Annotated in this window: 47 protein-coding genes (2 of these 47 only partly in view); 9 read left to right on the top strand and 38 right to left on the bottom strand. The window is 35.2% G+C overall.

All coding sequences use genetic code 11. The features are described 5' to 3' along the window. Positions 1-30 carry the beginning of an aromatic hydrocarbon degradation protein gene (locus tag FLAVO9AF_RS14280; RefSeq protein ID WP_159690289.1) on the bottom strand. It extends 1,206 nt beyond the left edge of the window, so 30 of the gene's 1,236 nt are visible here — the first part of the coding sequence; it begins with the start codon at positions 28-30; its stop codon lies beyond the left edge, outside the window. Beyond that, the gene (locus tag FLAVO9AF_RS14275; RefSeq protein WP_159690286.1) at positions 30-1,364 is read right to left on the bottom strand and encodes a DUF4270 family protein; all 1,335 of its coding nucleotides are present in this window, start codon (positions 1,362-1,364) and stop codon (positions 30-32) included. Before FLAVO9AF_RS14275 ends, FLAVO9AF_RS14280 begins: the two co-directional genes overlap by 1 nt. Positions 1,365-1,591: 227 nt before the next feature. On the opposite strand from FLAVO9AF_RS14275, the gene FLAVO9AF_RS14270 reads away from it, so the two are divergent. The 5 genes from FLAVO9AF_RS14270 to FLAVO9AF_RS14250 are packed head-to-tail and all read left to right on the top strand — an operon-like array spanning position 1,592 to position 5,580. Continuing rightward, positions 1,592-2,410 (top strand): DUF6268 family outer membrane beta-barrel protein, encoded by an 819-nt coding sequence (locus tag FLAVO9AF_RS14270; protein WP_159690284.1) that lies wholly within the window; start codon positions 1,592-1,594, stop codon positions 2,408-2,410. A 15-nt stretch (positions 2,411-2,425) separates the two neighbouring features. Continuing rightward, positions 2,426-3,421, top strand: coding sequence for a kelch repeat-containing protein (locus tag FLAVO9AF_RS14265; RefSeq protein WP_159690281.1), 996 nt, complete (start codon positions 2,426-2,428; stop codon positions 3,419-3,421). Further along, positions 3,408-3,767 carry a DUF4907 domain-containing protein gene (locus FLAVO9AF_RS14260; protein ID WP_159690278.1) on the top strand — a complete coding sequence of 120 codons (360 nt, stop codon included), beginning with the start codon at positions 3,408-3,410 and terminating at the stop codon, positions 3,765-3,767. Before FLAVO9AF_RS14265 ends, FLAVO9AF_RS14260 begins: the two co-directional genes overlap by 14 nt. Next, a complete protein-coding gene (locus FLAVO9AF_RS14255) occupies positions 3,768-4,847 on the top strand; it encodes a sensor histidine kinase (RefSeq protein WP_159690275.1) in 1,080 nt (359 codons plus the stop codon). It abuts the gene before it with no gap. Between the two features lie 10 nt (positions 4,848-4,857). After that, positions 4,858-5,580, top strand: a complete 723-nt coding sequence (locus tag FLAVO9AF_RS14250; protein ID WP_315153864.1) for a LytTR family DNA-binding domain-containing protein — start codon at positions 4,858-4,860, stop codon at positions 5,578-5,580. Here the strand turns inward: FLAVO9AF_RS14250 and FLAVO9AF_RS14245 are convergent. Both FLAVO9AF_RS14245 and FLAVO9AF_RS14240 read right to left on the bottom strand, forming a co-directional pair. Further along, positions 5,575-6,099 (bottom strand): gamma carbonic anhydrase family protein, encoded by a 525-nt coding sequence (locus FLAVO9AF_RS14245; RefSeq protein ID WP_159690273.1) that lies wholly within the window; start codon positions 6,097-6,099, stop codon positions 5,575-5,577. The genes FLAVO9AF_RS14250 and FLAVO9AF_RS14245 overlap by 6 nt on opposite strands. A 19-nt stretch (positions 6,100-6,118) precedes the next feature. Next, positions 6,119-7,117: a type IX secretion system membrane protein PorP/SprF gene (locus tag FLAVO9AF_RS14240; RefSeq protein WP_159690270.1), complete on the bottom strand. Its 999-nt coding sequence runs from the start codon at positions 7,115-7,117 to the stop codon at positions 6,119-6,121. Positions 7,118-7,273: 156 nt separating this feature from the next. Between FLAVO9AF_RS14240 and FLAVO9AF_RS14235 the strand changes: the two genes are divergently transcribed. The 3 genes from FLAVO9AF_RS14235 to FLAVO9AF_RS14225 all read left to right on the top strand — a co-directional run bounded on the left by FLAVO9AF_RS14235 (position 7,274) and on the right by FLAVO9AF_RS14225 (position 9,666). Next, complete coding sequence (locus tag FLAVO9AF_RS14235; RefSeq protein WP_159690267.1) at positions 7,274-8,167, top strand: NifU family protein; 894 nt, start codon at positions 7,274-7,276, stop codon at positions 8,165-8,167. 156 nt (positions 8,168-8,323) lie between these two features. Further along, complete coding sequence (locus FLAVO9AF_RS14230) at positions 8,324-8,767, top strand: YtxH domain-containing protein (RefSeq protein ID WP_159690264.1); 444 nt, start codon at positions 8,324-8,326, stop codon at positions 8,765-8,767. 74 nt (positions 8,768-8,841) lie between these two features. Continuing rightward, positions 8,842-9,666, top strand: a complete 825-nt coding sequence (locus tag FLAVO9AF_RS14225; protein WP_159690261.1) for a mechanosensitive ion channel family protein — start codon at positions 8,842-8,844, stop codon at positions 9,664-9,666. Between the two features lie 2 nt (positions 9,667-9,668). Here the strand turns inward: FLAVO9AF_RS14225 and tsaB are convergent, their stop codons facing one another. From tsaB to FLAVO9AF_RS14190, 7 genes are all read right to left on the bottom strand, one after another. Then, the gene (tsaB, locus tag FLAVO9AF_RS14220; protein ID WP_159690258.1) at positions 9,669-10,334 is read right to left on the bottom strand and encodes a tRNA (adenosine(37)-N6)-threonylcarbamoyltransferase complex dimerization subunit type 1 TsaB; all 666 of its coding nucleotides are present in this window, start codon (positions 10,332-10,334) and stop codon (positions 9,669-9,671) included. Positions 10,335-10,410: 76 nt separating this feature from the next. Further along, positions 10,411-11,706, bottom strand: a complete 1,296-nt coding sequence (locus FLAVO9AF_RS14215; RefSeq protein WP_159690255.1) for an efflux RND transporter periplasmic adaptor subunit — start codon at positions 11,704-11,706, stop codon at positions 10,411-10,413. Positions 11,707-11,712: 6 nt separating this feature from the next. Then, positions 11,713-13,080, bottom strand: coding sequence for a TolC family protein (locus FLAVO9AF_RS14210; RefSeq protein WP_159690252.1), 1,368 nt, complete (start codon positions 13,078-13,080; stop codon positions 11,713-11,715). 81 nt (positions 13,081-13,161) lie between these two features. After that, on the bottom strand, positions 13,162-14,277 hold the full coding sequence (locus FLAVO9AF_RS14205; protein ID WP_159690249.1) for an efflux RND transporter periplasmic adaptor subunit: 1,116 nt from the start codon (positions 14,275-14,277) through the stop codon (positions 13,162-13,164). Positions 14,278-14,308: 31 nt separating this feature from the next. Next, entirely contained in the window at positions 14,309-15,574 is a 1,266-nt protein-coding gene (locus tag FLAVO9AF_RS14200; protein WP_159690246.1) for an ABC transporter permease, read from the bottom strand. 2 nt (positions 15,575-15,576) lie between these two features. Continuing rightward, positions 15,577-16,821 (bottom strand): ABC transporter permease, encoded by a 1,245-nt coding sequence (locus FLAVO9AF_RS14195; RefSeq protein WP_159690243.1) that lies wholly within the window; start codon positions 16,819-16,821, stop codon positions 15,577-15,579. Next, positions 16,814-17,515 carry an ABC transporter ATP-binding protein gene (locus FLAVO9AF_RS14190; protein ID WP_159690239.1) on the bottom strand — a complete coding sequence of 234 codons (702 nt, stop codon included), beginning with the start codon at positions 17,513-17,515 and terminating at the stop codon, positions 16,814-16,816. Before FLAVO9AF_RS14190 ends, FLAVO9AF_RS14195 begins: the two co-directional genes overlap by 8 nt. Positions 17,516-17,679: 164 nt before the next feature. On the opposite strand from FLAVO9AF_RS14190, the gene FLAVO9AF_RS14185 reads away from it, so the two are divergent. Then, entirely contained in the window at positions 17,680-19,089 is a 1,410-nt protein-coding gene (locus FLAVO9AF_RS14185; protein WP_159690234.1) for a DUF4403 family protein, read from the top strand. Positions 19,090-19,129: 40 nt separating this feature from the next. Here the strand turns inward: FLAVO9AF_RS14185 and FLAVO9AF_RS14180 are convergent, their stop codons facing one another. The 27 genes from FLAVO9AF_RS14180 to FLAVO9AF_RS14050 form a co-directional block, all read right to left on the bottom strand. After that, a complete protein-coding gene (locus FLAVO9AF_RS14180; RefSeq protein WP_159690231.1) occupies positions 19,130-19,390 on the bottom strand; it encodes a hypothetical protein in 261 nt (86 codons plus the stop codon). Continuing rightward, entirely contained in the window at positions 19,380-19,922 is a 543-nt protein-coding gene (locus FLAVO9AF_RS14175; protein WP_159690228.1) for a DUF420 domain-containing protein, read from the bottom strand. Before FLAVO9AF_RS14175 ends, FLAVO9AF_RS14180 begins: the two co-directional genes overlap by 11 nt. A 1-nt stretch (position 19,923) precedes the next feature. Beyond that, entirely contained in the window at positions 19,924-20,610 is a 687-nt protein-coding gene (locus FLAVO9AF_RS14170) for an SCO family protein (protein ID WP_159690225.1), read from the bottom strand. A 1-nt stretch (position 20,611) separates the two neighbouring features. Beyond that, entirely contained in the window at positions 20,612-21,253 is a 642-nt protein-coding gene (locus FLAVO9AF_RS14165; protein ID WP_159690222.1) for a hypothetical protein, read from the bottom strand. Positions 21,254-21,329: 76 nt separating this feature from the next. After that, positions 21,330-21,680 (bottom strand): cytochrome C oxidase subunit IV family protein, encoded by a 351-nt coding sequence (locus FLAVO9AF_RS14160; protein WP_159690219.1) that lies wholly within the window; start codon positions 21,678-21,680, stop codon positions 21,330-21,332. A 20-nt stretch (positions 21,681-21,700) separates the two neighbouring features. Then, positions 21,701-22,678 carry a cytochrome c oxidase subunit 3 gene (locus FLAVO9AF_RS14155; protein WP_159690216.1) on the bottom strand — a complete coding sequence of 326 codons (978 nt, stop codon included), beginning with the start codon at positions 22,676-22,678 and terminating at the stop codon, positions 21,701-21,703. A gap of 43 nt (positions 22,679-22,721) precedes the next feature. Further along, positions 22,722-23,309 carry a heme-copper oxidase subunit III gene (locus FLAVO9AF_RS14150; RefSeq protein WP_159690213.1) on the bottom strand — a complete coding sequence of 196 codons (588 nt, stop codon included), beginning with the start codon at positions 23,307-23,309 and terminating at the stop codon, positions 22,722-22,724. Between the two features lie 2 nt (positions 23,310-23,311). Next, complete coding sequence (cyoE, locus tag FLAVO9AF_RS14145; RefSeq protein ID WP_201296308.1) at positions 23,312-24,211, bottom strand: heme o synthase; 900 nt, start codon at positions 24,209-24,211, stop codon at positions 23,312-23,314. A gap of 104 nt (positions 24,212-24,315) precedes the next feature. After that, on the bottom strand, positions 24,316-26,421 hold the full coding sequence (locus FLAVO9AF_RS14140; RefSeq protein ID WP_159690210.1) for a gliding motility protein RemB: 2,106 nt from the start codon (positions 26,419-26,421) through the stop codon (positions 24,316-24,318). Positions 26,422-26,440: 19 nt separating this feature from the next. Beyond that, positions 26,441-27,184 (bottom strand): deoxyribose-phosphate aldolase, encoded by a 744-nt coding sequence (deoC, locus tag FLAVO9AF_RS14135; protein ID WP_159690207.1) that lies wholly within the window; start codon positions 27,182-27,184, stop codon positions 26,441-26,443. 189 nt (positions 27,185-27,373) lie between these two features. Next, positions 27,374-27,682, bottom strand: a complete 309-nt coding sequence (locus FLAVO9AF_RS14130; protein WP_159690204.1) for a VanZ family protein — start codon at positions 27,680-27,682, stop codon at positions 27,374-27,376. 58 nt (positions 27,683-27,740) lie between these two features. Beyond that, complete coding sequence (gcvH, locus tag FLAVO9AF_RS14125) at positions 27,741-28,121, bottom strand: glycine cleavage system protein GcvH (RefSeq protein WP_159690201.1); 381 nt, start codon at positions 28,119-28,121, stop codon at positions 27,741-27,743. Positions 28,122-28,202: 81 nt separating this feature from the next. Then, a complete protein-coding gene (gene sprA / locus FLAVO9AF_RS14120; protein ID WP_159690198.1) occupies positions 28,203-35,342 on the bottom strand; it encodes a cell surface protein SprA in 7,140 nt (2,379 codons plus the stop codon). A gap of 23 nt (positions 35,343-35,365) precedes the next feature. Beyond that, positions 35,366-35,947 (bottom strand): Holliday junction branch migration protein RuvA, encoded by a 582-nt coding sequence (gene ruvA, locus FLAVO9AF_RS14115; protein WP_159690195.1) that lies wholly within the window; start codon positions 35,945-35,947, stop codon positions 35,366-35,368. 88 nt (positions 35,948-36,035) lie between these two features. Beyond that, positions 36,036-38,321 carry an NADP-dependent malic enzyme gene (locus tag FLAVO9AF_RS14110; RefSeq protein WP_159690190.1) on the bottom strand — a complete coding sequence of 762 codons (2,286 nt, stop codon included), beginning with the start codon at positions 38,319-38,321 and terminating at the stop codon, positions 36,036-36,038. Between the two features lie 139 nt (positions 38,322-38,460). Beyond that, complete coding sequence (locus FLAVO9AF_RS14105; protein WP_159690185.1) at positions 38,461-38,889, bottom strand: CBS domain-containing protein; 429 nt, start codon at positions 38,887-38,889, stop codon at positions 38,461-38,463. 149 nt (positions 38,890-39,038) lie between these two features. After that, positions 39,039-40,916, bottom strand: coding sequence for a trehalase family glycosidase (locus tag FLAVO9AF_RS14100; protein WP_159690181.1), 1,878 nt, complete (start codon positions 40,914-40,916; stop codon positions 39,039-39,041). Beyond that, positions 40,913-42,127 carry a sugar MFS transporter gene (locus FLAVO9AF_RS14095; RefSeq protein WP_159690178.1) on the bottom strand — a complete coding sequence of 405 codons (1,215 nt, stop codon included), beginning with the start codon at positions 42,125-42,127 and terminating at the stop codon, positions 40,913-40,915. Before FLAVO9AF_RS14095 ends, FLAVO9AF_RS14100 begins: the two co-directional genes overlap by 4 nt. A gap of 132 nt (positions 42,128-42,259) precedes the next feature. Then, a complete protein-coding gene (locus FLAVO9AF_RS14090; RefSeq protein ID WP_159690175.1) occupies positions 42,260-43,192 on the bottom strand; it encodes a carbohydrate kinase family protein in 933 nt (310 codons plus the stop codon). A gap of 2 nt (positions 43,193-43,194) precedes the next feature. Next, positions 43,195-44,373, bottom strand: coding sequence for an amylo-alpha-1,6-glucosidase (locus tag FLAVO9AF_RS14085; RefSeq protein WP_159690172.1), 1,179 nt, complete (start codon positions 44,371-44,373; stop codon positions 43,195-43,197). A gap of 141 nt (positions 44,374-44,514) precedes the next feature. Beyond that, the gene (locus FLAVO9AF_RS14080; RefSeq protein ID WP_159690169.1) at positions 44,515-45,825 is read right to left on the bottom strand and encodes an MFS transporter; all 1,311 of its coding nucleotides are present in this window, start codon (positions 45,823-45,825) and stop codon (positions 44,515-44,517) included. 333 nt (positions 45,826-46,158) lie between these two features. Further along, positions 46,159-47,070, bottom strand: coding sequence for a hypothetical protein (locus FLAVO9AF_RS14075; RefSeq protein ID WP_159690166.1), 912 nt, complete (start codon positions 47,068-47,070; stop codon positions 46,159-46,161). A 4-nt stretch (positions 47,071-47,074) separates the two neighbouring features. Further along, entirely contained in the window at positions 47,075-48,427 is a 1,353-nt protein-coding gene (locus FLAVO9AF_RS14070; protein WP_159690162.1) for a vanadium-dependent haloperoxidase, read from the bottom strand. A 23-nt stretch (positions 48,428-48,450) separates the two neighbouring features. After that, entirely contained in the window at positions 48,451-51,708 is a 3,258-nt protein-coding gene (locus FLAVO9AF_RS14065) for a VCBS repeat-containing protein (RefSeq protein ID WP_159690159.1), read from the bottom strand. Further along, entirely contained in the window at positions 51,701-55,009 is a 3,309-nt protein-coding gene (locus FLAVO9AF_RS14060) for a VCBS repeat-containing protein (protein WP_159690156.1), read from the bottom strand. Before FLAVO9AF_RS14060 ends, FLAVO9AF_RS14065 begins: the two co-directional genes overlap by 8 nt. A gap of 166 nt (positions 55,010-55,175) precedes the next feature. Then, positions 55,176-56,690 (bottom strand): RagB/SusD family nutrient uptake outer membrane protein, encoded by a 1,515-nt coding sequence (locus FLAVO9AF_RS14055; RefSeq protein WP_159690153.1) that lies wholly within the window; start codon positions 56,688-56,690, stop codon positions 55,176-55,178. 11 nt (positions 56,691-56,701) lie between these two features. After that, positions 56,702-57,671, bottom strand: the 3' portion of a protein-coding gene (locus FLAVO9AF_RS14050; RefSeq protein ID WP_236552328.1) for a SusC/RagA family TonB-linked outer membrane protein. The gene runs 2,024 nt beyond the window's last position; 970 of the gene's 2,994 nt are visible here — the last part of the coding sequence; its start codon lies beyond the right edge, outside the window — the gene reads right to left on this strand; its stop codon occupies positions 56,702-56,704.

Genomic DNA, 57,671 nt, shown 5'->3' with positions numbered 1-57,671 from the left:
TAGTGCAACGAAAATTTTATTGTTTTTCATTAATACGTAATGTAATATATTTTTACTTGAAGCTTACTTTCTTTATTGCTTTGGTCGCCAAAAACCACTCGATTTACTCCTTTATCAAAGCTTGGTAACGCGAGTAATAATGACGCTTTGGTTTCTGTCAATTTCAAAACTTCTTTTCTTAAAAAATCTCCGATGGGTATTGTGTAACCAATGGATTCATTGAACTCATCTTCTTTCGTATTTAAAATTCCGTACACAGGATTTCCATCATTTCCATATAATCTAGAGGTTATTCGATTTAGATTATCACTAGTATAGACCTGTAAGGAATCCGCCAACGGAAAGGACTTTGAATACGAATTCTTAATCGGTCGAATAAATAACTCCGCTTTGATAATGGAGCCCTTCGCTGCTATGTACTGAAGTTGCTTCAAATTAGGAAAACTCACTCGGCTCATAACACCAGTTCCAGATTGAGTAAACGATTGATTAAAAACACTAGTTGAGGGCAAATTAAATCTAGAGGTAGGCAAATTTTCAATCAAAGTACCCGTCCGATCGGATTGTATAGCATTGAACTGCTTACTTAAATCAGCAATGGTAAAATCTCTGTACAAAGACTTTTCTTCGATCTTAGATTTAGAATCTGAATAATACATTCGTATCACGCTTGAAGTCCCAAAACCAACTACACAATTTGAACTTGAAGAACCACTTTTGATGACGATACCTTTAAAATAATCAATCAATTCATTGACATCTGTAATCTCTTTTTTCTGTAGCTTCAAGAACAAAGCGCTTCCAAAACTATCACTCAATCTTACATTCAAGGAATCTCGTCCAATAGGTCTAGGTTTATAGGTCAATCCTCCTAAACTTTGGCTTTCATATTTTAATTTTGATTTATTATAAAAATCCTTTACCGAATTATCTATAGAAACTGGTTTTACTTTTTGGGTCAATTGGTGCACTGACAAATTTTGAACTTTGGTAGTATCGCCATAATAATATCGATCATATTTTAAAATCATCGCTATTGAATCGAATACGTAATTAGGGGCATTCGTGTCTGATGTGGCATCTTCAATAGTATAAGCAGTAGGCGTCAATTGAAAATAACTTTCTGAAACAACATTTCCAAAAAGGGGATCTAAATAATTACCAACCAAAATTCTACTCGTATTGGATGTAATTAAAGAATCCAATTGAATCGTAGACAAATCAACCGTTAAGGTATCAAGCAATAAGACTTTATTGGTCACCGACAAATAATCTGACCCAACAATAAACTTCCCTTCATCAACATCAGAATCACAGGAAATCACAACTATCAAAACAAAAAATACAACTAAAAATCGATACATCTTTTTTTTTCGCAAATATAAAAACCCCCATACAGGCAAGAGTATAACATATACCAACAAGCTTTTCAACACGACAAAAAGGATGTTTTTTGCTACCAACCGCTTTTGATAAATTATTTTTCATTCAACGTACAAATCCACTATTCTATCTAGCAAAACAAGTCACTTATCTATCTCTTTTTTTAATACCACAAATCGAAACTAGATTTGCCCCAATAGATAATGATATGAGATTTTTAAAAATTGTCACGGTTCTTTTTTTGGTAAGTACGCAAATAAATTCAGCACAAACACTGCTCACTCCTTACTTAAATCTAAAAACTGAGCCAACCAAAAAAACAACGGTTACAACTAACGCATTTGGAATTACATTAAAAAAAAATTGGTCAAAGAACAACGAGATTGAAAACAATATGAGCTATACGAAAACGAATATTAATCAAGAATCAAATGCCTATTCGTTCAAAAACGATAGTGAGTATTCAAGTATTGAAAATCGATTAGCATACAGCCGAAAAGTGAATGACCATTTTCAACTACGAGCTAAGGTCATCACAGCCTTTAATTATGACGAAAAAGCAAGCTGGAATGACTTTCTTTTATTAGGAGAAATACTGATAGATTATAAAATCAATGTTCATCACAGTTTGAGTGGAGGAATACTAAGGAGTACAGCATTAGGTACCCCAAAAATCCTTCCTTCATTTACCTATCATCTTCAATTGAATGAGAAACTAAAAGCGGCAATTGGTTTTCCAGAAAGCCAAATATCTTATTCAAATAATAGTCGAAATATATTCTTCTGGAACCATTCCTATGAAGGAAATCAATTCAATACCAACAATGGAACTGGAACATTTACTTTTTCACAAATTAATTCGAGCCTCAACTATGAACGTCAAATCGATGAGAGATGGAAAGCCAATTTCAAGTGTGGTTATTCCTTTCAAAAAGACTATAAATCTACCTCTTCGTTAGATAATTCAATTTCACTACCCATAAAAGATGGCTATTTACTGGCTATTGGTTTACAATACAAACTTTAATAAATACTTAATTCTATGAATAGCTTTAAAACAAAAACTCTTTTAGTAACTGTGATTTGCAGTTTATTTTTTATTGGATGTTCGAACGACGATGATGATGATGATTTGATGGGAAACTGGATAAAAAGATCCGCATTTGATGGTCCTGCTCGATCCAGTGCTACATTTTTTGTCATCGACACTTATGCTTTCATCACAACAGGCTACACTGGCGATGATTACTTAAAAGACCTTTGGGCGTACAATTCCGAAGGTGATTATTGGGAACAAAAAGCAGATTTCCCTGGCGTTGGTAGAAGTTCTGCATCAGCATTTGATTTGAATAATAAAGGCTATGTTGGTCTTGGTTACGATGGAACGAATCGCTTAAAAGACTTTTACGAATACAATCCGCAAACCAATACTTGGTCACAGAAAGCTGATTTTGCAGGAACCGCTAGATACGGTGCTGTAGGATTTCAAGTAGGCGGAAAAGCTTATTTTGGGACTGGATATGATGGAAACCATTTAAAGGACTTTTATCAATACAATGCTACAACAGATACTTGGACCTTAGCCAATGGCTTTAGCGGAAATAAAAGACGTAATGCCACTGTTTTTATCATTGACGATAAAGCTTATTTAGGGACAGGAATCAACAGTGGCGTTTATCAAACAGATTTTTGGGTTTTTGACCCCAAAACCGAAGTTTGGACAAGAAAAAGAAACCTTGATGATGACGAAGACGATCACGATGATTATACCATTGCCAGAAGTAATGCTTCGAGTTTCTCTATGAATGGATTAGGCTACATTGCGGTTGGCGAAAATGCAAAATCAATTTGGGAATACAATCCAAGCACTGATATTTGGAAAGAAAGAACTTCTCTTGAAGGTTCAGGTAGAACGGATGCTATTGGTTTTTCAATCAATCAAAGAGGTTTTGTATTATTAGGAAAATCAGGAACTTCATATTTTGACGACACTTGGGAATTCAAACCCTTAGAAGAACAAAACGATGATGATAATTAATGTTTTAACTAAAAACTGCTGGCAAAATGGTCAGCAGTTTTTAAAAATAAAGTATAAAAATGGCCTTCCAGCCTTAGTCTTCGCATTTTTTCTGTATGCTTGTAGCCCAAAAAAAGAGTACCAACTCGAAACAATAAAAGTCAATAATGGCTGGGGCTACACCATAACACTTGGTGACAAAACCATCATAAAACAAACCATTATACCGGTGATTAGTAAAGAAAAAAGTTTTGAAACCGAAAAAGATGCCTTAAAATTAGGTACTTTGGTTGTCGATAAATTAAACCACGATCTATCGCCAACAATCACTAAAAAAGATATCATTTTATTAGCTATAAAAATCTAGATGAATCTCAATATTTTAAAAAACAACACCTCAAACAGCTTTCTAGCTCAAGGCTTGATTTGGTGTTTTTTCATTATAGCATCACTCGTCCAATTTTATGAAGCTCCTTATAAAATTTCGAGTGATTTTTTTGTGCAATGGGCTTCGGGTATCATCGTTTTTTATTTTAACTATTTTTATTGTGTCCCTCATTTATTGCTTCAAAAAAAATATGGTACCTATTTTTTATATCTCATAGCCCTTATAGGTTTTTTTATGATTATTCGCTCCTTGTATTTTATGCCCGAATTCAGAACAGATTTTCCGATTAGGAATAATGGTTCTTCAAATTTACCACCAATAAATCCAAGATTAAGACCTCGAAACCGTCCTCTTTTTTTTAAATTTTTTCCCTCTTTATTCTATATTTTATTAACTGCAATTAGCACTATCATCAAAATATTATCGGAGTACTATAGCAATCAACAGAATAAACTCATTGCCGAAGCTCAAAAAAATGCTTCAGATTTAATTTATTTACGCAAACAAACCAATCCCCATTTTTTATTCAACTCGCTTAATAGCATTTATTCGTTGGCTCATAAAAAATCCGATTTAGTACCTGATGCTATTGTCACCCTTTCGGAGCTTATGCGCTATATGCTCTATGAAACCGACAATAAATATGTTTTTCTGGAAAATGAAATCAACTATATCAAGAATTATATAGATTTGCAGAAACTGAGGCTAAATAATATCGAAAACATCACAATAAATGTTCACGGAGACACCAAAAACAAATTTATTGAACCCTTGTTATTGATTTCATTTATTGAAAATGCTTTTAAATACGGAACCGATTACAAAGGGGCTGCTTATGTCAAAATAAGAATTTCGATTGTGGACAACGATTTGGATTTTTTCGTAGAAAACAAAGTAGAAAAAATCACTATCGACCCTAAAAATTCAGGTATAGGTTTGTCTAATATCGAAAGTAGATTAAAACTTTTATATCCCAATTCCCACAAGCTCACTATTAGTGAAACGGGAAATAAATACACTGTTCATTTGAGTTTACATCTGGATAAAATCCAAAATTAATTGAAGAAAAATGACAAAGATTAAATGCGTAATTATTGACGACGAACCTCTAGGAGTAGAATTACTTCAAGACTTTGTGTCGAAAATTGATTATTTAGAACTCGTAACCACGTTTTCAAACGCCATTGATGCTTTGGCCAAAATCAATACACTACCAATTGATTTGATTTTTTTGGATATAGAAATGCCTCATTTTAATGGAATTGAATTCATCAACGCATTAGAAAAAAAACCAATGATTATTTTCACAACCGCATATTCTAATTATGCAGTAGAAGGCTTTAATCTTGGCGCAGTTGATTATTTAGTAAAACCCATTCCGTTTCATCGTTTTTTAAAATCTGTTTCTCGAGCACAACAATTGTTCCTCCCAGCGCAAGCACCCATAAACCAAGCACCTCTATCACAACCAGAAGTAGAGCACGATTTTATATTTGTTAGAGCTGAATATGAGAATGTGAAATTAAACTTTGATGATATTTTATACATCGAAGGATTAAAGGATTATGTAAAAATTTACACTACCGATAAAAAGTTCACGTTGACACTAACGAGTTTAATAAAATTAGAAGGGTTGCTTTCTCCAAAAGGATTTGCGAGAACTCATCGTTCTTACATCATAAATATCAAACATATTAAATCCATCCAGAAAAATAAAGTAATGATTACTGACAAGCGAATTCCAATTAGTGAAGGCTATAAAAACGAGTTCTTTCAGCGTATCAATCTATAATTCTTTTTCCTCTTTAAACCAGCTTGAGTACATCACGTAATTATTAGAGATACGTTCAATTTCGCCAGCAAAATCAGATTGATCGATATCTTTTACTTTTTTTGCAGGAACTCCAGCAAAAATTGTCCCCGAAGGTACTACTGTATTTTGAGTAATTACAGAACCAGCTGCTACAATTGCATTGCTCTCGACAACACAATTATCCATTACGATAGCTCCCATCCCAATTAAAACATTGTCATGAATCGTACATCCATGAACAATTGCATTATGACCAATTGAGACATTGTTCCCAATTACTGTTGGATGCTTTTGGTAAGTACAATGTATTACTGCTCCATCTTGAATATTGACTTTATTTCCAATCGAAATTGAATTAACATCTCCTCTTATTACTGCATTAAACCATACACTACAAGATTCACCAAAAGAAACTTCACCAACTATAGTTGCATTTTCAGCAACATAACAATCGTCTGGAATTTGCGGTGATTTTCCATTTACAGCTTTAATCAACATAACTTGAAATTTGAAAAAATTAATTAATTGCAGGACAATTACACTCGTATTTTTCTCGTTTGCAAAATAGGTTCAACCCTAGCGTAATTTGATGATAACCACCATTGTCAAAACGAACGGCACCTGCTACTTGCGAATAAGTATAAGCTATCATAAAGTTGTTATAATTTAAACCAACTATAGGGCTGAAAAATTGTAGTTTTTGTGTAGCAACACTATTATTCTTAACATATTCAGCGCCATCCAAAGTTCTACGATAAGACAATCCTCCCCATAAGCTTCCAAAATCTAAATTCTTGTAAGCTTTCAAGTTAATATCGATTGTTTTTTCTTGAGTTTTTTCAGTCAATTGAAATAAAACCGATGGTTCCCATAAAACTCGCTCTTTGCTACCAAAAACATAACCTGCACTCAACAAGTATTTTCTCAAATTATCACTTTCATAGACGCTGTAAATTTCTCGTCTAGTCTCAACTACATTTTTAATTGTTCCATGAGCGTAGAAATTCAAATAATTGTACGAAGCACCAAAATCAAAATTCAGATAGGAATCACTTTGTACAATTGTTCCATTAATATTTGGGTCAAAATCTCCAGAATTCAAAAACTCGGTTTCATCCAACTGACTTTGAATTACTCCTGCACTCAATCCGAAAGACAATTGATTCAAATCTATTTCATCGCGAGAAAACAACAAATGATAAGCATAAGAAACCTTTAATCCTTTTTGAGAGTGGTAGCCATTTTTATCATTAAAAACAATAATTCCAGCCCCTGCTCTATCCGATACACGACCATTAAAACTTAAAGTTTGCAATTGTGGTGCATCTTCTTGTCCAAACCATTGCTTACGCGCTGTTAAACGCACCTTAGCACAATTAGCAGCACCAGCCATAGAAGGGTGTATCAAGTAATAATTATCAGATAAATAATCAGAATAAACAGGAATACCTTCTTGTGCATTGGCAAAGCCTATTACAAAAAGAACAAGACTTAAAAACTTAATTTTTGTATACATTTAGAAATACTATTAATGAAATCGATAGACCAGAAACAAGACAAATGAGTGGAGTTCAAGCTTATTATTCTTGTTTTTATCAATTAATCTTATAAAAAACCAAATATAGGTATTAGTAGAAAATAACTTTAGTAATTTTGCAAAAAATAATAAGCCATGACAAAAATAACTATAAAGGAAACCCAAAATCCAACAATATTGAAATTCGAATTTCCAGATTTCATTACACAAAATGAAAACTATGAATTCAAGAACATTGATGAGACCAAAAACTCTCCTTTGGCACAACAATTATTCTATTTGCCATTTGTAAAAACAGTGTATATTTCTGGAAATTTTATTGCTATAGAACGCTTTAGCATTGTAGAATGGGACGATGTAAAAGATGCCGTAGCAGAACAAATTGAAAAATTTGTAAATGATGGAGGAACAATCCTAACCGTTGACGAAAATAAAAGTAAAAAACAACCTATCACGGTATACGGGGAAACGACTCCAAACCCTGCAGCATTAAAATTTGTAGTAAGTAGAATGCTTACCAAAACTCCTGTAGAATACAAAAACATTGACCAAACCTCCTCTTCCCCTTTGGCACAAGAATTATTCAAATTCCCATATGTTAAAGAGGTTTTTATTGACGAGAACTATGTTTCGGTGACCAAATACGAAATCAACGACTGGCAAGAAATCACATTAGAGCTCAGAACGTTTATCAAGCAATTCATCGAAAATGGAGGAACGGTTATCGACGAATCGCTTTTGGATATTGCATTAAAAGACGAAAAGGTAAAAGATGCAAACTTTGACAGCCTTGACGAAACTTCTCAAAAGATCATCAACATTTTAGAAGAATATGTAAAACCTGCTGTAGCAGCCGATGGCGGTAATATTGTTTTTGATTCTTATGACGACCAAACTGATACTGTAAAAGTAATGATGCAAGGAGCTTGCAATGGATGTCCTTCTTCAACTTTCACTTTAAAAAGTGGGATTGAAAATATGCTAAAAAGCATGTTGAATAATGACAATATAAAAGTAGAAGCAGTATAATTTGAGTCTACATCACATTAGGCGTCTCAAATGAGGCGCTTTTTTTATTTCCAAAATATTTAAATAGTTAATTTTCAGTTATTTTAAAACCAAAAAAGAAAACTTTTCATAATAAATTGTTTATCATTGTAATACTAATTTTAACTATCAAATACCATGGGAGTAACATCATTTTTTAAAAATCTATTTGGATCAGCAAAAGAATCTGCATCAGAGTTAGCAAAAGAAGCAGAATCAACTTTTGAAGAAGTAAAAGAAGCCGCAGCGCCTCATATCGATAGTGCCATTAAGTTTGCAGATGAATCCTTAGAAAAGGTAAAAGAGACCACTGCACCATACCTTGAAAAAGCAGAAAAATTAGCTGACGAAACTATCGATAAAGTCAGCACGGCCGCTGCTCCAGTTATAGAAAAAGCAGAAGAATATGCCAATCAAGCCAAAGAAACCATCAGTGAATATGCAGACAAAGCTGAAACAGCGATAGGAGACTTGGTGGATCAAGTAAAAGAAAAAACTTCAGCAGCAACAGAGAAAGCCGCAGAAGATGTAACCGAAAAAGCAGAGGAAATTAAAAAAGACGTAGATGATGCTACAAAATAATTTCTGAAAATTGTACTTTTGCATATCACCAAACCTTCTCATTGAGAAGGTTTTTTTAATTAAAAACAGGTATTATGGAAGTAAACCCAAACCAATTAACCAATTACGCATCGCTACTTTGGAATGCAGTTCTTGATTATTCTCCAAAAATCATATCGGCATTTGTAATTCTAATTGTCGGTATTTACGCTATCCGATTAATCACTCGGTTGATCAAAAAAATAATGATCAAAAGAGAATTAGATCCTACACTCACAAAATTTTTAGCCGATATTCTGATTTGGGCATTGCGAATCCTTTTGTTTATTGCTTTTATATCGAAGCTTGGCGTAGAAACCTCTTCTTTTGTTGCCATCTTAGGAGCTATGGGATTGGCCGTTGGTTTATCACTTCAAGGCTCTCTTTCTAATTTTGCAGGAGGAATGCTGATTATTCTTTTTAAACCCTTCAAAGTTGGAGATACTATCGAAGCTCAAGGTCAAATTGCCACGGTCTTAGAAATACAAATTTTTGTAACCAAACTGGTTACTGCAAACAATCAAACCATTTTTATTCCCAATGGAATTTTATCCAACGGAACTATTATCAATTATTCGACACAAGGGCAACGCAGAGCCGACTTGACCATCGCTATTTCGTATGAAACGGATATCAAAAAAGCTAAGGAGATTATTGCAGAAGTTATGCGAAGTAATCCAAAAGTATTGTCTAACCCAGCACCAGAAGTGGGCGTGAAAAACTTAACCGATAATGCCATTCAGCTAGCGGTGCGTCCGTGGGCTAAAAATGAGGATTTTGGCGCAGTATTCTCGGAAACATTAGAAAATTGCAAATTGGCTTTTGATGCTGCTGGTATTACAATCCAACCTTATGTTAGAGAATCTTCAACTCAAAACTAATACTACTTTTTGGTAGTAATCATAAAATCTTTCAAGTAAAAAGGTTCAAAATAAGCGACATCTACGGTGTCGCTTATTTGATATTTCTCAAAACTCAAAGCACTCATTTCTTTGGCAGAAGGATATTGAATCCCTTCTAAAAAAACAAAATTGGGAGCCGTAAGTACCGTTTTACATTTTTCGTTGCAATCCCCAATAAAATAGATGGTCTCTTTGCTATCGGCAAACGAATTTTCGGTAATCACTTCGGCTTGAATGGCTCTCTTCTGCTCATAATTGGCATCAAAAATAGCACTGTATACTTCCATTCTTCTGGCATCAATCATTGGAACTATACAACCATCGGTTTGTTTTACTTGTCGCGCTAAAGTTTGCAACGTATCAATCGCAATCAACGGTATATCCAAAGCATAACACAAGCCCTTGGCCGCCGAAACACCAATTCGTAATCCCGTATAGGACCCAGGACCTTGACTCACAGCAATAGCATTAAGGTCTTGAAACGTAATTCCTGCCTCTTTGATAATTTCTTCTATAAAAATATGCAAACGTTCTGCATGAGAATAGCCTTCTTCTGCTATTTCTTTGCATAAAAGTGTACTTCCATCTTTAGCCAAAGACACGGAACAATTCTTAGTAGCTGTTTCAATATTTAATAGATATGCCAAAACGTAAATTGTATAAACTTAAAAAATCACAATCTTCTTTGACGATTGTGATTTTTTAAGTTGTTAGACTATTATTTTATTTCTTTCCTTCTTTTGCATTGTCGGTTTTCAAGGAGACTTTATCCCCTGAATTGAGCTCTTTAGAAACCGTTGTATAAGGCCCAGTAATAACTACATCTCCCTTTTTCAATCCTGATAAAACTTCAATATTAGTATCATCTTGTATACCGGTTTTAATCACTCTAATTTTTGCTTTATTACCAACTTTCACAAAAACACATTCGAATTTTTTATCGCTTTTCGGTTTTGATTTCTCTTCGTTAGGGTCCTCTACTTTAATTTCTTTTACAGCTGCAGTATCAGATTTTACCACAACTGAGCTGATCGGCACAGTCAAAATATTCGATTTAGTATTGGTAATAATATCGACAGTCGCAGTCATTCCTGGTCTAAAAGGAGAATAAGTACTTGGCTTACCTTCTAATAAATCCTGATAAGATTCTTTCAAAATTCTAACTTTAACTTTAAAATTAGTTACTTGATCAGCAGTTAAAGCCGAACTCGCCGAATTTGAAATACTAGTTACTACCCCTTTGAATTGCTTTTTCAAATAGGCGTCTACTTCTACGTTCGCTTCATCACCTACTTTTATCTTAACAATATCATTTTCATTTACATCTACTTCAACCTCCATATTGTTCAAATTGGCAACGCGTAAAATCTCAGTTCCAGCCATTTGTTGTGTACCTAAAACGCGTTCTCCTAACTCTACATTCAGCACAGAAATTGTACCGTCTGCAGGAGCATAAATAGTCGTTCTACCTAAGTTGTCTTTGGCCTCCAATACCGTTGCTGAAGCACTTTGCACATTGTAAAACGCATTTTGTTTGTTGGCTTTGGCCACTTCAAAAGAAGCGATAGCTTTGTCCCAATCTGCTCTAGAAATAATCCCTTTATCGTACAACGATTTGTTTCGATCGTAATTCGCTTTGGCTTCTTTAAATGAGGCTTCTGATTGATTTAAAACCGCTTTACTTCCTGATAAATTAGATACAGTTCTGTTGTATCCAGAAGTATACAAATCAGGATTTATTTTAACCAATAAATCTCCTTTTTTTACAACTTGTCCTTCTTTTACATTCAAAGCAATGATTTCTCCCGACACTTCAGAAGATATTTTTACTTCAATTTCGGGTTGAATTTTTCCAGTAGCAGAAACGGTTTCTACAATGGTAGATGCTGCCACATTGGCAATTTCAATTTCGGTTCCTTTATCTTTATTTCCAATTACTCCCGATTTGGAAAGCCCTATTAAGGTTCCTATTAAGACAACGGCAACGGCTAAAAGTATATAAATAGTTTTCTTAGACATAATGTATTAGTTTTTTAAGATTGGAATTCCAAAATAGAATTCAAGTATTTTAATTTTAAAGATATAGTCGTATTTGGTTCGGATTACTTCAGATTGAGCATTGGTCAACAACGTTTGTGCTTGATTGAAATCGAAAGAATTCATCATCCCCACCGCATAACGTTCTTTCGCGTAATTGAACGCTTCTTGTCTAGACTCCAAGGAAACAATAGCAGACTCGTGTGTTTTTAAAGCCCCTTTAGCATCTGTAAAAGCGGTATACACGTTTCTTTGCAAATCTAATTCTTGTTGTTCTAAAGCAATTTTAGATTTCTCTAAATTAACTTTGTTACGCTCAACATTATTTTTCACAGACCATCCATTAAAAATTGGTATAGACAATTGTGCGCCAAAAGCCTGTCCCTTATTGTCTTTAAACTGATCCCAAAAAGGTAAAGCAGCTTGGGAAACTGGATTTCCATTTTGATCTAGCCCAATTCTATCAGCATAAGCAATCCTTGTATTGTAATTGTAAAATCCTTGCAATGTAGGTTGAAAAGCTCCTTTGGCGATATCCAAGTCTTTTTGAGCTACTTCTAAATTCGTTTTAGCAATTTTTAACTCAGTTCTAGATTCTTTTGCTTTATCATAAATGGCTGTAGCAGGTTGAGCCAATATATTATTCTCATCTTTAATACTTTCATTATCTACTACATCAAAATCATAAAAATCTTTTAACTGTAACAACTGCGCTAAACTCAATTTTGAAATCAACAACGCATTTTCGGCAGTGATCACATTTTGCTTGTTGGTTGCAACGTTTGCTTTAATATCCAAAACATCTCCTCTTGGTATTGATCCAGCTTTGACCAACTCTTCTGAACGTGCCAATTGCTTTTCACTAATCGCCAATTGCTCATTTTGTACCTTTAAATTTTCTTTGTTAAACAAAATTTGTAAAAAAGCATTCGCAACATTTAAAGCAATATCTTCTTGCATTTTAAGCAATTGGTATTTTGAGGCAACAATAGCCAAATTCGCTCTACGTAACGTATTTTGATTTTGCAAGCCTTTATAAATATCAACTCCTAATGTTCCTCCTACAGAAGTAAACTGAGTGGTTTGATTTCGCAGTAAACCGGTTGTAATATCTTGGTTTAAACCAATATTCCATGAGTGTGAAGTATTAGCATTTAGCGAAGGAATAAAATTTCCCACTGCCCCTTTTTTATTAATCTCAGCAGTTTTGATATCTAGCGCGGTGTTTTTGATAGAAATATTATTTTCTATCGCATATTTTACACACTCTTCTAAAGTCCAGGTTTTAGTTTGTGCCGTTCCAACAATGGAAGCGAACAAAAAGAACACTAAACTTAAATAATTATTTTTTTTCATAAATTGGGAATGAAAGTGCAACAAATATACTGCACAAATTTAACATTTTTTCAAAATTAGCAACTAGTTTGTGGGGCTTAATTAAGGCTTAGGCTCTTCGGTTAACAATCCTTGATTCCAAATTTTTATTTTATCAGAAGCTTTAATTCCACCCTTTATCTCAACATAAATTCCATCGCTTACACCCAAAACCAAATCTTTACGAACAAATTTTTGCGGTCCAGTTTGTACTTCAACATAAGGTTTTTGTGTTTTTTTATCAAATTGTACCAAAGCTTCTTTGATTGCCAAAACTTTATCAGCTTTTTCTAAAATAATAGAAGCATTGGCACTTAAACCGGCCCTAATAAACGTATTATCGCGGTTAGTCATTTTAGCTTTGATTTCAAATTGAATCGCACCATTTTCGGTTTTCCCTTTTGGAGCAATGTAATTCAAAACCGCATCGAATTTCTTGTTTTCGATAGCACCAACCGTAATCTCAATAGGCAAATTTTCTTTGATTTTACCCACTTCAGATTCGTCGATTTTTCCAACAAAAATCATTCTTCCTACATCGGCTACACTTGCAATAGTCGTTCCTTCATTGAAATTGTTACTTTCTATAACTTGATTTCCAACTTTCACAGGAACATCAAGCACCATTCCGTTTACAGTAGAACGAATCAAGGTATTCGCATAATTGCCCATTCCAGAAGTAGTTCCTGTTTTTACGATATCGTTGCTTTTTCTAGCCGCTGCATAGTTTTGCTTTGCTTGCTTGTACGCCACTTGAGCCGCATCAAAATCATTGGCAGAAATCACGCCTTTGTCGAACAATGTTTTTTGTCTTTGGAATAATTTTTCTTGATTATCTAAATCAATTTTGGCAGTTTGCACTTGATTTTGAGTGTTATTCAAAGTAGAAACATTCGCTACTACTTTTATTTTAGCAATCAAATCTCCGGCTTTAATTGTTTCTCCAGCCTTAATGTACACTTCCTCAATGATTCCTGAAATATTGGGTTTAATCAAAACCTCTTCATCTGGAACAATATTACCAGTTGCAATGGTTGTTTTTACAATAGTTTTAGTTTCTGTTTTATCGGTTTGAAAAACTACCGGTGGTTCTTGATTCTTGGCATACAAGTAATACAAAGCACCAAAAAACACTAGTGCAATTACAATTAAAATAGTTATGGTTACTCCTTTTTTCATTTTTGGATTGATTAATCGTTTTACTATATTTTTATTCTGTTCTTAAAGCATCTACTGGTTTGACTCTAATCGCGGTTTGTGCTGGAATAAATCCAGCTAATAATCCTGAGCCGACTAATATGATTAAAGCAAAAAACACTACTGCCAAATCCACACTTGGATTAGCAAACATCATGTCATCGCTTGGCATCGAATCTAGAATCATATTCAAGACTCCCAAAACTCCTGTCGCCATGGCTATCCCAAACATTCCTGCAACGATAGTCAAGAAAATAGCTTCGGTTAAAATTTGTGTTCTAATGGCTCCCGGCGTAGCTCCCAAAGCCCGACGAATCCCTATTTCCTTAGTTCGTTCTTTTACCACAATCAACATGATGTTTGAAATACCGATAACTCCTGAGAGCAATACTAAGGTTCCCACAAAATAAGCAATGAATCTTAATATAGAGAATAATCCTTGTACCTTACTAAACTCGGCATACAAATCAAAATTCCCAATAGCACGATCATCGGCAGGGTTTATGGAATGTCGGCCTTTCATAAACTCAATAATTTTGGGTTTTAAATCCGTAATTGAAGCTCCATCATTGGCCGTTAATGCCATCCAACCTACAGTATCCCCAAAATTGAATGCTTGCTGGAAGGTCGTAAAAGGAATGAAGATTTTTTTCTGTTCTTCCTCTCCTCCGCCTCTATTATTTGATTTTGATTTGTACACTCCAACAATCATGAAATTTACTCCATTGATTTTGATATAGGTTCCGATTACTTCTTCAGTTGGACCATACAATTCTTTGATAACCCCTTGCCCTATAACTGCAACCTTACGTTTTAAGGTAATATCTTGTTGGTTCAAAAATCGGCCTTTTGGAATATCCATTGGCTCTTGTTTGATCAACTCTGGATAATCTCCATAAATGGTATAAGCTGCTGTTTTGGTTCCACGCACCACATTATTGGCTCCCTCGAAACCACCTAATTGATTTCGTGGTGACACATATAATAAATCAGGAAAATTCTCTTTAAGCGCAGCAACATCAGCATTTTTAAAATTAAACTTTCGGTTAGCCGGCAAACCTTTATAAGGCTTTGAAGCTGTTTGAGACCACATGAACATAGTATTAGTCGCAATACCATCAAATCCTTTTTTTACTCCATTCTCTAATCCATTACCTGCAGCTAGCAGTATGACCAAAATGAAAATACCCCAAAAAACACCAAAAGCCGTAAGTATCGTCCGAAAAGTATTGGCCGTCAATGCTTCTAAAATCTCATTCCATTTATCTCTATCAAACATAATTATTCGTCTCTAAGTGCTACAATAGGTTTGATTTTGGCTGCATGATAGGCGGGAAAAAAACCTGCCATTGCTCCAGCAAATACTAATAAAATTAAAGTAGTAATAGCTACCCCAAAATCTACTTCAGGATTTAAAAAATAGTCGCTTTTCACATAAGGTCCGACCAGTTCAAGCAATAATAAACTAGATAATAAACCAATAAAACCTGCAATTGTGGTAATAAAAATAGACTCATGCAATATCATCCCAACTATAGAAATAGGTGATGCGCCAAGTGCTTTTCGAATTCCAATTTCTTTGGTACGCTCTTTTACAATGATCAACATAATATTACTAACCCCCACCACTCCTGCAATAATGGTACATATTCCTACCCACCAAAAAAATAGACGGATGTACAAATTCAAATCATAAAATTGTTTGGCATTTTCGATAGAATTATTGATTCCGATTGCACTTTCATCATCTGGAGCAACGGTATTTTTACTTCGCAACATTTGCCCTAATTCTGTTGTAAACTTGGTAGATTGAGCCAATGCTTCTTCATAAGTCGCCATTTTATTCAGCGTAAATTGCATATTACTTATTTTGTCGCCTACGCTAAAAGCTTTTTGAGTTGTGGTGATAGGCAAATAGATTCTTGACTCTTCACGCTCTCCTGATGGATCCGTAAAAACTCCAATAACTTTAAAATTCACATTATTGATTACGATTTCTTCCCCGATAGAATTTTTATCTTTAAACAAATCCAGTTTGACTTTCTGACCAATTGCAGCCACTTTTTCGTTATGTAATAAATCATTTTCGTTGATAAAACGTCCGCTTACAATGGTTGCATTTTCTAAAGCTAAGTAATCAGGATAGATTCCTCTGAATTGATAATTCCCCGTTTCCTTTCCGTAGACAATAACGCCATTCCAATAGGAATAAACCGCCGATCTTCGATCCAGTTTATCATCAAACTTGGTAACGGCCAAGTCGTAATCACTATTTCTGAACTGTACTTCTCTTCCGGGATTTAGTCCCTTATATTCTTTGGTTGTGGTACCCGTCCAAACTTCGATTATTCCTTCTGCATCACGCTCGAATTGTTTGGCAATTCCGTTTTGCAATCCTTTACCTGCACCCAATAAAATAACCAAAATAAAGATACCAGACGCCACAGAGATTCCTGTCAAGAAAGTTCTCAACTTGTTCTTGGCAATCGCCTCGAATATTTCCTGCCAGCGTTCTGTATTAAACATAAGAAGAAGCTCTTACTTGTTCTACTAATTTATCATCTATTATCAATCCGTCTTTCAAGACTACATTTCGCTTGCACATTGCAGCAATATCTGGCTCGTGAGTTACAATCAGAATGGTTTTTCCTTCATCATTAATTCCTTGGATTAGCTCCATAACTTCATAAGATGTTTTGGTATCTAATGCCCCTGTTGGTTCATCTGCTAATAATACTTTTGGATTTGAAGCCAAAGCTCTAGCTATTGCAACCCTTTGCTTTTGTCCCCCAGAAAGTTCGTTAGGTAAATGATGCGAGTGACTATCCAATCCTACTTTTTTCAAATAAGCCATAGCAATTTCGTTGCGTTCTTTTCGTTTCACCCCTTGATAATACAAAGGCATTGCTACATTATCTAAAGCCGTTTTGTAATTAATCAAATTAAAGGACTGAAAAACGAAACCTAGAAACTTGTTACGGTATCTAGAAGCAATGGTTTCATTCAGGTTTTTTATAGGTACATTATCTAAAATATAACTTCCACTATCTGCTTCATCCAATATCCCTAAAATATTAAGCAAGGTTGATTTACCTGAACCAGAAGAACCCATTATAGCTACTAACTCTCCTTCTTTAATATTGAAATTAATTCCTTTAAGCACATGTAAGGAAGAAGAACCCATCTTGTAGGATTTATGCAAGTCTTTAATTTCAATCATACTAAAAAAATTATGGCATTAATGGAATTTATAAACAAAAATAATTGCTAGTAACATACTACTTAAGCAATTCTAAACGATAAGACTCGATTGCTTTGAAAATGTTACAAAAAAACTGGAATAATATTTGTTTTAGTATTTTTACCAAAATAAACCATCATCAAATGTCAAAAATTTTTCTATTTATTACCATTATATTTGCTGTTACATTATTTGTAAGTTGCTCAACATCAAATAAAATAACTGCTCTAAAACCAGAACCAGACGATGCAGTTCCTTTGATTTATGAAAACAGTCCTTCCTTTATCAACCTTCCGGTGACCATAAAACTTAAAGACATTGAAAACAAAACCAATGCGTTACTCAATGGACTGATTTATGAAGACAACACTATTGAAGACGACGATATTGAATTGAAGGTTTGGAAAGAAGCCCCAATAACTATAACCAACGCACACCAAGGAACAACTGAAAAAATAAAAACGGTTTTACCACTTAAAGTATGGGTAAAATATCGCATTGGCACCAAAAAATTAGGAGTAGAACTCTACACGTACAAAGAATTCAATTTAAATGGCGTGGTAACTTTACATAGTGATGTTAACCTAACTAATTGGCGAATGCATACCAAAACCGAATTGAAATCTTTAGACTGGAAAGAAAGTCCAACAATGGTACTATTAGGCAAAAACGTCCCAATTACCTATACAATCAACCCAACAATTAGTTTATTCAAATCTAAAATCGAAAGAAAAATTGATGAATCGATTGAAAAGTCAATGGATTTTAAACCCAACGTATTGGATGCACTTGAAAAAATCTGCACTCCGTTCGAAATAAGCGAAGCCTACTCCAGCTGGTTAAGAATTACTCCTATTGAAGTCTATACAACAGAAGCCAGACTAAAAAACGATTCTTTTGTATTAGAAATGGGAATGAAATGCAATATGGAAACGCTGATTGGCACAAAACCAGCATCAAAATATGACAAAAGCAAAATACTCTTAAAACCAGTAACACAAATTCCACAACAAATTAATACCAATATCGCAGCAGTTTCAACTTATCTAGAAGCTTCAAGAATAATGACAAAAAACTTTAATGGTCAAGTTTTTGGTTCTGGAAGTAAAAAAGTAACGGTAAAACAAGTAACCATTTGGCATAAAAATGACAAAATGGTGATTGCTTTAGACCTATTAGGAAGCGTAAACGGAACGATTTATCTTTCTGGTTTTCCTCAATACAATGAAAAAACAAAAGAAATATACTTTGATAAATTAGATTATGTTTTAGACACAAAAAACCGATTAATGAGAACTGCAAATTGGCTTGCGCAAGGCATTATTTTACGAAAAATAGAAGCCAATTGTAGGTATTCTATTCAGCCCAATTTAGAAGAAGGAAAAAAAAGTATGATGAGTTATCTCACTAATTATTCACCAATGCCAGGTGTTTTTGTAAATGGTAAAATGGAGGACATCCAATTTCAAAAAATTCAATTAACAAATCAAGCCATCATTGCTTTTGTTAACGTGAAAGGGAATGTTAAAGTCACCATAGATGGATTGAAATAATTATAAAAAAGGCTGAATTAATAATTCAGCCTTTTTTATATTATGATTTTTTCTTTTTCATTCGGTAAATATAATACCCAAGTGCAGCAACCAAAAGATATGGAATTACCATTAGGTACACAATTCCGTCATTAACTGCTGCTGCTTTTGTAGCATTGCCTTCACTTGTTAATGCAGCTCTACACATAGCACATTGCGCATATGAAGAAAATTCAAAAAGGAAAAAACAGATTCCCAAAAACAGGAATTGTAATTTACTACTTCTTATCTCACTCTTTTTACTTCTTTCTTTAACTCGCATAATACGGCGCTATCATTAAATAAACGATTACTCCAGTTACTGCAACATATAACCAAATTGGGAAGGTGATTTTGGCAATTTTCTTATGCTTATCAAACCTTTCAGCGAGTGCACGAACATAAGTAATAAGCACCAACGGAATTACAGCTATAGATAAAAGGATATGCGATAAAAGAATAAAGAAATAAACATATCTAAGTACACCTTCTCCACCATAACTAGTAGAATCTGTTGTCATATGATAAGCTATATACATTACCAAAAAAGCCAATGAACAACCTATTGCGGTTTTCATTAAATTTTCGTGTAAAATTCTATTCCCCTTTTTAATGGCTACTACTGCCCAAATTAGCAAAACAGCTGTTATCCCATTGATTGTAGCATAGATTGGAGGTAAAAATCGCAATGGAGCCACTTCTATTCCAAAGTCTTTTAATTTAACTTTAAACAATATAGCAACCGCTACAGGGATTAAAATAGATAATAGTACAATCCATTTATTGTATTTCTGCTCAACTGAATTTTGTTCCATTTTATTCTTTTAAAAGTAATTTAATATCTTCTTGAATGTCTTTAACGCCTTTTTTATCTAATCCATCATAGTACAAAATAGGATTTCCAAACTCATCATTTCTACAACGAATATGTCCTTTTTTATCAATTAGAGCAAATAAACCAGAATGCTCAAAACCACCACTCACTTTGTTATTGGCAGCAGCATATAGATTAAAACCTTTGTTAGCCAAATCAAAAATAGCCGTTTTGTCTCCGGTTAAAAAATTCCAATTTGAAGATTTAACCCCTAACAACTTAGCATGCGCTTTTAAAACTTCAGGTGTATCTGTTTTTGGGTCTATAGTAACTGATACGATACCAAAATTAGGGTTGCCAAAAAAAGTTTTCTCGATTTGCAACATACTCAAATTCATCTTTGGACAAATGGAAGGACAAGTTGTGAAGAAAAATTCCAAAACATAAACTTTCCCTTCGTAAGATTCGTTATTGATTTTTTTATTGTCTTGATTAGTAAATTCAAAAGACGGTGCTTTGCCAATGTCTACCAAACTTTCTGCAGCAATTCCAGCTCCACTATCTTTATCCAATCGATCTGATTTGACAATTGCATCGCCTTGCACACGATCGATAATTTTAGGAATTGCATAAATTCCAAAAATTAAAACAATAAATGAAATGCCTATGTACGATTTATTTTTAAACATATTATAGTTGTTTTGTAGCGTTATTATTCTTTTTCAAAGCCGCTTTGTATTCGTATAAAAGAATTTTGAAATCATCTAACATTTCGTTACTCAACTCAGCTGGATGAAAGGTATTATAACCTTCTTTGTATTCTTCTTTATCTTTTCTTCCTCTCAAATTGCGTTCTTTATCAAAAATAAAAACGTTGGAAGTACCATAATTGGAATCCAATTGACTCTTAAGATGCATTTGCTTGTAAAAGTTCGTAATCTCTTCAGGAGTTGCGAAAACAAAATTCCACTGCTTTACATCGGTAAAAGCCTTCAAAGCATCTAAAACAGCTTGTGCTTCTTTTTCGGTTCCAAGTGGACAAAGCATCACGAATTGCAAATCCTTGAAAGTATGGTAACGTTGATAAATCTTTTGATTCAAATTAAAAAGATTTCCTCTGTTGGCAAGCAAATTTGTCCCTGAAAATGCAAGAACAGTTATCTTTCCATCTAAACGAACGACATCTCCTCTCAACGATTTCCAGTTACCAAAGTCAGCAACTTTAGGTGTAATTGTAGGTAATTTGGTAAAACTATTCACTCCAGAAGCAAAAAATAAATAAGCTACTATTGGAAGAATAAACAAGACAAAAAGAACAATATTTTTTTTCATCAGAAGGGTGGTATTGAGAGTGTAAAAATAAAAAAAGCTCCGATATTTCGGAGCTCTTTTCTGAATTAATATTTAGTTAAAAATTCCATTTAATGATAGAATTTTTAAAAACCCCGAATACATAATCACCTTCAGTTAATAGAATAAAAAGTAAATATAAAATTAAAAATATTAGTGGGGCAACAACAGAACTTTGCAAGGATTTTTTTTCTCCCTCCATGTGCATAAAAGCCCAAACAATATAATATGCTTTAACAATTGTCAATATATAGAATATCCAATTTAGCAAGTTCATTCCAAGAAAATTAGTAAAATGTAATGATTCAGGTTTGATAATACCTAAGATAACCTCAACTGTAGTTACCACTGAAAGCAAACCAAAAACAAACCAAATTCTTTTTGTGTTAGAAACGTGTTCGTGTGACATAATAATAAGTTTCTTTAAAATTAAACAAGATAAAATACGGTAAATACAAATACCCAAACTAAATCTACAAAGTGCCAGTATAAACCAACTTTCTCTACCATTTCGTAGCTTCTACGTTTTTCATAAGTTCCTAACAATACATTAAAGAAGATAATGATATTGATTACAACCCCAGAAAATACGTGAAATCCGTGAAAACCTGTAATAAAGAAAAAGAAGTCAGCAAATAATTTACTTCCGTATTCGTTATGCGTTAAGTTCGCACCTTCAATAACCAATTTTGCATCCGCTAATCGAGCTTCAGACTCTGCTCTTGAAAGCACTAATTTCTTTTTATCTTTAGTGATAGTTTCTGTTCTAACCAATAAATCTGGGTTTGCTTTAAAGCCCGCTTGTACTTCAGCAACAGAATAAGATGGTAAAGCTGGCTCACTCATAAACCATTTCGCTTTGTTACGAGTCAATTGCTCACGTTCTTCTGGCAATGTTTTAGCAAAATCAGCCAATGCAACACGTTTCCCGTCTTTATCAACAAACTGAAGTAAACTACCTCCTGTTGTTTCTACTGCACCATACTCTCCTTTAATAAAGTTTTTCCACTCCCAAGCTTGAGAACCCACGAATATTAAACCTCCAATGATGGTTAAAAACATGTAAAGTGCCACTTTATCTTTCTTCATTTGATGTCCTGCATCAACAGCCAATACCATTGTTACAGAAGAGAAGATCAAAATAAATGTCATTAAGGCTACATAATACATAGGAGCTGACACTCCGTGTAAAAATGGAAAGTGTGTAAACACTTCGTCGGCTAAAGGCCAAGTTTCAATAAATTTAAATCTAGAAAATCCATAAGCTGCAAGGAAACCTGAGAAGGTTAAGGCATCTGATACGATAAAAAACCACATCATTAATTTACCATAACTCGCTCCCATTGGCTCATTTCCGCCACTCCATATCTTTTCGTCGTTGTTTGCAGTAGTAACTGTCGCTCCCATAAAAATTAATTCGTTAAAAAGTTTCCAAATTTACATTTTTTTCTTATTTAAAGAAATATAAAAACAAAAATAAATAAACCCACAATAAATCAAGGAAATGCCAGTACATTACACCAAGTTCAATTCCAAGAGATTGAGTTGCGCTATATTTTTGTTTAAAATGATTATAAATAATAATTAGCAAAGAAATTAATCCTCCAGCCAAGTGCAACAAGTGCATAACCGTTACAATATAAAGGAATGTCGTAGTAATAGAACTAGCTGGTCCTGTAAAATAATACCCTTTAGCAACAATTTGACCAAAACCTATAAATTGCAATACTACAAATGCAACTCCTAACACTAATGTAACCAACAACCATTGGCTTGTAGCCTTCTGATTGTCTTTTTGAATGGCTTTTTTAGCCAAATGAAATGTAATACTACTAGCTAAAATTGCAAACGTACTAATAAAAAAAGCAGGAGGCAATTGAAAATCTTTCAACCAATCTACTCTTGACTTACTTACCACAAAGGCACTCGTTAATCCCGCAAACATCATGGTCATGCTTACCATTGCAAACAACAAGATCAGCTTATAGGATCTCGCAGTTCTAGATTGATGCTCGTCTTTTGTCATTATCATATCCATAACTATCTTAAAAATTTATCTACAATATATATAATCTGCAAAAGTGTAATATAGGATACACTCACCAACATTAATGTTCTTGCTGCTTTTGCGGTTCTGATTTGGTAAACTTTAACAGCATAAAACAACATCCATAGACCGATTAAAAAAACCAAAACAGCAGCTATTGGACTCAAAAACAACTGACCAGTATAACCAAACATTGGTAAAAGCGACGCAATGATTAACCAAATGGTGTATAAAATTATCTGTAATGCCGTACCATTATCTCTTTTTCCTGTGGGCAACATAAAAAAACCGGCTTTTTCATAATCTTCATACAAAAACCACCCTATAGCCCAAAAATGTGGGAACTGCCAAAAAAACTGAATCAAAAACAACGTTCCTGCCTCTATCCCAAATTCTCCCGTAGCAGCAACCCATCCTAACATGAACGGAATTGCACCAGGAAAAGCTCCAACAAAAACAGACAACGAAGTCATTGTTTTTAATGGTGTATAAACACTGGTATATAAAAAAATCGAAATCGCACCAAACATGGCTGATTTTGGATTAATACTATACAACAATACCAATCCTAAAATTGTCAACATTGAAGCCACAACGACAGCTACTCTTGGCTGCATTCTTCCCGAAGCCACTGGACGATTTTTAGTTCGGTCCATTAAAGCATCTAAATCTTTTTCAATTACTTGATTGTATGCATTTGAAGCACCAACCATACAGTACCCACCAATAGCTAACTTTAGTAATACCCCCCAAGTACTTGCCTCGAAATGATCAATCCCCAAAACAAAACCAGCAATGGAAGAAAAAACAACACTAATGGCAAGACCTGCTTTAGTGATGGCTTTAAAATCTAAATAAATGGATTTGAGGGAAACTGTATTTGTCAAAACGATTAAAACTAGTGTTATTTTTATAAAAACTTTTGCAAAAGTAGGTTATCAAAAGGGATTTGACAAAAAACAACTCATAAAAAAAGTTTCTATTAAAAACGGACCGATTAATAATCAAAATAGAAATTAAAGATATCAGATCGAACACCCACTGTTACCCAATTCGTACTCTGATTAAAAGTCGTAGCTGTGTTTTTTGAAGGATCAAAACTTCTATAAATATAACTTGTGAAGAGTTTCAAATTAGTTGCCGGATTTACCAAATAACCTCCCTGAATGTCGGCTATAAATACTTTGGTTTTGTTTCCTTGTCCCACTTTCACCCCTGTATCAAAAGGGCGCTTTTCATCATAGTCTTTGTAAATATTGCCTCCATAGTTAAAACTATCTTCAGTAGTATTAAAATCTAAACCTCGCGTTCCAACTGTTACTTTCGCATCCGCAAAAAGTCTTCCCATGTTATAGCGAGCAATCGCGATTAACTCTCTAAAATTCCCGCCCCATTGATGTCCCAAACTTTGATTGTTGTGCGCGTAATTCGTAATAGGATTGCTATGCGAATACACATAAGGACGCACATGATTATATTCTAATTGCAATAAAAGATTGTTCACTTTGAAAGCATTGTAATACTTGAAACCGAATTGGTATCCGAATTTATTTTTCCAACTATTATCACCTCCTTTTACATCTCCCAATGAAAATTCATCTACTAATAATTGTCCGTAAGCATTAATTGAAGCATCCCATTTGTATTTAAATGTAAGACCCAACAAAGCATTTCCGCTTCTGGAGGAAGACCCAAACTCTACCGCACGGTAAAAAATAATAGGATTCACAAAACTCATATCAAAACCACGGTTATTGTCTTTTGTCCAAACTACCGATTCAAAAAAACCTAAATTCAAACGATTCGAAACATTCCAGCTCAAGTAATGATTTGCCATAAACTTAGTAGCATACGTTCGATCTACGGTCACTTCTGGACGCACATCTTTGAGCCACATATACGTATTGGTGTATTTAATTTTCCAAAAATTAGTATTGATTTTGAAATAAGGATAAGGACTTGCTCCATCACTTTCTAACAAAGAACGATAACCATCACCAATAAAATTTCTTCCGTAACCCAATTGCAAATCAATAAATTTATTTGGCGTAAAAGTAATATTGGCTTCCGCCAAAGGAAAATCATAAGCATCATCTTTGAATCTTTTAGCAATTCCAATTCCAGGAATTATTGCAGGATTTCCTCCCGAAGGCTTAATGGATTCTGCATATTGATTGTAATAATCAGCAAAACGTCCTTGACTTTCAAAAACGGTGGTAGTAAAATTCAATTGTTTGCCTAATCCTCCTCTAAAATTGAGTGCACGAGTATTTACATAAGTATAAGAATTCTCGGTTTGTGATGCTTTACCTAATTGCAAATCAAAAATTGGATTTAAGGTAAACCAATAGTCTTCGCCTTGAATCTCAACAGTGTTTTCATTCCATAATTTTCTCGCCCACCAACCAGAAGCTTTCTTTTTTAACTGCTCATTAACTTCCTTCATATTATAATACTTGGCTACTTCGGCATAAGTATAAGGCTTAGAAGCGGTATGATTATTACTTCCTACTTGATTCATCTTAGCATCAAACTGCGCATAAAGACTGTGCGAAAAAGGCACATTTAAATGACTTTCATACTCTGGATTACGGTATTTTTTATAAACAATACTATCTAATTCCGTTAGTTTTGGATTTTTAACATTGAGAATTTCTGCTTTGGCAAGTGCTTCCGCTTGGAACTGTTCTTTTGATTTCAAAGGAATGGCAATTGCAATCGTATATTTAGAATAAGTTGGTTTACCATTATAAGTAGCAGGACTCACTTTGGGCATACTTTCGATAACTCTTTTTGCTTCTGCAGCATATGAATCTACAACTGCATCAACATACAAAACTTTGAATTTTCCCTCTATGGTAACCTCAAACAGCACTTTTACATTACCTTTAAAAGAATCGTTTTGAGGTACTTTAAAATTAGAATACACAAAATCTTGTACTTGATCGTAAAAACATTTTTCTATTTCATTTGGTTGAAGATTTTGACAAGCTGTAAAAACAGGAAAACGTTCAACTTCACTAAAAGTTGCAACATTTACGTTTTGCCCAACACACCAATTTAACCCAATAAATAAGAAAAGAACAGTAAAAATTTTAGACATGGTTTAGATTTGGGGATAATTAATATTCATTTTGAGTTGTAGCACCATCAATAATTGCTTTAGCTCCAGAGGTGCCAATTCGCTGAACACCCAATTGAATCATTTCTAAAGCATCTGCATAATTTCTAACACCTCCAGCTGCTTTTACTGGCAAAGGAGATGCATTTTCGAGCATAATTTTTATAGTATCAACTGTCGCTCCATTAGGTTCATTATTGGGCGTTACATAAAATCCAGTAGAAGATTTTACAAAAACAGAGGCGTATTGTTCCTCTTTAAAATTTTGTATGACTACATTTTTGATTAAAGCAGAAAGTTGCATTATTTGACCATTATTCAAAGCTGCAACCTCAATAATCCATTTGACTACTTTTTTATGGGCCAATCCCAATTGTGTCCCTTTTAAAATTTCCTCTTTGACTAAAGCAATTTCACCATTTTTAAAAGCCTCATAATTGCAAACAAAATCCAAATCATCCGCTCCGTCTGCAATTGCTTGTTCTACTTCGGCTAGTTTGGTTGCCAAATCAGATTGTCCTTTGGGAAAATCAATAACTGTTCCTATCAATACAGTAGAATGAGCTTCCTGAATCATTTTTTTTGCCAAAGCCACTCGATCTGGGCGAATCATAATTAGTTTAAAATGCTCTCGAATAGCCTCTTCAATAAAGGATTTTGCAACCAATACGTTTTCTGCTTCAGATAAATTAGCTTGTTGATTAGTTTTTAAATAGGTCGAATCTAAGTAGGCTCTAACATCCATTTTTACAAGGAATTGGAATTGATAAATAAGTCGTACAAAAATACATTATTAATTGAATACATAGATGAGAAGTCCTGTTTTTCTCTATTCTTACCAACAAAAACAGGATTTTCAATAAACATACAATAAAAATAAACATTGCAATAATTCCAAAAAAAAATCCCATCGAAATGGGATTTTAAAATTTTATTAGATTTCTATTTTTTCTTTAAATCGATACAAAAGGGCGATGGCAAAAAGAGCTCCAAATACATTCGCTAAAATATCAGTAACATCTGCACTTCTGGAAGTTGTAAAATAGCCCTGTACGAACTCTATTAGCAATCCGAATAAAAAGGAAAGAAAAAAAGATACATACACTACTTTTGAAAAACTACTCAATCTTCCATTTTTAACTAAAGTGATTCCCCAGAAAAAAGTAAAAAATAGATGTAAAAGAATGTGCACTATTTTATCAATTCCCACAATGTTGATGGAAGGAACATCAGACGACTTCATTAGACAAACATAAAGCATCAAAATTGTCCAACCTATTGCAGCAAAAAAATAAAATTGTTTATGCACCAATTAGTTCCTTATAAGAAGCATCTGAAAGCAATTCTTCAATTTCAGCTGGATTAGCAATTTTCACTTTAATCATCCAACCAGCACCATAAGGATCAGAATTTACTGTCTCTGGAGCGCTTTCTAAATCATCATTGAATGCAATGATTTCACCAGAAAGTGGTAAAAATAAATCAGAAACAGTTTTAACTGCTTCAACTGTTCCAAAAACTTCATCCTTATCCAAAGTTTGGTCTAAAGTTTCAACTTCTACGTATACAATATCTCCCAACTCTTTTTGAGCAAAATGAGTAATTCCTACTGTTGCAATATCTCCCTCGATACTAACCCACTCGTGATCTTTTGTGTACTTTAAATTTGATGGTACGCTCATAATATATAAATGTTGTGTTATTAACAATAAAACGCAAAGATAACTATCTTATATTGAATTTTTACTTAGAATAGGTACAAATTAATTTCCGAAATTGTAACGAATAGTAAATCCTGAACGAATATTAGTAAGAGGAAAAGTTGTTGAAATTACCGCTTTAGAGAACGAATGATCGTAATAGAATATAGCGGTTAGATTTTTACTAAAGGCATAATCAGCAGCCACGCGCAATTGCCAAATATTTTGTCCAGCAGCCAATTGATTGTTGTCATAATCCAAATAGCGAACAATTGTTTGATTGTTTCTATAGGACAAATCTGCCTTAACATTGATGTCGCTTTTGATGATTCCTGTTGGGTTATCTGCCAAACGAGAAGAAAAAATCACATCTTTAAAACGATATCCTAAACCTACAATATACTCCACTCCTTTTACTTCTGTCAATAGATTGTTATCAAAACTCATTGATAGAGCACGGTCTTTTTTGATTTCGGTCAATACTTTGAAAGAGTTTTTCAATTCAAAATCCAATCGAACTAAAGGACTAAATTGTTCTACCAAGTTCACGTTAGAAATCACTTTTGGACTAAAATAATTACCACTCACATCTACTCCATTCGGATTTTTGGTGTACTCAAAATTTGAACGATAATCATTAATAGTATAAGAAGCACGATAATTATGTAAGAGCGAAACCCTTTTGAAATTGTTTTTGAAAAAAGTATACCTCATAAAGCCATTGTACTTTACAGACCAGTTCGGAATAGGGAAACTTCTAAAAATCCCTGTCGACACATCATTGGCATTACCTCCAGTATAAGCAGCCAAAAAAGCAGGCAGCAATACTGCTTGACTATTTTTTCCGTAACCAATAGGAAATCCATCTGCATCGATATTACCTGGATTATTAATATCAATACCTCTTTGAGTAGCTAATCTATTAGCAACTGTTAGTCGGTTAGCTCTAAAGTCATCAAAGGCAGCTGAACCAGTCTCATCACTTTTTGAAAAAGCTGTTTTGATCAATACCGTCGAAATAGAAAACATTCCATAACTGTACGGTGACAATGGAGTATAATTTCCAGAAATAACGCTATACTGTTCGGATGAATTCTCAGAATAAGCACGATCAGCAGTTAAGTCTATTTTGAAATCAGGAAACAAATCAATATTGGCAGTAGCCTTTAGTATTTTATTGGTTACTTGCGTGTAATTTTGATTAAAGTCTTGATAAGTGGTCAACCAACCTCTTTTGGCCGATTCGTATCGAATATCATCTTGACTTCCAAAAATGAAACCAAATGAAGGACGGGAGGAACCCAAGAAACCAACACTTGGCGTAAAACCAGGCAATACAGTTCCGCTATTGTGAGTATAATTGACTTGAACATTTTTCACACTTGTCAATACCCCAATCAATCCGTCCATAAATGGGCTTCTTTGCTGTAAAGGCTTAACGGCTGTATTGACTACTTTTTCACCAGGTTTTGGAGCTACAGCTTTTGGTTTAGCAGCACCCGCAGCTAGTGTTTTTTTAGAAAGCCCAATGTATTTGTAGAACGTTTCCATTACAAAGGAAGCGTTCAATATTTTTGAGCTAGCGTTTTGAATCGTATTTCCTAAATTATAATCAACTCCTCCGATGGTTACGTTGTCGAAAGCATTCGATGCACGTTGCCAACTATAATCCCCTTGATAAGTGAAATTTGCTTTTACAAAACCAAACACCGGAATCTTATTCAACGGAATATCATAATTCACAATAAGTTGTTGCATGTGCTGATTAGGGTCACCAATATCAAAATAACTATCCCAAATCGTAAATGAATCAATTGGAACATCATTTTCATTCAGATAACTTTTGACAATATTATTTGAAGAAGCTGTATAATTTATCTTTAAGGATTTGGTCAAGTTGTAATTAAAACCATATTGATAATTAAACGCAAAATTTCTTCTGTACAAAGGATCCAAACCAATTCCAACTACATCTACTTGACGGAATTGCTGGCGATTGTATTGTCTAATCACACTACTATTAAAAGTGATATTAGTTGGTAAAAAATTGAAATTGAAATCTTGCAACCATTTCCAATACTCGCTTTTGTTTACAAATGTTTTTTTCTTGAATGGTTCGTAAGGTTTGTTTTGAAAACTGTACGCATAATTTACCGTGGTATTACTCAACTGGTCGGTATAGCTCTCTATTTCATAATCATGACGTTCCACCTCGTTGTACGACTGAGAGAAAGTAAAATTCTCGGGATCATACACATGTGGTTTTTGCTCAGGACTTCTTTCTTTTCTTACTCCAATAAAGTTTATGCTTGTACGTTTTGTATAATCAATCGCGCGACTTTCGATATTATCTCTAGCATCTTTATCAGTAGTTTCGCGAATTAATTGCTTTAATTTAATATCTTGATTAAAAGGGTCATATTCTGGAGTAATTACTTCTTCACCAATCCCATAATTGAACGGTAAATTAATCCCCCATTTTTTTGGTAATAATTGTCCCAAATTCAAATTGGTTACTACCCCATACTGTTGAATATCTTCCCTACTGCGTTCATTTGGTCCTTGCTCTAAAGCGCCAAAACCAATGGTTGTTTTTCTTCCTGTTAGTGAAAGTGTAGCAAAATCAGCCATATTGGTATCAATATTTAGCAAAGCAGCCATTCCTCCTTTGTTATCCATATCTGCCAAACGCAACTCGTTAAACCAAACCTCTCCTAGAATTGGTAGTCTTAATTCATCGCTTTTCACACCAACCATCAAAGTTCTAACCAAACCAAAATTCGGATTTCCTTTGATTCCTATTCGCAATCTATTGGTTTTGCCAGACAAAGAATTATCTAACTCGTCTTCGAATTTATAAAAAACACCATCTTGAGGTAGCGTCGTAGGGTCAATACCCATCGCCAGAATTTTTAATTTGGTCAATAAATCTAACTTCAAATCTATTTCATTGGCTTCAGGCCAAACGGCAGAAGCACCTACCTTACAATCCGGAGATGGAATTGTAACCTGCAAAGGAATTTCAATTTGATAGAAATTATCTGTAAAGTCATTTCCAAAACGAATAAAACCTACCATTTGGTTGTCTCGTAACACTATTTCATTAGGCAAAGATTCTGCGTGCAGGAACATTTTTAATTTATTGAACTGTCGCATATCAATACTAACATTCTTGAAAACAGCTCTTGAATCATTAGGTTCTAAACCTTTACCCGAAACTCGTAATGCTAATGACTGTTCATTTTGATTGATAACCGTATTGTTATTGTAAAGCTGTTCTCTTACTACTCCGGGAGGGGTTACATAATTTATAGGGCAACGTTCGTTATTCTCTTGAATATTGACAGCAAGTACATCCAAAGTTGTGTCATCATCTGCAACATTGGTATCATTAAAATCCAAAGAATTAGTATACCTTCTCCATTCCCCACGAACTAAATCTAAGGCTCCAAAACGAAGGGTAATAGGTGATTCAAAATTCGTCATAAACATTCTCATGAATCGGATAGAACGAAAATCGGATATCCCACCAATAGTGTTTTGTGGCTGAGAAACTGGAATTTTAAATTGAATCCACCTTGCTTCTGTAGACGAACCATCAGGTAAGGTTTGCTGCGTGTTTCGAATATCAGTAATGTAATTTTCACCAACATTCATATTGGGTCTCATATCAATACTGTATTCATAATAAGCATTGATAGTATTCATTGTATTATCGCGATTAATATCTTCAACGTCAGGAAAAGTAGTAGACCCTCTATTGGCATCGGAGATATTTACTGCTGAGTTGCCATCTGTTCCATTGTAGTTCTTATAACGATCCAAAACACCTCCAGTGGTATTTGCAAAATAAGTATAATCATCGCCAGCTGGATCGGGCTCTGACGCAAAATTAGAATATACGGTAGCCTCTTGATCGTTCTTCATACCGTCTAATCCAATATCCTGATTGGTTCTATTAGAAGCATTTCCATCAAAGGCATAAATCAAGGATTGGGAGGCAGGAACATCTCCCCAAATAGGCCTTGGATTCACCAAAATTTGATCTGGCCCCAAACCATTTTCGTATTGTTTTCTTCCGTCTTTTAGAACATCTTCTGAAATTTCTCCTAAGTTAAAATATAACTTCCCTGAATTGGATGGCGAAATATTACCCTTACCAACATACGGATCCAAAACCCAAAACTGAATATACTCAACATTTCCTTGTTCAAAGTTAGTAGTATTGATCGCTCTCATGATTCCTCCGAAATTGTCTTTTGGAGAAGAGGCAAAAGTGGTCGAATTATTATAAGGCCCTCTATCTTGTGGATAATAACTCAAATCTAACGTGTTGACTACCTGCGTTTGTCCTTGAGCAATATCTGTATTGGGATACAATTCTTCGCTAAAAATTCGACGAGTGGTATTTAAGGAAATATCATCATTTGAAATTCCTGTTGGCTTTTGTGTATAAAACAATGGATCGATAGTATACCAAGCCAATTTGGCTCTTTTGAAACCATAACTCAAATCGTTGGCGCCTTCATTAAAATTGTATTGACTTTCGGCATCGTTTACTGGTGTAGAAGACAAACTCCAAGCAAAAGGCGAGCGCAAATCAATAGTAGATTGAGAACCTTCGAAATCATCAACATAAATTGTAGACTCTCCATTAAAACGATCCGCTTTTGGTGTATCGGGTTTCAAAAAAGCGATTTCTCCTCTGATTGAAAGATTAGATGGTACATCAGTATCAATATTAGGTAATTTGTTAACCAAGCGTGTAAAAAACGGAACTTCTGTTGCAAAATTTCCATTGAAGCCAAAAATAGTATTGTTAACCGATTCTTGACCATAATTGGATTTTTGCGTAAACGGTCTTTCCGTCATTTTTAAATAGGTCCCGCCAATAACAAATTTATCTGATATTTTATGTTCTACATTTAAACCCATAAATCTTCTGGTTTGCTGACCAAAGATGGAATTGTTTTCTAAAGAAACTTCAATAGGCGTATTAGAAGCTTGAAGCGAAGGGTCTAAAATTTGTACCCTACCCAATTGATAATTTACACTATAATCTACTCCCTCTACCAAACGTCTACCTGCGGCAGTAACCACCACAGAGCCTTGCGGAACATTGAGTGCTCCAATTGGAATTCCGTCGCCACTTGAAGATTTGTATTTCCCTCTAATCAAGTACTTGTTTTTATCGATGTCTTGTAATGCTCCTGCCTGAGTATTACGATACATACTTCTGAAAACATACTTCTTTTGATTGGGATTATACGTATCTACATCTTTATAATTTTCTGCAGAATTTGGTGTTTTTAATTTTGAAAATATAAGCTCTCCAAACGGTTCTTTCGTAGTAAACATAATTCTACCATTCTGAGCATCGATAGTTGTCCCCGGAAGAAAATCAAAGAAACCATCACCACCCGCTTGTGGATCGTTGTTGAAATTCAATCTGTCCAGATTAAAAACTTTTAATAAAGGAGTCTCTGCAACTTTATTTTCTGGAGTAGGATTTGAGGGAAAAGGAGTTCCTGGAACTTCAGTAATATAATTGATTGGCGAAGGGTCGGCATACAAGATATTCATTCGGAAATCTTCTTGCTTCAATTGATAGCCGCCTGGCACTTGATAGATATTTTTCATCATCAAGTTCCAAATTGGATCCTTCACGTTGGTCAAGTTGCTTTTCAGCATTTTCAAAATCAAACTTTGTGTAATAATCGCCTGAGGCACATTATTGTTTCCTCCAACTACATTGGTTGCATCCACACCATCATTACCAAATTCTCCAACTTGATAGACTTGATCTCCAATTGTATATTGGTAAGCAACCGCTAGAACCTCATCATTACTCAAACGCTGTTGCAACGAAATGAATCCTAATTTTGAATTAAAAGTATATTCATTGGCTGTTAGTTTTCTTGCATTTTCCAACTTAGAATAATCTCTTCCTTCAGCAACTGTAGTATTAAATCCTGAACTTGATGTCGCAATTTCTCTAATATTTGGATTCAACAAACCTGTCCCCGCTGCTATTTGTCCAGGATCATAATCATTATTAGTATTATCAGAAGGAGAGTTGGCCGGGTTATTAAAAATTCCTGTTGACGGGTTCAACACCACTACTTCATTGTCTGCCAATCCCGTTAATTGTGCTTCTCCTAAATCTTGTATCGCAATAATGTTTCGTAAATTATTTGATGTAGCATTTACTCTATTTTGTTTGTTGGTTACCCAAACTTCAATTCTTGTAATTTGAACTCTACTATCAATAAAAGGATAGCCTTCTAGGGCTTTGTCGTATCGGCTTCTAAAATATTGAGACAAGAAAAAGTGGCGGTCATTATCATAATCTAAAGCAAAAAGTTCATAATTCTGAACCGTTCCTCCTCCTTCGGCAACTAAGCTTCTGGTTTGTGACTTTTGCTCAGAAAAAATTCCCGTAAGTGTTGTTTTTCCGAATTGTAATTGCGTTTTTACCCCAAACAAACTTTGAACACCTCGAATTAAGGAGCTATTCAGTGGCATGCTCACGTTACCAACTTCTATTTTTTGAATAATATCATCTTCAGAAGGAGTGTATTCTAACTTTATTAAATTTTGAAATGCAAAAGTAGATTGTGTGTCATAATTAGCATTAACGCTTAATCGGGTGCCCACTTTTCCCATCAAACTCATACTTATTCTTTGATCAAAATCAAAAGAAGTAACCGCTCTGTTTCTTGGAGAAAATGATGGATTGTCTTGCTTTGTATACCGCACTCCTAGATCCATCTCTACAGAACCTGTTGGTTTAACATCAATTGTATTACTACCAAAAACAGACTCAAAGAAACTCGACTTTATATAATAGCGTGGTAACAAGTCTTTTTTTGCTTCTTCAGCTCCTTTCTTTTTTCCATCAATGGCGTCTGCTTTTTTCTTAAAATAATTGCGCCTTGATTCTTGGAGTACTAATTTTTCGTATTCTGCAGGGGTAAGTATTATGGGAAAATTGATGTTGATTCCGTCAATAGAACTTGTATACACATATCGATCAGTTACGGGATCATAAGTATAGGATGACAATACACTTTTAGGGTCTTTTATTTGAAGCTTCCCTACCGTATACCCTTTTTTTACCGTATCTTGAACCGTTGGATTTACTTGACCATACGATACAAAACTGGCACATACAACAAGTAAAAAAATACAAATTTTACGCATGCAATTGGACTCTCTTGGTTCTTTTACAAACTTTTTAAGGCTTTCTTAATAATGGTTTCTACTGTAGCATCAGGCTCTGCTAAAACAATCTTCTCGATTACTTTTTCGCAAGTCTTTCGAACAAAACCCAAAACCTCTAGAGCAGATAACGCTTCATCTTTATTTGTATTGCTTTGCGATACTGAAAGTTCGTCTAAATCGTATAATTTAACAACTTTTTCTTTCAAATCGAGTATAACTCGTTGTGCCGTTTTATTTCCAATACCTTTGATTGATTGAATAGTCGAAACATCAGCAGAAGCAATAGCATTTGTAATTTGTCTTGGGTCTAAAGAAGAAAGCATTGTTCTAGCAATCCCCGCTCCTATTCCGGAAACAGACAATAACAATCGAAAAATCTCTCTTTCGGATTTTTCTATAAAACCATACAAAGTATGTGCATCTTCTTTAATTTGAAGATGGGTATATACCTTTACAAAATCATTGTTTGGCAATAATGAATAAGTATGTAATGATATATTAATATGATATCCTACACCAGCACAATCTATAACGATGTGCGTTGGTGATTTTTCTACTAATTTCCCTTGTAAATGTGCAATCATTTATTTGTTTTAACGAACCAAATATAACAAAAAAGTCCAGCATTTGATTGAAAATCATCTGCTAGACTTTTGTTACTTTGTGTTTTACTTAATTATTCGCTTTTTTCTTTTGTTTTTCTTGAGCATCAATGATTGCTATGGCAGACATATTTACCATTTCCTCAACACTAGCTCCTAATTGAAAAATATGAACTGGTTTGCCCATTCCCAACATAATTGGCCCTATAGACTCCACTTTATCTAACTCTTTCAACAATTTATAAGTGATGTTGGCTGATTCTAAATTTGGAAAAACCAATGTATTCACTTTTTTATCGGCAAGTTTAGAAAAAGGAAATTTAGCTTTTAGCATATCTGGATTCAAGGCAAAATCTGCTTGAATTTCTCCATCAATACATAAATCTGGATAATTTTCATGCAAATAGGCCACTGCCTCACGAACTTTTCCTGCACTTGGATTGGTTGAAGAACCAAAATTTGAATACGAAACCATTGCAATTACAGGCTCCACTCCAAACATTCTTGCTGTTTTGGCCGTCATTAACGCAATTTTTGCCAATTCATCTGCTGATGGATTTATATTGATAGCAGTATCAGAGAAAAACATTGGCCCTCGTTTTGTCATCATAATGTTAGCAGTAGCAACAATTGATGCTCCTGGTGCCTTATCAACCAATTGTAACATTGGCTTTACTACCGAAGGATAACTTCTAGAATGTCCGCTAACCAATGCATCAGCTTCGCCAACATTGACCATCATTGCGGCAAAATAATTACGCTCGCGCATTAATTTTTGAGCATCCAAAAATGAAATTCCTCTTCTTTTTCTGGTCTCCCAATAAGCCGTGGCAAAACGGTCTCTTCTTCCTTCTTCTTCTTTTTCTTTTGGGTCAATAATTGTCACATCAGCATCAAAACCAATCTCAGCCTTTAATTCCAAGATAATTTCTTTATTTCCTAACAAAATCGGGAAACCAATACCTTCGTCGTGAACAATTTGAGCTGCTTTTAGCACATCTAAATGGTCTGCTTCTGCAAAAACAATAGACTTAGGGTCCGATTTGGCTCTAGTTGTAATCATACGAACCAATTTGTTGTCGTGACCTAAACGCTCCAACAATTCATCTTTGTATTTTTCCCAATCGGTAATTGGGTTTTGTGCTACTCCGGATTCCATAGCTGCTTTGGCAACAGCTGGTGCAACTACCGCAATCAATCTTGGGTCGAAAGGTTTTGGAATAATATACTCACGACCAAAAGTTAGTTTGGTAGCTCCGTAAGCCACATTTACTTGTTCTGGAACTGATTCTTTGGCTAAAGATGCCAATGCTCTAACGGCAGCCATTTTCATTGCTTCGTTGATTTTGGTGGCACGAACATCTAGTGCGCCTCTAAAAATATAAGGGAATCCCAATACGTTATTTACTTGATTCGGATAATCCGAACGGCCAGTAGCCATAATGATATCTTTACGAGTAGCAATGGCTAAATTGTATTCAATCTCAGGATTTGGATTGGCCATGGCGAAAACAATTGGATTTTCGGCCATGCTCAAAAGCATTTCTGGCGTCAAAACATCTGCCGTAGAAAGACCTAAGAACAAATCACAACCTTTCATAGCTTCTGCTAAGCTAATCGGCTCGCAATCTCTTGCGTATTTTCGTTGCAATTCGGAAATAGAAGGATTGTCTTTTGTCAACAAACCTTTACTATTAAACATGTATACATTCTCTGGTTTTATTCCTAAAAGCACATACAAATCTGCGCATGCAATTGCAGCAGAACCCGCTCCAGAAACGACCATTTTAATATCTTCGGCTTTTTTATCAGCTAGCTCTAATGCATTAAGTAAAGCTGCTGAAGAAATAATTGCTGTTCCGTGTTGGTCATCATGCATCACCGGAATATTTAGTTCTTCAACTAATCGTCTTTCGATTTCAAAAGACTCAGGTGCTTTGATATCTTCAAGGTTGATTCCTCCAAAAGTAGGAGCAATATTTTTTACTGTTTCGATGAATTCGTCAACATTTTTGGTTCCAATTTCGATATCAAATACATCGATATCCGAAAATATTTTGAACAAAAGTCCTTTCCCTTCCATTACTGGTTTTGAAGCTTCTGGCCCAATGTCCCCAAGTCCCAAAACTGCTGTTCCATTGGTAATTACCGCTACTAAATTTCCTTTTGCGGTGTATTTGTAAACGTTATCTACATCTTTTGCAATTTCTAAACAAGGCTCAGCAACACCAGGTGAATAGGCTAATGACAAATCTCTTTGTGTGGCATATTTTTTTGTTGGAACTACTTGAATCTTTCCAGGAGTTGGCTTTGCGTGGTATAATAAAGCTTCCTTTCTTTTGTTGTTATTCTCCATTTTTTTTAGATTTAATCTGACTTACAAAGATAAAGTTCTAATTGTAAAATAGTCACCAAAAATTTAATTTTTATTATAATCTTTGTTATAAAATAAAAAAAGCTGCAAAAGCAGCCTTTAAAAAGTCATAATTTATTTTTTATCCCTGTGTAATGTAAGAATTTAAATGTGCAATTGTCTCCTTTTGCATTTCAATAATCGCTTTTACTACATCGCTAATCGAAATGATACCAATCACAACATCATTTTCAACTACTGGTAGGTGTCTTACTCGTTTGGTACTCATCAATTCCATACAGTACTCTAATTTATCCGAAGGGCTAACGGTAAACACTTCGGTAACCATAATTTCATTAACTAATGTTTTCTTAGAAGATTTAGATTTTAAAACAATTTTTCTAGCATAATCTCTTTCTGATAAAATCCCTTTTAGAACACCTTCTTCAATAATAAGAATGGCGCCTATGTTTTTTTCGCTCATCACTGTTAACGCTTCGTAAACAGTGTTGGTGGAAAGTATGGAATAAACGTCCTTTCCCTTTGTGCTTAATATTTGATTAACAGTCATATAAATTGTATTTAAATAAATATAAAGTTAAAAAAATAAACATTCAAAAAACATAAAAGCTATTTTTTATTATTAGAAGTTATTTACACTTTCTTCATTGGCTAAAAATTGGATACAAAATCCATAATTTTCGCTTAACCGTAAAAAACTTAAATCCCTTCCAAAAATAATTCATCAGGATGAATTAGTTCATTCAGCTTAACTTTCCATTTTGGGGCGAGCAAAGCTAAACCGCATTGATAGGACGCATTTACCCATCCGAAACCTTCTTTGGCGATGTAATCAAACTCGGTTCCAACGTTACCATACTCTGCAAATACTTTATGAGAACTGATTTCTAAATCGAATTTTTCTGGAATGGTACCGTTGTACTCTACAGCATTGATGGTAATCAACCACAACCAGCGGTAAACCATTTCCTGTAATTTGGATTCAAAACCGTATTTTTTTAGTCCTTCCCACAATAGCATTTGATGAGGTGCCCAACCAAAAGGATAATCCCATTGACGTTGAGGAGCATCTGGGTTTACATTGGCTACACTTTCAGCTGTACTTCCGGCGACACCCCCTGTCATTACAAATTTAGGCAACGTTTTTTCTACCATTTTTTCCGCCTGCTCTTGAGAACATAAGCCTGCCCATAACGGGAAAAAAGTGGTTGCCGCTTCAAACTGAAAGGACTTCTTATTCACAAAGTCATAGTCAAAATACATTCCTTCCGTTTCATTCCAACAATACTTATCGATTAATGCCTTTCGTGTTTTTGCCTTATCAAGCCATTCTTGTGCTGTATACGTTTTATTTTGGGACACAAAAGTACCATCAAAATAAGTTGTAATAAAATAGGAGATATCTATTTCATATTTATACAAAAAGCTATTGATGTCAACCGAATTCAAGTTGGCACACGAATTAATCAATCGGTTGGTGGTATCGTGACCGCTTTCTCGCATACTTCGATCATGCACAAAATACTCATCCAAATCAGTATCGACAATGCTTCGTTCTAAATATTTTTTTTCAAATTCTCTTAAAGGGAGTTGGTATTTTTGGGCAAAAGGTTCCAAAACCTCATCAAAATGTCCTGGTTCTACTTCAAAAGGCATTCCGATACCGTCGGCTTTATATCGGCTCAAGCCTGTTGGCGTTAAACGCTCACCCATCACCATCCAAACCGAATGGTACTCTAGAATTACTGTTTCTAAATGACTTGCCAACCAAGCTATAGCTGGTTTTTCATAATCTACAATCGCTCGAAGCAACGAAGAATACAAAGGAGGTTGAGTTCTAGTCAAATAATAACTTCTGTTGGCGTTTAAAATTTTACCGTAATATTCTATTTGATACTTAAAATTGGTTGCAATGGCTTTGGCCAAATCCAATTTGTCATCTATCAATAAACCCAAGCCAATAAAGAAACTATCCCAGCCGTACATTTCGTTAAATCGTCCACCGGGAACTACAAAAGGAACGCCTTTTATCTCTTTTTCATCTTGAGAAGTGGCCAAAGCCAAAAGGCCTGGTTTGGTATTTAGCGTCTCGACATAGTCTTGCGTATAATTTTCAGGTAAAATCGCCAATTTGAAATTGCCCCATTCTTTTTCTAATGCTAAAAAATAGGCAACACCTTCTGTATCTTTTGCCGACACATAAAGAGTAGGAACCGCATTGGATGTTTTCTCATCTGCCAAAATTCGCTGCAAGCCTTTTCTATCGATTGACCGCGTAAGTTCGTCCCAATAAGACGTTCGGATTTTTCTTGAAATTCGGTCAACGGGTTGTTCCTGAATTCGGTCAAGATTGATTTCACCATAGATAGTACCTTGCTCCCTCAATTCTGCTAATTCTTGCAAAAGATTTGATAAATGATAGGTTCCTTCAATTACGAATTGCTCTTTTGTTCTGCTGTCATTCAAAACAAATCGTTTGGGACCTTTATCGTCTTTCGTTATTTTTTTGTCTTTATCTGTATCTTCTTGCAGCAGTAATTGCTCAAAAACGGCATTGATTTCCACGGCTATTTTCATCGGGTCGTTGTTAATTTTTTTAATATAAAAAAGGAAAACAAAAGCAACGCCATCGGAATCAAGGTGTAATAAAAAGCATTTTCGGGGCCTTCATTCTTAAACAAATACCCAATAATTCTTGACCCTAAAGTACCTCCCAAGGCTGAAAAAACAACTATCAATCCCGTCATTGAACTATGTAAGCTTTTGGGAAGCGCGCTCAACACGACAGAATTCAACAAAGGATAAATAGGTGCTATGAACAAACCTACTAATGGAAAAGCAAATCCTATCAATGGAATATCGGATAATGAAGTAATCGTTTTTACTTCGAGGCCTACCGCTTTGGGCAATACAAAAATCACAATCAACATCGCAATGATAATGCAAGCACTTAAAATCCAAATCCAATTGATTTTTTTGGTTAAAAAACCAGCTGCCAATCTTCCTATTGCTAAAGAAATAGCCAGAATACTAGCCATCATAATGCTAATGTTTTCTGGCAAATGCAGCACTTTGCTATTAAAAGTGGGCAACCAAGACATAATGCCTTGTTCTATCATCACAAACAAAAAAGCACTAATTACAAAAACTATCGTTAGTAATTTGGCCATTAGTTGGAACATTTGCTTAAAATCATCGAGTAGATTGACTCCGGGAACCTCAACTTGACTTTCAGATTTTACCAAAAACAAAAACGCAAAAGAGACTCCTGAAATTCCTGCCAACAACCAATACACGTTGAGCCAAGCATCGGGATTGGTTTCCGAATTAAACGCGGGAAATAAGAAATAAGCCAAAGCAATTCCTATCATAAAAACCCCTTCTATACTGCTCATTAAGCTGTTATGTTCTTGCTTATTCTCGGTTACTGTTCCGATAAGAGAATAAACCGACACTTTAATTAAGGCAAAAGAAACACCAACCGTGGCAAAGAGTAATTTTGCTGTGGCAAATGAATTCCCAAAATACATTGTTATACAAGCAATATACACCAATCCTAGACCAATGAGCATCGCTCTTTTATAACCAATTCTTGGTAAAAATGAAGCAACCAAGAAAGAGACAATAGCTATAGGCAAATCTTTGAAGGCTTCTAAAATACTCGCTTCTAATTCGTCTACACCATAGTTTCTTTGTGCTTTGAGGATTACGATTCCTACACTATTAAGCAAAATAGCAAAAACAAAGTAATTGAGATACATTGCCCATTTGATAGTGTTCTTTTTCATATGTAGATAATATTTGTTTTTTAAAGGTCATATGTAATTGCTTTGCCTGTTCGCTATCGCTCGGGTCGCACATCTTCATCGATGCTCGCTACCAATTTTTGGTCGTGCTCATTTCATATTTGATTCGGTTATTTAAGTATTCAAATAGCTTACAATGTCAACATCATTGGGCAATCCTCCCAGATGTTGTAACTTTAATACTGCTAGTTTTTGGGCGATTGCAAGCGTTTCTTCAAAACTTTTTTGTTGCAATTGTGCATACAAAAAGCCTGTCCAAAAAGCATCTCCTGCTCCAGTAGCATCTTTTATGTCGGTAATTGATAGAGCGGGTTGCGTAATTTTTCCATAACTAGTGTCTGATAAAACCACACCATCTTTTCCTTTGGTCAAACAAATAGTTGCTGCACCTAGTTTATGAAAATAATCCAAAATAAAAGACTCCGATTTGGTTTCCCCAAAATAACGATAGCAATCATCTTCGCTCAATTTTACTAAAGGATTCGTCGCTAGATACCTTGCAATTATTGTTTTTGCCTCCTCTCGATTGGGCCAAATGCGTTCCGAGAAATTAATATCTATACTGGTTTTAACACCTAACTGTGCCGCACGTTGAGCGCTTTCTATGATGGTGGTTTGCGCTGGATTTTTACTTAATCCAAAGCAAGTGGTGTGGAAAATTTTGGCTTGTTGTAAAAATGCAGTTGGAATTTGTTCTTGTTCTATTAAAAAATCAGCCGTGCGATACGGAATAAAATCTGGTGTTCCTGTTGATTTAGAAACCAAAATTATCGAGGTTGATGTGTCTTGTTTTTGGCTTAATTGCGATGTTATTACATTGGCTTTTTGCAAACTCTCTATCATAAAATCTCCCAAACCATCAGCTCCACAACTAGCGACAAGTGCTGACCGCAATCCAAGTTTGGCAGCATTTATGGCGACATTTGTTGGTGAACCGCCCAAAAACCTACCGTAAGAAGTTGTTTCCGCAAGAGTAGCATTGGTTTGTTGCCCAATACAATCTATGAGAATCTCGCCGGCACATAGTATATCTATAGTTTTTTCCAAAATTAAAGTAAGAGTTTAAAATTAGTATGTAAACTTTGATGCAAAAGAACGGCTCCTGCGGCACTCCAAGCGCAGAATGGCACTCCGTTTGGCGCTTTTGTGGCTGTGTTGAAGTTCTCGTAAAAACTAAAATCGGCTAGGGCGTTGGCATCGTTTATGGCTTGTAAAAGTTGTGTGGCATTTGCCTTTTCGTTTTTAGACAATAAGGCTAATCCAAAGAAACCATTAACCATTGGCCAACTACCGCCGTTATGAAATTCGTTAGGATAGTTTCGGAATTCGTATTTGCAATTGTTTTTGAGCAAATACCAATCGGGGTCGGTTTCGTGAATGGGTGGCCAGAAGGCGGGCAACAATCCCAAAGGACGTTCTTGTTGTAAGGTTGTGGCATAGTCCACGATTGTTTTTTGAAAATTGGCTGGACCAATGTCTAACAGTAAGGCTAATGAATTGGCAAACCCATCAAACTGACTTTTATAACCAGCTGGAGAAAAGCTACAAGGCAAGTAATTACTAATGTCACAAGCCTCGTAAGCTCTTTCGTGGTATTTTTCCCCACCGGACTCAGGACAAAAGTTCTGGATAATGCGTTCTTCTATTTGTTTTATTTTTTCATCGATTGATGCTTCTTCTGCGAAATGATTATAGCTTTTGAGTGCCCAAACTCGGAGTAATTGGTCGTACAAGACATACCCATCTGTGATGTATTCATCGGCCCAATTGCCGGATAAAGGCACATAAACCAATCCGCGATTATTGAATTCCCAAGCGTCTAAAAGTTTAAAGCATTTCTCTATTTTGGCTGCGTGTTTGGCTAGGAAGCATTCATCATTAGTAGCATACGCATACTGACAAACTCCAATAATGAACCAAGTTACGGCATCTACTCGTCCGGCTAATCCGCCGTAACTTACCTCAGCCCCATCGTTGTTGAACTGAACATTGGAAGGAATAGTGCCAATGCTATGCTGAAAAGTGGCCAAGGTCTCCAATGTTTTTTTGAAGGTTGCTATTAAATTATCATTGCCTGAGGCTAAGGCTGCCAATCCGCAAATCACTCCATCTCGCGCCCAAACTCTTTTGTAATTGGAAATGTCTTGTGCGCTGGCCAAAAATCCTTGCTCTGAGGAACATTTTTGGAGTAATTCTATAGCTTTTGAATAAGAAAAGTTGCTTGTCATTTGATATAAATTGCGTTGCTTATTTTTGCGTGAGGGATTGAAGCTGTCCGCCGCGGCGGAGCGTAAAGCCCGACCGCTTGTAGCAAAGGGGGCAACTAGCACGCTCCGATAAAAGCCCCCTTTGCTAGAAGTGGTCACGCCCTAATTATCTTTTAAAACGGTTGGTTTACTCTTGATTAATAACGTACAAAGCACACTACACATGAGCAGTACTCCTGCAAAAGTGATGGCGAGTCGTGCGTCGTTGTGTAAAAAATGTTTTAGAATGTATCCAAAAGTGACGTTTTGAATAATCATTGGAATCACAATCATCATATTGATGATGCCCATATAAACGCCATAACGCTCTTTGGGGATTTCGTGAACGACCATTAAATACGGAATACCCATCATACTCGCCCACCCGATTCCGAAACCGGTGATGGCGAAAAACAATACATTCTTGTTTTCGATGTGTGGAAAAGCCAAAAATCCTAGAGCTGCCAAGAGCAAGCAAAAGGCGTGAACGGCTTTTGGGCTGAATCTTTTGGCAAATCCTACCAATAAAAATGCGGTCAAAAAAGTAACTACATTGTACCAACCGTTGACCAATCCGGTCCAACTCACCGCTTGTTCATACGCTGCTGGATTGCTTTGTGGCGTGGCTTGCCAAACGGATAAGGCGATGCTTTTGGACGAATTTTGCCAATAACAAAACAGCGCATACCACTGAAACAAATACACCAAAGCCAGTTGCCACATTACGCGAGGCATATCGCCAATGGCAGAGAAAATCTCAACTAAGGGTTCAAACAAACCTCCTTTATGCGATTTCAAAACTGCCAATTCCTCTGGCGTTGGCGGGATTTCGCTGGTTGTTTTCATACTCCACCAAATCGAACCTATAGAACAAACCGCTCCCAGAAAAAAGGAAGCATACACCCACGTGGGCAACGAACCCGTTTTACCAATAAAAATCATCGGGAAAATAAAGAGCGATAGATTGGCCAAAGTTTGCCCCAAACCGGTAAAAAAACTTTGCATCTGAAACCCAATTGGCTGTTGCTCTTCGTCTAACTTGTCCGCAATAAAAGCGCGGTAAGGCTCCATAGCCGTATTGTTTCCTGCGTCCAAAATCCAAAGCAAGCCTGCCGCCATCCACAACGAACTGCTGTAGGGAAACAACAACAAACAGATACTGCAAAGTAAAGCTCCAACAAAGAAATAAGGTTTTCTTCGACCCCAACGCGGGTGCCAAGTGCGGTCACTCATTGCCCCAATCAAGGGCTGAATCAATAATCCGGTAACTGGCCCAGCCAAATTGAGTAACGGAATTTCGTCTGGACTAGCACCCAAAAAATCATAAATAGGATTAACGGCACTTTGTTGCAATCCGAAACTGTATTGAATGCCAAAAAAGCCAACATTCATATTCCAAATTTGCCAAAAATTGAGTTTTAGCTTTATCGCCATAAGTAATGCATCGGTTAGGTTAGTTATAAACTGTTTAGGTATGATTTAGGAGCAGTATTCAAAAGGCTTCTTTGCTGTCATCGTCCCGCCATACGCTATATCTTTGCTTTTTTAAAGAAAAAAAGCAAAGGATGCCGCTGCTGTCGGGGCTAAAAAGAGGCATAGTTTCACTTTTGCATACCCGTTGTTTCCACAAATTCAAATAATTCAATCTAAATTTAACTGTATTCTATTAAAACAATTCTTATTTAAAACAAAAAACGTTTTCGTAAGAACCGAAAACGTTTTCGAACTCATTGATTTTAAGCTAAAATGAGTGTGAAAAGAGAAAAACTACTTTACATCGTAAGGCATAATAATTTGGGTTTCCCATTCTAATTCCTCACCTCCATTAAACGGGTTGGCAAGAAAATGTTCTAAGGCTATATTTTTAATTTTTAAATCGTGCTTTTTGGCATAATCCATCAAAGCAAACCAAGCTCTGTCAGACGTTCTAAAATTACCATAATAGGTTGCCTTAAGTCCTTTTAGAGCAGGAATCGTTTTGAATTTTACATTAGCGTCAGCTATCGCTTTTGTTGAAGGATCAATGGGAAAACAATAATTAAAAACGAGTGTTTCTTTATCTAAATCCCAATCTACAATTTCTACATAAGGTCGGTCAACGATTTTAATTTTATGGGTGTATAAAAATCCTGTAATTGCAGCATCATTCCCAATCATAGTTTGTGCTTTTTCTTGCAACACACTTTTGAGTTGAATGTAAGCAACATATACTGGCTTTGAAGTACCTTCTCCGTCAATTCTGACTTTCAAATTTTTGAGATGCTCATTCAATCCTTCACGTAAATCTTTGACTTTCCTAATTTGTTCGGTTTTGAATTTTGTGGGCCAAAAAGGAGCGGTGATTTTGTTATACCAACTCTTCCCAATTTCATTGATTCCCACACTTACTTTAGACACTGAGTCGTTCAAAGGAGTTATTTCCCAAACATAGGTATAGGAAGTATCTCCAACAGTCATCTGCTGTTTTAGGTAATCAAAATTATTTTTTTCTACTACAGTAAAATGCTCTTTTCTCTTTTGTCTTTGAATATTTGACCATTCTTGTATGCCTTGAAAAACAGTTCCAGAGGCTGCTTTTGCTGTAAATGTTATGGTATAATCCGATGATTTAATGCCAAAATACCATCCCAAAAAAAGAAACAACACAACACTACAAAAAATAACAATTTTCTTCTTCATCGCTTTACTTGGTCATTTTTAATTTACTATTGATGTATTGTCCAATCATTTTCCCTTGTTCCACTCCGTTCAAAATTGCGGCACGGTAATGAATACCTCCATATAATCTACTAATCGATGCTTCATCGGCCGCTTGTTTAAAAGAAGTAAACTTTCGTTTTGGCAACCCAAATGGAATTTCAGAATCGTCTACATATGCAAAATTATCTCCGAAAATTGCCGTCAAAATCTCGGCAGAACAAGCCGATAAAACAGAATGCCCACTAGTGTATTCAGGAAAAGGGGGCGTTTGTAACTGCGGTTTCCAGTTCTCGTCTATGTATTGATTGATATAGGTTTCTGGACGCACAACGTTGGTTTTAAACTTTTGGTCCCAGCAGCTGATGAACGATTCGAAAACACCAATTGATGTTTTGGTATACACGAAAACCGTTTTATTAAAATCTGTTTTTGCGGTTTTACACGCTATTTTAGCAATATTTATCCAGTGCGCATCGGGAGTGTTTTTCTTTTTGGCAAACATCATATGTCCTTGTGTCACGGTAGCATACGGATTGCAATCCCAAAAAGTGGCTATAGCCGACTCTTCTGGAATTGTGGTGCTTTTGGTCTTTTCCATAGCCAATAAATCTTTAGAAATCTTATTCCCTACATCATAGGTTTCTTTAGCTTCTCTATAAAAATCTGAGTTTTTATCGGTAGAAAAAGGAAAAGGCGCTTTAGGCTTAAACTGAGCAGCAGAATCCATAACTAATGTTCTAATTTTGCCCCAATGTGGTTCAACTGCATCCATGTAAGCGGGTGGTGTAGGTTGCCAACGAGCCGGTTGGTCTGCATAAACCGAATATTTAGGCATCGTTCTCGTTTCTTTGTAATTGTCTTTTCCCATCCATTTTGCAATACGGTCAACCACTTTTAGTGCATATTCCTTAGAAACTTCAAATTCTTTTTCATTTTCATCACTCCATTTTGCGTACAAACTATCGCGGTATTTTTCAATAGCTTCTTCAGAAAAAACGAGTTTTTTACTCACTTCCATCTGCGCTATTAAGGCTGCCAACGGAACATTGACTCCGCTTTTAGTGTCTAAAACAGGAATAGAATCCAAGCCTTTTAATTGCCCTTGTAGACTTTGATACTCGTTACTGTTTTGTACCATAATTTCATAAGCAGCGACATTAGGATAAACATATATCCTACTTGCTACTGGTGGCGAAAAAATATCATGAACCATAATTCCGGTTACCGTATCAACAGCGGCACAATAATCATTAGAGGTTATTGTAATTGCTTTTTCGTTATGGCAAGAAGTTGCCAAGAAACAAACACTTATTAGAGATAAAATAGAAAATTTCATTTGTGTAAATCTAGTTTGGTTGGTTATTTTTTGTTGGTTATTTGATAGACTTCTGCGGGTTTGTTATTGATAGTCACCAATAAATAATTTTGATTATTAACCGAGAGAATGTCTAGATGACGCACTGCTTTTTGAGTCAAATCGATACCTAATTGATGGCCTAAAAGCATTGTTTTTTGGTCGACAATTAATGCACCAGAGAAACCGTCAAATCGGCTGTGGTATGGAGACACACCAAAGTAATTTCCGGCAGCAAACACTTCGGGTTTGGCATCTCCGACAAAATTACCAGCTACAAAACTTGTTATTGGCGCCACTTGCATTGCGTTAGAAAAAGGAACAAAAACAAATTTTCCTTTATTGTTTTTTAAATAGCCCGATTGCAATGTATGTACCTCATATTGTTTTGCAATAGCTAGCATCGCAGGGTCAAAAATCTCTTCGACTGTTTTACCCGCAAATGATTGATAACTATTGAATTTTTTCTTGAGCATACCACTAAATTGCTCTGTCAATTCATCTAAGCCCATTGTAGTGTAATACTTTCCGTTCTTCTCTTTTGCTACAATAGTTTCAAAAGTGCCATTATTGTCAAAATCGTCATAATACATTTTTAATGGATAAGTCTCCGAGGCGTTGAACTTTGAATTCATCCCCCAATTGCCAAGCAAGTAATCTTCATCGCCATCATGATCAATATCAAAAGGGAGAATGGTTTGCCAAATTCCTTTATTTTTAGAAGAAGCAACGGTTGTTGTAACATTGGTGAACTTTCCGTTTTTATTGGCAAAAAAAGTAGGTTGCATCCATTCTCCAATCACGATTAAATCCGTTTGTCCATCGGAATTAAAATCGGTAAAAACAGCGTCGGTAACCATACCAATTTTAGCAAACGTTTTAGTTTGGTCTAGGGTAAATTTACCTTTAGTATTCTTTAATAAATAGCAATCTGGTGTACTTCCAAAACGATTCGTCTCAGAGTTATTTCCAATAAAAACGTCTAAGTCTCCGTCTTTGTCATAATCGAAAGCTCTTATCACTGTTGCATTTTGTGCTACTTGTGGTAACTCTTGTCTCGAAGGAACGTTATTGTTGTTTCGATACAAACGATCTTGCAAATTGGAAGCGTTTTCTCCTCCGCCAGAAGCTACAAATAAATCCTTCTTTTGATCGCCATCAAAATCTGCTAGTACTGCCGAAGCATCTTCAAAGACAGCATCTTGTTCAAGAGCAGGATAACTTTTGGCTACAAAACCATTGCCTTTTTGGAGATAAAAGACTGCTTTTTTATCTTTTGAACCACCAAAGAAAACATCTTCCTTACCGTCTCCGTCCCAATCACCAATTGCTGTAGCAGGACCACGATCTGTTCTTTGATAAGGAATTAACTTTTGAACAATAAAATCAATATACTCATTTTCTTCATGCTCAAAATTAATTCCTAAGTTTCCTTTTACCTTTTGCAAAACGGGCTCCACTTTTGGATGAAGCAATTGGTAATCAAATACTTTTCTGTTTTTATTTGAATTTATAGTTAGCGCTTGATTTACTTTTACCTTTTTTAGCGTTTGATACGTTTTGTCAGGCCAAATCACTACTAACGAATCAATAGTGTTTATTTTTCCGTAGCCAAAATGCAGCATAGGCTCAGAGGAAGATTGAAACCCTCTAGTGGTTTGCAACTCTTTGAATTGTTTTTGTCCTTTGGCATAAGCGATTACTTTACTCCCTATTCCGAAAGTATTTTTCCCTTCAAAACGCAATTTTATTTTTAAAAAATTCGCTTTATTATCTGTAGTATTCTTATAAATTGTGGCTACAGTGTTTGTATTGTTGGTGATAATATCTAAATCCCCATCATTATCAATATCGGCATAACCACTTCCATTAGAGATGATAGTGTCATTTTCTATCCAATCTTTGGAACGGTTTTTAAAGATTAAATCGGTACTGCCTTGAAAAATGTAATTCGTAACATTTCCTGCAGGCATTTTTTTAAGAGCTTGCTTGTCAAGAAGCTTAGTGGTATTGAGTTTGCTTTTTATTTGATCATTGGAATAATACTTTACATAATCAAGGTCATTAGGGCGTTTGGGTATTCCGTTAGCAACAAAAATATCTTGTTCCCCGTCTTGATCATAATCAGCAAAAAGGGCACTCCAGCTCCAATCTGTAGCAGCGATTCCGCTTAAAAGCGCTGTCTCTGTAAAATGTTTTCCAGCTTGATTTATTTGCAACATGTTACGAGTATATTGATAATGATAGCCTAATTTTTCAGTACGTACTTTCAACATTTGCACATTATCATCTCCCAAAGAAGCTTTTAATACTTTCTCATCTTCGGGTAGCATGTCCAAGCTTAAAATGTCTGGGAAACCATCGTGATTAATATCAGCCACATCAACCCCCATAGAGAATCGGCTGGTATGTCCGAAAAACTGTTTCAAACTTTCCGTAAAAGTTCCGTCTCCGTTATTCAAATAATAATAATCATCTTCATGAAAATCATTCCCTATATAAATATCGGGATAGCCATCCAAATTAAAATCCGAAACGGCAATTCCTAAACCATACCCATTGGCTCCGCCAAAAATGCCCGCCTTTTCACTTACGTCAACAAATTTGCCGTTATCATTTCGGAACAATTTATCGCCACATTCATAACTTCTTTTGTTCCTGATATTGGCATTGCCAAAAGACAATTCAGAATGGACTGCATGGTTTAGCAAATACATGTCTAAATCTCCATCTAAATCATAATCTAAGAAAGCCGCTGATGAACTATAATTGTCTAAATCGAGACCATATTCTGCAGCGCTCTCCGTAAAAGTGTTGTTCTTATTATTGATGAAAAGCTCGTTATGACCTTCAAAACCATGAATACCAACAACGGCACACACATAAATGTCTAAATATCCATCACCATTTACATCGGACATAACTGTCCCTGCACTCCAATCGCTTTGCCCTTCTACACCCGCCTTGGCTGAAATATCTTCAAATTTGTTGTTCCCTTTGTTGAGATACAATTTATTTTTCCCTTGATTGGAAGTAAAATACACATCTACTAAGCCGTCGTTATTGATATCGCCTAATGCTACTCCACCCCCATTATAATAATAGAGATAATCTAATATCGAAATATTCTTAGACTCAATTAGCTCATTTTTGAAAGTGATATTGCTTTCCGTAGGATCGAGTTTATCAAAAAGTGGTGCTTCTTTTTGGGAACATGCCGTCAATATTAATGAGGCTAGACCAACTTTTAAAAAATTATTCATTGCTTATAAAAAGTTTAGGCGCGTTGTTATTGAGTACAGCCAAAACTGCTGTCGTATTGTTCTTGTTCTTAATCACATGTAAATGTTTGACTTCCCCTCTCATAAAAAATCCTGATTTGTTGTTGGGAACCCAAGTAAATTTCTCTTGTTTGCTTCCTAAAAGCACACTACCAAAATTGGCATCTAATCTAGAAAATTGAGGTTTAAAAGGATATTGATTCCCTCCAAGTACCAAGTCTAGTATCCCATCTTTATTGATATCCAAAGTTGTTATGGCATTGACACTTGAAAACTGCACTTCTTTTGGCAAAACTTGAATTTCGAACTTACCATTTCCTTTGTTGATAGCAATACAACTTTCTTGCATTTTGGCTGTTTTTTGAACTGAATTATTGATTACTTCTGTATCAAAAAGTTCTTGAAACGTCTTTTTAGAATAATCGGTATAGCTCAAATTTTTCTTTTTAATCATCGGAATTTGTTTGGCCAATTCTTGTTTCAAATGCAAGGGTACATCTTTACCGTCAATAGTTTGAGTAGTAATTTGTTCAATCGTTCCGTTGTTATCATAATCATTGATAAACAATTTCATTGGTTTTTCCTTGGTAGCTTTATAAGAAGTATTGGTTCCCTTGTTGCCTAGAATCAAATCTTTCTTTCCATCATTATTCAAATCTACACACTCTACTGTATTCCAAAATCCACTCCATTCGGTCAAGTTAGATGAAAAAGTAGTCAATCTTCGACCTGTGTTTTTGAAAATCATAGGCGCATTCCATTCCCCAACCAAGATCAAATCTTTTTTGGAGTCGTTATCAATATCTTCCCAAACCGCATCGGTAATCATTCCGTAGGCATTGATTTTAAATGCTTTTTTATCGATTACATTGGTAAAATTTCCTTTGCCATCATTTTCTAACAATAAATGTTTTGGGTCAATGCCATAAATCCCAGGTACACTTCGGCTTCCAATGAAAACGTCGTTATCGCCGTCATTATCAAAATCATAGGGTGCGATTACAGCCACATTATTATTTGTTGTTGGAAGTGAGGTAGCACTTTTTGTAAAAATCCCTTTTCCGTTATTCAGGTATAATCTGTTTTTGTAATTGGCTTGATCCGCTTTTTCATTTCCTCCAGAACCTACCAATACATCCATATCGCCATCTTTGTCGGCATCAAAAAAAGCAGCTGAGGTATCCTCAAAACTAGCATCTTTCTGGAAGTCCTTTTGACTAGTTTCGGCAAAAGTCCCATTCCCTTTATTGAGATAAACTTGAGCTGCTTGCCCTTTGGCTCCGCCAATAAAAACATCTTCATTTCCATCTCCATTTAAGTCTGCAACAGCATAAGCTGGTCCTTCTTGAGAAATCATTTTAGAAATCAATCCTTCGTAGTCAAAATCAATATAATCATTTTCTTTATGTGCTAAGAATGTAGCTTTGGTTTCAGAAAACAAGGGCTTTACAACTTTATTTTTGACTACAAAATCAGACTTCGCGTCCAAAATATTTAATTGAATCGTAGTATTGTTTGTTACTTTTTTAATGGTTTGCGTTTTTCCATTAGGCCAAATAACTTGTAAGGAATCAATTTTTTTAGTTCCTATTCCGAATGTCATCGTATAATCTATCGACGATTGAAAACCACGAGACGGAATGAGCTCTTGTCGTAAAATTTCGGAACCAGAGAACAATTCTACGGTGCTTCCAACTGCAAATTTATTTTGTTGGTCACCTCTTAATTTTACTTTAACGAAATGATTTTGTTTGTTCTTTTCAGCATTGTTTTTATAAACAAAGGCTTCCATATTGACATTATTCACGACCAAATCTAAATCGCCATCGTTGTCTAAATCACCATAGGCTGCACCATTAGAAAAACTAGGTGTGTCCAATCCCCAATTTTGTGCTTGGTTCGAAAAAGTAAGATTTGCGTTGTTTTTGTATGCATAATTAGGGATTGGTGTACTAGGCATTTTGTTGATAATGGTTTCAATTTCTGCTTTTTTACCAGTAATTACCATTTTTTGCATCAATTCATTAGCAAAAAAGTCCATAAAATCTTGGTTGGTTAAGTCATGATAAATACCGTTGCATACGTAAATATCTTTTAAACCATCGTTGTCCATATCAAATAACAAAGCGCCCCAGCTCCAATCTGTTTTAGCTACTCCTGCATAATTGGCAATCTCGCTGAATTGTTGATTCCCGTTATTCACCTGCAAGGTATTTTGCATGTATTGATTGTAAAAATCAAGATTAAATTTTCGGGTAAACAAATCGTAATTCTCAAAACTTGTGGTTGTTTTCAATCGGTCATCTGGTTCTGGTAACATATCGGTCACAAAAATATCCGCTTTACCATCATTGTTAACATCAGCCATATCAGCCCCCATAGAAGATTGGCTTAAATGCATCGTCCAATCCTGAATTTTCTCTGAAAAAGTTCCGTTTTTATTGTTGATATACAAATAATCTCTTTCATAAAAATCATTCGAAATATAGATATCTGGGAACAAATCACCATTTACATCTCCCACAGTTACTCCCAAACCAAAACCTATCAAGCTTCCGTAAATACCGGCCGCTTCACTCACGTCGACAAACTTTCCGTTGTCGTTACGTAATAATTTATCGCCTCCACCTTTAAGAATATCGGCCACATCCCAATCTTTGTCACGTAGTTCTCTTTTATTGGAATAATTCAAGCTACTAACAGGAATAAAGCTATTATTAAGAATATAAACATCTAAATCACCATCTTTATCATAATCAAAAAAAGCTGCATGTGTTGTAATTCCAGTATCCGCAAGATTATATTCTTCAGCTTTTTCGGTAAACGTTAGGTTACCATTGTTAATGAAAAGCTCATTATTTTGTTGACTCCCTTTACTGTTCCCAGCATTACAAACATAAATATCTAATAACCCATCGGCATTCACATCGACCATTACCACTCCTGTTGACCAAACCTTTTGTCCTTCGACACCGGCTTTCACAGAGATGTCTTCAAACTTAAAATTGCCCTTGTTGAGATAGAGTTTGTTTTTGCCTAAATTGGAAGTAAAGTATACATCTGAAAGCCCATCATTGTTGATGTCACCAATTGCTACTCCGCCTCCATTATAAAAATTTCGGTATTTAAAAATGTTCATATCTTCTCCATTTTTGACTTCATTGATAAAATCAATACCGGTGTCTGAAGAGGGCAATTGAGTGAATAAAGTATCGGTTTTAACCTTGGAACAATTCGAGAAAAAAAGTGTTACAATAGCAAATAGAAATAATCGTTGCAACATAATAGTGAGTAGGTTTTAATTATTTTGTAAGGCTCTTATAGTCACGTAATTTATAGAATTAAAATGTAAAAAAAAACAACTTACAGAAATACTTTTAAAGAAAAAGAGGGTATCGCTACCCTCTTTAAACTAACACAAAACAAAATTTAATCTAAACCAAAAAGTATTAATAACCAGGGTTTTGCTTAAGATTCACATTAAACAAAGCATCTGCAGGTATAGGATAAAGCAAATATTTTGAATTAGATTCAGTTGGCTTAAGTTCTCTTGCAGACAAAAATTTTCCAAAACGAATCATATCATTTCTTCTCCATCCTTCAAACCATAATTCTCTTCCCCTTTCTAAATAAATATTATCTAAAGTTGCTGATACAGCTGGAATACCTGCTCTAGTAGCAATTTGAGACATTATAGCATCCGCATCACCTGTAGCACCTCTTTTAATAGCCTCAGCTTTCATCAATAAGGCATCAGAATACCTCATAAGTACATAATCATTTTCAGGATTATCTAAATTCTTTGGATCTGGCTGGTACTTTTGTGTTCGAATACCTGCTGTTTCCAAAGTTGCACCACCTGTAATCATTGTTAGAGCAGCTGTGTAAACTAATGGATTCCCATTTCTATCCTTTAGAGGGGTAACTCCACCTGGAGCATACATCTGACCAATTTGAAATCCTATTGGGTTACCAAATTTTTCTATAATTTCAGTTGTACTGTAATTTCTTCTAGCATCCGTTGCCGAGAAACGATTATAATATTCTGCTACCGTTGCAAAACCATTCCAACCTCCTGGAGTTTGATTATAATGCATTCCCATTCTCCAACGAGATTGTATATTCCCGGTAGTTCCTAAAACATTCTTTGATGTTAATAAAAGTTCTGGAGAAGTATTGTTACTAGGAGAAAAATTATCCCAATAATTTGTAGACAAAGAACTATTGATAGCATTTACATAACTAACAACTTTGTTCATGTCGGCTGCATCAAAAACAATAGCAGCGCTTGGATCAGCTGCTTTAAACACCCCTTTATTTAAGTATAATTTCGCCAGTAAAAAATTTGCTGCATCTTTGTTGATAATGCTCGGGTCTCCAGCAACACGGTTTGGCAAACTTCCAACTATAGCTTCCAATTCAGCTATAACAAAGTCTGTTGCTTCAGAGCGAGTCCAAACTTTTGCGTTTGCCTGAGGATCACTCCCTTTTTCTCTATAAGGAACCTGTCCGAAATAATCTATCAATTTAAAATAATTGAAAGCTCTCAAAAATCTTGCATTAGCCAACTGAGTTGGATTAGTGCTATTAAAAATTACTTGGTTACATTTGTACACACTTGATAACAAATTATTCCAAGCAACTATAATTTCAGGATTATCAGGTCCCCAAGTGTGCACATGAAATTGTCTCCATTTTGCATTATCATCCCAGTCACCTCCACGAGTTGGCCCGACCAAAGCATCCGTTGACATTTCGTCCATGGTAAACATCTGACCCATATCTTGAAAGTTTCTTAAATCTTCTGTAGCGGACTGTAATAATGCCGTTGTATTAACGGCACCACCAGAATTTGAATCTGAGTTATATCCATCCAATATTTCTTCATCCAAATTAGTACAACTTACACCAAAAAGTATAGTACTCGAGAATAAAACACACTTAATTATATTATTTCTTTTCATTGTTTCTTGTATTAAAATGTTACGTTAAGACCAATAGCTACGCTTTTTGCTCTTGGATATGACAAATAATCCATCCCTGCAGAAGGCACCCCTCCCAAAGTTTTATCGGTATCAACTTCAGGATCAAAACCAGAATAAGAAGTTATTACAAATAAGTTATCTGCATTTACATAAAATCTTGCCGATTTTATTTTAAAACGTTCTAAACCAGCACCCTTAAAGGTATACCCTAATGTTAAATTTCCTAATCTCAAGAAATCCCCTTTCTCTAAATATTTTGTTGAAGGTGAATTTGGATCTCCTTGTGCTTGAGGTGAGCTTGCCACTTCTGGCACTGTGTTTCTTCCTCCTAATAATGCTCCTTTAAAGAAATAGGCATTAGCTGTATTATTATAAATATAGTGACCAAAAGCCCCATAAAAAGAAGCTGTAACATCAAAGTTTTTATATGCAAAATTAGTAGAAAAACCTAGATTGATTTTTGGTAATGGCTGTTTATCAAGATACTTTCTTGTAGCAAGCCCCAAACCTGAATCATTACCATCAGCATCTGTATAAATTGAATTTCCAGATGCATCATATCCTTTAAATTCATACATAAAATATGTGTAAATAGGATATCCACTTTTTATAACTTGTGCATAAGCACCTGTAAGACCTTGACCATTTATTCCTCCAGCATTTACATCAACTGGGAAGTTTTTCAATTCATTACTTAAGAATGAAGCGTTTGCAGCTATATTCCACTGAATATTGTCTGTATCAATTACTTTATAACTTAAACCAACCTCAAACCCTTTATTGATTAAATTCCCTTTAAGATTCTCAAATTTATTTGAATTTGGACCCGGTTGTGTAGCAGCAGGTCTCAAAGGAAAAATCAAATCTTTAGTATCTCTTTGGAAGTAATCAAAAGAACCTGTTAATCTATTATTAAATAGCTCAAAATCAATACCCGCTCCATAAGATTTTGTAGTCTCC

The sequence above is a fragment of the Flavobacterium sp. 9R genome (assembly GCF_902506345.1).
Lineage (GTDB): Bacteria > Bacteroidota > Bacteroidia > Flavobacteriales > Flavobacteriaceae > Flavobacterium.
This window is presented reverse-complemented; position numbering and strand designations above follow the sequence as displayed.

Excerpts from the sequence above, each read along its gene's own strand:
- deoC (WP_159690207.1), bottom strand. The coding sequence starts at position 27,184 with ATGGATGTTAGAGCCTACTTAGATTCGACCTATTTAAAAACTAATCAA.
- FLAVO9AF_RS14180 (WP_159690231.1), bottom strand. The coding sequence starts at position 19,390 with ATGCGAGTTAAAGAAAGAAGTAAAAAGAGTGAGATAAGAAGTAGTAAA.
- FLAVO9AF_RS14100 (WP_159690181.1), bottom strand. The coding sequence starts at position 40,916 with ATGAAAATAGCCGTGGAAATCAATGCCGTTTTTGAGCAATTACTGCTG.
- FLAVO9AF_RS14160 (WP_159690219.1), bottom strand. The coding sequence starts at position 21,680 with ATGTCACACGAACACGTTTCTAACACAAAAAGAATTTGGTTTGTTTTT.
- FLAVO9AF_RS14275 (WP_159690286.1), bottom strand. The coding sequence starts at position 1,364 with ATGTATCGATTTTTAGTTGTATTTTTTGTTTTGATAGTTGTGATTTCC.
- FLAVO9AF_RS14205 (WP_159690249.1), bottom strand. The coding sequence starts at position 14,277 with ATGAAAAAAGGAGTAACCATAACTATTTTAATTGTAATTGCACTAGTG.
- FLAVO9AF_RS14245 (WP_159690273.1), bottom strand. The coding sequence starts at position 6,099 with ATGTTGATTAAAGCTGTAAATGGAAAATCACCGCAAATTCCAGACGAT.
- FLAVO9AF_RS14140 (WP_159690210.1), bottom strand. The coding sequence starts at position 26,421 with ATGTCTAAAATTTTTACTGTTCTTTTCTTATTTATTGGGTTAAATTGG.
- FLAVO9AF_RS14080 (WP_159690169.1), bottom strand. The coding sequence starts at position 45,825 with ATGGCGATAAAGCTAAAACTCAATTTTTGGCAAATTTGGAATATGAAT.
- FLAVO9AF_RS14085 (WP_159690172.1), bottom strand. The coding sequence starts at position 44,373 with ATGACAAGCAACTTTTCTTATTCAAAAGCTATAGAATTACTCCAAAAA.
- FLAVO9AF_RS14200 (WP_159690246.1), bottom strand. The coding sequence starts at position 15,574 with ATGTTTGATAGAGATAAATGGAATGAGATTTTAGAAGCATTGACGGCC.
- FLAVO9AF_RS14225 (WP_159690261.1), top strand. The coding sequence starts at position 8,842 with ATGGAAGTAAACCCAAACCAATTAACCAATTACGCATCGCTACTTTGG.
- FLAVO9AF_RS14230 (WP_159690264.1), top strand. The coding sequence starts at position 8,324 with ATGGGAGTAACATCATTTTTTAAAAATCTATTTGGATCAGCAAAAGAA.
- FLAVO9AF_RS14150 (WP_159690213.1), bottom strand. The coding sequence starts at position 23,309 with ATGGATATGATAATGACAAAAGACGAGCATCAATCTAGAACTGCGAGA.
- FLAVO9AF_RS14055 (WP_159690153.1), bottom strand. The coding sequence starts at position 56,690 with ATGAAAAGAAATAATATAATTAAGTGTGTTTTATTCTCGAGTACTATA.
- FLAVO9AF_RS14250 (WP_315153864.1), top strand. The coding sequence starts at position 4,858 with ATGACAAAGATTAAATGCGTAATTATTGACGACGAACCTCTAGGAGTA.
- gcvH (WP_159690201.1), bottom strand. The coding sequence starts at position 28,121 with ATGAGCGTACCATCAAATTTAAAGTACACAAAAGATCACGAGTGGGTT.
- FLAVO9AF_RS14235 (WP_159690267.1), top strand. The coding sequence starts at position 7,274 with ATGACAAAAATAACTATAAAGGAAACCCAAAATCCAACAATATTGAAA.
- FLAVO9AF_RS14165 (WP_159690222.1), bottom strand. The coding sequence starts at position 21,253 with ATGAAAAAAAATATTGTTCTTTTTGTCTTGTTTATTCTTCCAATAGTA.
- FLAVO9AF_RS14195 (WP_159690243.1), bottom strand. The coding sequence starts at position 16,821 with ATGTTTAATACAGAACGCTGGCAGGAAATATTCGAGGCGATTGCCAAG.
- FLAVO9AF_RS14070 (WP_159690162.1), bottom strand. The coding sequence starts at position 48,427 with ATGAAATTTTCTATTTTATCTCTAATAAGTGTTTGTTTCTTGGCAACT.
- FLAVO9AF_RS14130 (WP_159690204.1), bottom strand. The coding sequence starts at position 27,682 with ATGAAGTCGTCTGATGTTCCTTCCATCAACATTGTGGGAATTGATAAA.
- FLAVO9AF_RS14075 (WP_159690166.1), bottom strand. The coding sequence starts at position 47,070 with ATGAAGAAGAAAATTGTTATTTTTTGTAGTGTTGTGTTGTTTCTTTTT.
- FLAVO9AF_RS14255 (WP_159690275.1), top strand. The coding sequence starts at position 3,768 with ATGAATCTCAATATTTTAAAAAACAACACCTCAAACAGCTTTCTAGCT.
- FLAVO9AF_RS14270 (WP_159690284.1), top strand. The coding sequence starts at position 1,592 with ATGAGATTTTTAAAAATTGTCACGGTTCTTTTTTTGGTAAGTACGCAA.
- sprA (WP_159690198.1), bottom strand. The coding sequence starts at position 35,342 with ATGCGTAAAATTTGTATTTTTTTACTTGTTGTATGTGCCAGTTTTGTA.
- FLAVO9AF_RS14190 (WP_159690239.1), bottom strand. The coding sequence starts at position 17,515 with ATGATTGAAATTAAAGACTTGCATAAATCCTACAAGATGGGTTCTTCT.
- FLAVO9AF_RS14260 (WP_159690278.1), top strand. The coding sequence starts at position 3,408 with ATGATGATAATTAATGTTTTAACTAAAAACTGCTGGCAAAATGGTCAG.
- FLAVO9AF_RS14215 (WP_159690255.1), bottom strand. The coding sequence starts at position 11,706 with ATGTCTAAGAAAACTATTTATATACTTTTAGCCGTTGCCGTTGTCTTA.
- FLAVO9AF_RS14265 (WP_159690281.1), top strand. The coding sequence starts at position 2,426 with ATGAATAGCTTTAAAACAAAAACTCTTTTAGTAACTGTGATTTGCAGT.
- FLAVO9AF_RS14060 (WP_159690156.1), bottom strand. The coding sequence starts at position 55,009 with ATGTTGCAACGATTATTTCTATTTGCTATTGTAACACTTTTTTTCTCG.
- FLAVO9AF_RS14185 (WP_159690234.1), top strand. The coding sequence starts at position 17,680 with ATGTCAAAAATTTTTCTATTTATTACCATTATATTTGCTGTTACATTA.
- FLAVO9AF_RS14065 (WP_159690159.1), bottom strand. The coding sequence starts at position 51,708 with ATGAATAATTTTTTAAAAGTTGGTCTAGCCTCATTAATATTGACGGCA.
- FLAVO9AF_RS14170 (WP_159690225.1), bottom strand. The coding sequence starts at position 20,610 with ATGTTTAAAAATAAATCGTACATAGGCATTTCATTTATTGTTTTAATT.
- FLAVO9AF_RS14175 (WP_159690228.1), bottom strand. The coding sequence starts at position 19,922 with ATGGAACAAAATTCAGTTGAGCAGAAATACAATAAATGGATTGTACTA.
- ruvA (WP_159690195.1), bottom strand. The coding sequence starts at position 35,947 with ATGATTGCACATTTACAAGGGAAATTAGTAGAAAAATCACCAACGCAC.
- FLAVO9AF_RS14095 (WP_159690178.1), bottom strand. The coding sequence starts at position 42,127 with ATGAAAAAGAACACTATCAAATGGGCAATGTATCTCAATTACTTTGTT.
- FLAVO9AF_RS14210 (WP_159690252.1), bottom strand. The coding sequence starts at position 13,080 with ATGAAAAAAAATAATTATTTAAGTTTAGTGTTCTTTTTGTTCGCTTCC.
- FLAVO9AF_RS14110 (WP_159690190.1), bottom strand. The coding sequence starts at position 38,321 with ATGGAGAATAACAACAAAAGAAAGGAAGCTTTATTATACCACGCAAAG.
- FLAVO9AF_RS14240 (WP_159690270.1), bottom strand. The coding sequence starts at position 7,117 with ATGTATACAAAAATTAAGTTTTTAAGTCTTGTTCTTTTTGTAATAGGC.
- FLAVO9AF_RS14105 (WP_159690185.1), bottom strand. The coding sequence starts at position 38,889 with ATGACTGTTAATCAAATATTAAGCACAAAGGGAAAGGACGTTTATTCC.
- FLAVO9AF_RS14155 (WP_159690216.1), bottom strand. The coding sequence starts at position 22,678 with ATGGGAGCGACAGTTACTACTGCAAACAACGACGAAAAGATATGGAGT.